Genomic DNA, 55,947 nt, shown 5'->3' with positions numbered 1-55,947 from the left:
AACACTTAAGCGTTGTATGGTTAAGCCTCACGGGCAATTAGTATAAGTTAGCTTAATGCCTCACAGCACTCCACACTTACCTATCAACGTTGTAGTCTTCAACGACCCTTAGGACAGTTAACTGTCAGGGATGACTCATCTCGAGGCTCGCTTCCGCTAGATGCTTTCACAGCGGTTATCGATTCCGAACGTAGCTACCGGCATGCCATTGGCATGACAACCCGAACACCAGCGGTCGTCCACTCCGGTCCTCTCGTACTAGGAGCAGCCCCTCTCAATCATCCAACGCCCACGGCAGATAGGGACCGAACTGTCTCACGACGTTCTAAACCCAGCTCGTACCACTTTAAATGGCGAACAGCCATACCTTGGGACCGACTTCAGCCCCAGGATGTGATGAGCGACATCGAGGTGCCAAACACCGCCGTCGATATGAACTCTTGGGCGGTACAGCCTGTTATCCCCGAGTACCTTTTATCCGTTGAGCGATGGCCCTTCCATACAGAGCCACCGGATCACTATGACCTACTTTCGTACCTGCTCGACATGTCCGTCTCGCAGTTAAGCTTGCTTCTACCATTACACTAACCGTACGATGTCCGACCGTACTTAGCAAACCTTCGTGCTCCTCCGTTACTCTTTGGGAGGAGACCGCCCCAGTCAAACTCCCACCAGACACTTCCACAACCCCGAGAGGGGCCATGTTAGAACATCAAACATACAAGGGTGGTATTTCAAGGATGGCTCCACCTGAACTGGCGTCCAAGTTTCATAGCCCCCACTATCCTACACATGTAGGTTCATGTTCAGTGTCAGCTGTAGTAAAGGTTCACGGGGTCTTTCCGTCTAGCCGCGGGTACACAGCATCTTCACTGCGATTTCAATTTCACTGAGTCTCGGGTGGAGACAGGTGCCATCATTACACCATTCGTGCAGGTCGGAACTTACCCGACAAGGAATTTCGCTACCTTAGGACCGTTATAGTTACGGCCGCCGTTTGACCGGGCCTCGATCATGAGCTTCTCCGAAGATAACCCAATCAATTAACCTTCCGGCAACCGGGCAGGTGTCACACCGTATACGTCATCTTTCGATTTAGCACAGTGCTGTGTTTTTAATAAACAGTTGCAGCCACCAGGTCACTGCGACCCACTTCAGCTCCGGCAGCAAGTGCCTTCACCTAACGTGGGCGTACCTTCTCCGAATTACGGTAACCATTTTGCCTAGTTCCTTCACCCGAGTTCTCTCAAGCGCCTTAGTATTCTCTACCTGACCACCTGTGTCGGTTGGGGTACGTTCTTAACATCTGAAGCTTAGAGGCTTTTCCTGAAGTATGGCATCAATGACTTCATCACCTTAGTGACTCGTCCTCGTGTCTCAGTATTAGCCGCCCGGATTTACCTAAGCAGCCTCCTACACACTTTCACACGGCAACCATCGCCGTGCTCCCTAGCCTTCTCCGTCCCCCCATCGCAATGATTAAAAGTACAGAATATTAATCTGTTTCCCATCGACTACGCATTTCTGCCTCGCCTTAGGGGCCGACTTACCCTACCCTGATTAGCATGGGATAGGAAACCCTTGGTCTTTCGGCGTGGGGGTTTTTCACCCCCATTATCGTTACTCATGTCAACATTCGCACTTCTGATATGTCCAGCAGACTTCTCAATCCACCTTCAACCACTTACAGAACGCTCCCCTACCTAGCGAATAAATTCGCTACCGCAGCTTCGGTGTTATGCTTAGCCCCGTTACATCTTCCGCGCAGGCCGACTCGACTAGTGAGCTATTACGCTTTCTTTAAAGGGTGGCTGCTTCTAAGCCAACCTCCTAGCTGTCTAAGCCTTCCCACATCGTTTCCCACTTAGCATAAACTTTGGGACCTTAGCTGGCGGTCTGGGTTGTTTCCCTCTCCACGACGAACGTTAGCACCCGCCGTGTGTCTCCCGGATATTACTTTACGGTATTCGGAGTTTGCATGGGGTTGGTAAGCCGGGATGGCCCCCTAGCCCAAACAGTGCTCTACCCCCGTAAGTATTCGTCCGAGGCTCTACCTAAATAGATTTCGGGGAGAACCAGCTATCTCCCGGTTTGATTAGCCTTTCACTCCTAGCCACAGGTCATCCCCTAACTTTTCAACGTTAGTGGGTTCGGTCCTCCAGTTGATGTTACTCAACCTTCAACCTGCCCATGGCTAGATCACCGGGTTTCGGGTCTATACCTTGCAACTTATTCGCCCAGTTAAGACTCGGTTTCCCTACGGCTCCCCTATTCGGTTAACCTTGCTACAAAATATAAGTCGTTGACCCATTATACAAAAGGTACGCAGTCACAGAACAAGTCTGCTCCTACTGCTTGTACGTATACGGTTTCAGGTTCTATTTCACTCCCCTCACAGGGGTTCTTTCGCCTTTCCCTCACGGTACTGGTTCACTATCGGTCAATTGGGAGTATTTAGCCTTAGAGGATGGTCCCCCTATCTTCAGTCAAAGTTTCTCGTGCTCCGACCTACTTAATATGTCCAACATGGCTTGTCGTGTACGGGACTATCACCCACTATCGTTGCACTTTCCAGAGCATTCCACTAAACCATGCTGATTCGGCTGTTTCCCGTTCGCTCGCCGCTACTTAGGAAATCTCGGTTGATTTCTTTTCCTCCGGGTACTTAGATGTTTCAGTTCTCCGGGTTCGCTTCGTATAGCTATGTATTCACTATACGATACCCTAAAAAGGGTGGGTTTCCCCATTCGGAAATTCTGGTTTATAACGGTTTTTATCACCTTAACCAGACTTATCGCAGATTAACACGTCCTTCATCGCCTCCAATTGCCAAGGCATCCACCGTATACGCTTATTCACTTAACCATACAACCTTAAATGCTCTCGCATCTCTAGTCGTATATTATGTGTCATATTTATTGGTTACTTGACTTGTATAAGGCCAAGAACCTGACATAAATAACGCTTGAGTTTTCTCTTACAGTGATAATCAAAATTATTTTTTAGTTGTTGAATAACAAATAAATAAACAATAATGTTTACCTTATTTTTTATCAGCTTTCCAAATTGTTAAAGAGCATGAGTTTATAAAAAACTCTAAACGATGCACACTAACTAATGTGTATGGTTTAGGGTTTTGAATCGAGAAACTGAGTGTCAGTATGGTGGAGCTACGCGGGATCGAACCGCGGACCTCTTGAATGCAAATCAAGCGCTCTCCCAGCTGAGCTATAGCCCCATACTGAAGTCACGTCATTAAAACGATTGTCCAAATCACATTTGACAAGGCATTTTGTTACGCCGTTTAGACTATCTAAACAAGTAACGAAATAACGCAGTCAGGTGAGATTTTGGTAGGCCTGGGCAGACTTGAACTGCCGACCTCACCCTTATCAGGGTGCGCTCTAACCAGCTGAGCTACAGGCCTATCGTTTATGCTACAAACTCTCGAATGCAGCTAACAGCTTGCAGCTTTCTCGCTCATTATTCGTAATTAATTATTTGTGTGAACACTTCGAAGGTGTAACTTCGTATATAAGGAGGTGATCCAGCCGCAGGTTCCCCTACGGCTACCTTGTTACGACTTCACCCCAGTCATGAACCACAAAGTGGTGAACGCCCTCCCGAAGGTTAAGCTATCCACTTCTTTTGCAGCCCACTCCCATGGTGTGACGGGCGGTGTGTACAAGGCCCGGGAACGTATTCACCGTGGCATTCTGATCCACGATTACTAGCGATTCCGACTTCATGGAGTCGAGTTGCAGACTCCAATCCGGACTACGACAAGCTTTATGGGATCCGCTTACTCTCGCGAGTTTGCAACCCTTTGTACTTGCCATTGTAGCACGTGTGTAGCCCATCTCGTAAGGGCCATGATGACTTGACGTCGTCCCCACCTTCCTCCGGTTTGTCACCGGCAGTCTCCTTAGAGTTCCCACCATTACGTGCTGGCAACTAAGGATAAGGGTTGCGCTCGTTGCGGGACTTAACCCAACATTTCACAACACGAGCTGACGACAGCCATGCAGCACCTGTCTCAGAGTTCCCGAAGGCACTAAAGCGTCTCTGCTAAATTCTCTGGATGTCAAGAGATGGTAAGGTTCTTCGCGTTGCATCGAATTAAACCACATGCTCCACCGCTTGTGCGGGCCCCCGTCAATTCATTTGAGTTTTAACCTTGCGGCCGTACTCCCCAGGCGGTCTACTTAATGCGTTAGCTGCGCAAGACAGAGCTTAAGCTCCAAACTGCTAGTAGACATCGTTTACGGCGTGGACTACCAGGGTATCTAATCCTGTTTGCTACCCACGCTTTCGTACATGAGCGTCAGTGTCGACCCAGGTGGCTGCCTTCGCCATTGGTATTCCTTCAGATCTCTACGCATTTCACCGCTACACCTGAAATTCTACCACCCTCTGTCGCACTCTAGCCATCCAGTTTCAAATGCAGTTCCCAGGTTGAGCCCGGGGCTTTCACATCTGACTTAAATGGCCGCCTGCGTACGCTTTACGCCCAGTAATTCCGATTAACGCTCGCACCCTCCGTATTACCGCGGCTGCTGGCACGGAGTTAGCCGGTGCTTCTTCTGCGAGTAACGTCACACCTAGCCGGTATTAACGACTAAGCTTTCCTCCTCGCTGAAAGTGCTTTACAACCCGAAGGCCTTCTTCACACACGCGGCATGGCTGCATCAGGCTTTCGCCCATTGTGCAATATTCCCCACTGCTGCCTCCCGTAGGAGTCTGGACCGTGTCTCAGTTCCAGTGTGGCTGATCATCCTCTCAGACCAGCTAGGGATCGTGGGCTTGGTGAGCCTTTACCTCACCAACTACCTAATCCCACTTGGGCTTCTCTAAAGGCGGGAGCCGAAGCCCCCTTTGAGCCGTAGCTATCATGCGGTATTAGCAGTCGTTTCCAACTGTTGTCCCCCACCTAAAGGCAAATTCCCAAGCATTACTCACCCGTCCGCCACTCGTCAGCAACTAGCAAGCTAGTTCTGTTACCGTTCGACTTGCATGTGTTAGGCCTGCCGCCAGCGTTCAATCTGAGCCATGATCAAACTCTTCACTTAAAAGTTTAATCGCTACCCATTGAATTCTGTTCAAATAAATTTCGTTCAGACACTCAATTGATAGTTACAAGTACTAAGCTGCCTTCCGAAGAAGAACCTTAGTGTGTTTTGTTACTACTCATCGGAGTGCCCACACAAATAATTAATTACAAATTGTTAAAGAACGTTTAGAGCCTTTCTGCTCTTGGTCTCGACTCTGTCTCAACCGGGATGCGCATTCTACACTTCCCTAATTCGTTGTCAACGTTTTTAGTAAATCTTTTTCAATGTTTTGAGAAAGTTTTCTAAACCGTTTTGAGTCCAATCAAACCACCTTCACTTAACGTTTCAAGCCGTTTGATGTCTCCCTGACAACGAGGACGCATTTTAGAGACTTTTCGTTTCAGCGCAAGTGCTAATTGCAATAAATCCGATCTTTTTAGATCGTTTGAACAGTTCTTGTTCGATCTGGATATTTTTTGGATCATTCTGTTAAATTATGAACAAGAAATAACTTGTAAATCCTTCTGTAGGTAATAGTATAGGCGGTACGTGAACGATCACGTGTTTACATTTATGTTTTTTAAATCTTTTTTGAGAGTATGGAATATGTCTTTTAATTCTTCGGTATTCGTACCGTCTATAGTAGTAGCAGTTATCGGTGCGGTTCTTTTTCATTTTGTTGGCTCTGCAGTCCCTGCAGCAGCAGCGTTTGCAATAGGTGCAGTAGTAGCTGGCCTAGCTGGTTCATTTACTGGCTCTTCTGAAGAGCAAGCAGCAAACACAACAACTTTATACGTAGGTAACCTTCCTTATCGTGCAAACGAAGGAAGTGTTCGTGAACTTTTCAGTGAGTACGGTACAGTATTCTCTGTGCGCTTATTAAGAGATAAGCAAACAGGCAAACGTCGTGGTTTCGGTTTTGTTGAGATCGCAGCAGCAGATAGCCAGAAAGTGATCGATACTTTAAATGACTTTGAGTTTCAAGAACGTATGCTTAAAGTACGTTTAGCAAATGACAAGTAAATAACACTTATCTAATAGAAAAAGGTCGCTTATGCGGCCTTTTTATTGCCAAATTTAGTGTTTTAGTCAATTTTTGAGTAAAATGCATCATTATGTCCATTATTGTGAATCCACTACTATGCCTTTAAGCTCGATCCAACCAGAACAATACGACTCTTTATTAGATAATAAGATCAACTTAGTTAATGAACAGTTTAAGCAGTTCTCTATTCCTTCTATAGATGTGTATAAGTCTCCAACATTGCACTACCGTATGCGTTCAGAGTTTCGAGTTTGGCACGACGGTGACGATCTGTTTCACATCATGTTTGATAAAGAGACCAAAGAAAAGATCCGCATTGATCACTTCCCACCAGCAAGTGAATTAATTAATAACGTCATGGTTGATATCATGGATGCGCTGAGACCTAACGAGATCTTAAGACGTAAGCTATTCCAAATAGACTACCTATCAACGCTAACAGGTGAAGTATTAGTAAGCTTGCTATATCACAAGCAACTTGACGATGAATGGATCGAAGCGTGTAAAGCGCTAAAAGAAAGCCTATCTAAAAAGTATAAAATTGATTTTGTAGGCCGAGCGCGTAAACAAAAAGTTATTCTAGATAGGGACTATTTAATAGAAGAACTTAAAGTTGACGGTAAACCATACATATATAAGCAGGTAGAAAACAGCTTTACCCAGCCAAACGCCAAGTTATGCGAAGACATGTTAACGTGGGCTAAAAACGCAAAGCCATATACTGGCGATCTATTAGAGCTTTATTGTGGTGCAGGTAACTTCTCACTCGCATTAGCCGATAAGTTTGATCGTGTATTAGCTACCGAGATATCTAAAACCTCAGTTCAAGCGGCTCAATATAATATAGAGGCAAACAAAATAGATAACGTTGATATTATAAGAATGTCAGCGGAAGACTTTACCGAGGCGATGAATGGCGTACGTACATTTAATCGATTAGAAGGTATCGACTTAAAGAGTTATAACTGCAATACAATATTAGTTGATCCACCAAGAGCCGGTTTAGACGATGACACGGTTAAAATGGTACAACAATATGAAACCATCATTTATATATCATGTAACCCTAATACTCTGCACGACAACTTATTAGAGTTTAGTAAAACACACGAAGTTTCAAAGTTTGCTGTGTTTGATCAATTCCCATATACCGATCATTTAGAATGCGGCGTTGTTCTTACGGCTAAGTCTTAGTAGGCCTCTAAGTCTTAGTTCGCCTCTAAGTCTTAGTTCGCCTCTTAGTCTTCGCCTTAACCATCGATAAAAAAAGCCCGCCAAAGTGATTATGCTTGGTGGGCTCTTCTCGAAAACATATTTCAACCTAACGCTTTAGCTTAGTACTGTAATAATGATGCTTTAATTAAAAAGCTTTACGCTGCATCTCCAACAGCTCGCTGTTCTTTTAACGACAACCTCTGATAAGAGCTATAAGCTAATGTTCTTGTTTGACCTTCTCGCAAATATGCATCCATCTCAACGGTAAAGGTAGCAGACACAGGCACAACCTCTAAAATAACACCCTCGCCTAAATTTGCGCTTAATAGCGTTTTACCTGAAAACGCAAATAACCTTTTATCTTCGTCTTTAAAGTCTCCATCTAAATAAAGCTTAATGCCTCTTATCCAGTTGTTGCAAACACGAACTTCTTTACCTTTCACATTAAATACAAGCTCTTTACTAAACATATCTAATCCTTAATTTTGCTTATGCTAAAAACTTACCCAAAGCGCTGCCAATTGAAACACCTAATCCAAACAAATAAGCTGCCCCTACAATGGTCGCCAATGGCAAAACGCCAGGCTCATCCCATACAGATTTATACTCTTTACTGTTTATTAACTGTTTCATACTACATCCTTAGTAAAAAACACTACTAACGCTGCTCCAATCATAATTCCAGAGGATAGAGTGAATATGAACTGTATTATTTTTTCTAATTTTTTGCTGTTTTCATCTGTTACCAGCTCCATCTCAATCACTGGTGTTTCTGGCACAATAATGTCTGCTTGTTGAATTTCAAAAACAGAAGCCAGCGCCATCACAGTTTCATTTGATGCATTGCCATAACGCTCAACACGCTGAATGGTTCGTAAACTTACGCCGCAAGCATCTGCTAAATGTTGTTGAGTCCAGCTCTGACTCGTTCTTTTTGTTTTGATTAACTCTGCATTTATATCCATTTTAAACCCCCAGAGTTACTTATCAAAAAATTGTAAGATTATTAACATGCCAACAAACCCGCATACTCCGCCAACGGCAAACGAAGTAATGAAGCCTTTAATAAATTCACTTTTAGAAGAGGTCGCTTTTGGCATCACTTTTCGAGTTTCTACATGTACACCGTCTTTAATTAGTGAGCAGTGTAATTCTGATTTCAGCATGTTTACCATATTAAACTCAACCTCAAACAATACGCCTTGATGCTCAAAGGAATGTACTGACTTTCGTCTTAAACTACGCTTTTCTGATACTAAAGTGCCATCAAATGTAACCGACTCTTTTCCCGATTTACCTGAACCCCAAGCTTCAACTTCATGGCCATCAATTTTAAATTCAAACCTAAAACCGTCTGAAAGCAGAGTCATTCCCGACAGCTTCTCTACACTATTGTTATTATCTTTTTCCGAAGTCATTTTCAAAATCCTTAATGTATTTGTGTTACTCAATGTGGGACTCAGTAAAACAAATATTTCCTAAACCTGTGACGACACCAACAGGACAGTCATACGTTTTGTCATATGTCTGTGGTTAGTGTCACAATATGACAGTGAGGTGTCACATCTTTGAAAGCCTTATCCTGACTGGCTTTGCTTCTAATCATCTCTATTTTTAATCAAATGGAATTAAACGTAAAACCAGGCGTCTATTTTTTCACGTGTCGCATGGATTCAGAGCCTTTTGCAATAAAACGCATTTGGCGAACCACTTTTATTGACAATAATTCTCGCTTTTCCTGGCTTAAATCTAATGCTTCTGCGCCTGCATTAAATACAATCGTCACCAAAGCATCAGCTTCATATAATGCGTCTTGATGATTCGAATTTGTTTTGGTTTGAATGTATTCCGTTAACTCTTCAACAAAGTGCTGAATTTCTCGGTTTACCGCCAACCTAAATGCCTTAGAAGTACCGGAACGCTCACGAAGTAAAAGCCTAAACTCATTGCCATTAATTTCCACAAACTCCATGAAGGTAGAAATTGAAGTTTGCACTACACTGCCTTTGCCTTTATCAATACGAGCACGAGCTTGACGCATTAATTGTCTGAGCATTAAACCGGCTTCATCCACCAGCGTTAAACCTAACTCATCCATATCTTTAAAGTGGCGATAAAAAGAGGTCGGTGCGATCCCGGCTTCCCGTGCAACTTCTCGCAAACTTAAATTCGCAAAACTTTGATCAGGACTTAACATCCTAAACGCAGCATCAACAATTGCTCGTCGAGTTTGCTCTTTTTGTTGAGCTCTGGTTCTCACTAGTTCTTGACCATTTGTTGTTGTCATACGTTACCTAAATTCTGAATGTTCGCACTTTAGTGTCTATTCAACTCTGTTATTGATTTTATCTGCCAGTATTCTAAACTCTGCGTACACATGTATGCCGAGTATTAATAATGTCAAAACCACCTATTATCTGGACCAACGTCCTCATCTTTTTATCTACATTTCTAATTGCGATTATAGGTGTTCCTTTATATGGCTACCATTTTGGTTATCAAACCGAACACCTTGTTGCCACTATTGTTGCGCTAGGTTTTGCAGGTATGTCTATTACTGTTGGATACCATAGACTATGGTCACACAGAACTTACAAAGCACACCCAGCTATTCAGTTTGTATTAGCATTAGGCGGTGCATTTGCATTACAAAACAGCGCATTACATTGGTCTTCTGATCACAGAATACATCATAAGTTTGTTGACCAAAATGATAAAGACCCCTACTCAGCTAAAAAAGGCTTTTGGTTTAGCCATATTGGTTGGATGTTACGAAGCTACCAGCCAGAACGATACAACGACTATAGCAACTGTCGTGATTTACAGAAGAACAAGATAGTTATGTGGCAGCACAAATACTACTTAGTATTAGCGTTGGCGCTGAACTTTGGTATTCCTATTCTTTTAGGCGTTATTTATAACGACATCTGGGGTATGTTATTAACGGTAGGTGTATTACGACTGGTATTAAGCCACCACTTTACATTCTTTATCAATTCTCTGGCTCACATTTGGGGCAAACAGCCGTACACAGATAAAAATACGGCTAAAGACAACGGCCTCCTTGCCTTCATCACCTATGGCGAGGGTTATCACAATTATCATCACATATTTGAAAACGATTATAGAAATGGCATTCGTTGGTGGCATTTCGATCCAACTAAATGGTTTATCAAAGCAATGAATGTTATTGGCCTAACGTCAAACCTACGTACCGTGCCTGAAGAAAAAATAAAAGCGGCCAAGTGGAAAATGCAAAAACAAAGAGCAAAACAGGCTTTATTAAATTTGCCGGGTAAATCCGAGGTATTAAGCCAATTAGAAGAAGAGTATCAGCATCTTGTTGAAGAGTTTAAGCATTTCGTGGAGATAAAGGGAACATACTTAGCAGCTAAGAAACAGGCTATATCTGACGCCGCACTTGCAGAACTGAAAACAAATTACGAACTTTTAAAGACCAATATAAATCAACGTCAACAACAGTGGCAGGCATTAATAAATGAACTTCCCGCTTAAATAGGCTTATTGACGTTAAAATACCTACATAAATACAAAACTTTTACTAAAATGAATAATTCTCTAAGTTTTAATTCTTTGTTAAACTTACAAGAATTAGATGATTGAACATCATTCCTTTTATGTTGAAGCGACAAGGGTGTATTTGTGAGCAATAAAAAACAAAAAAACCAAGTAGATAAAAAACCACAATCGTTTGATTACGACACGATTGTAATTGGTACTGGCCCTGGTGGTGAAGGTGCAGCAATGAACCTGACTAAAGCAGGTAAACGCGTTGCTGTTATCGAAAAGCACACACAAGTTGGTGGTGGTTGTACTCACTGGGGAACAATCCCTTCTAAAGCCCTTCGTCATTCTGTTAGTCGCCTAATTGAATACAATAGCAACCCGCTATTTAACAAAAGCGAAAAAGCAGCGTCTTTAACATTTGAGAATATTTTAGAGCACACCACAAAAGTAATACGTGACCAAGTTAGATTACGCGGCGGCTTTTATAACCGTAACGAAGTAGACATCATTCATGGCACCGCGTCGTTTGTAGACAAAAACACACTGAAAATTGTAATGCTTGATGGCTCTGTTGAGCACTTAACTGCAGAAAACTTTGTTATCGCGACCGGTTCTCGCCCATATAATCCTGTAGATGTAGACTTTAAACACCCTCGTGTTTATGACTCAGATACTATTTTGTCGCTTAAGCACCAACCAAAAAATATCATTATCTATGGTGCGGGTGTAATTGGTTGTGAGTATGCTTCAATATTCCGTGGTTTAGGCTGTAAAGTTGACTTGATCAACACCCGTGATCGCTTATTGTCGTTCATGGATGCTGAAATGACAGACTCACTAAGCTACCACTTCTGGAATAGCGGTATCGTTATTCGTCACGGCGAAGAGTATGACAAAATTGACGCTCAAGAAGACGGTGTGATCATGACACTGAAATCTGGCAAGCGCATGAAAGCCGATTGTATTTTATTCGCTAATGGTAGAACGGGTAATACTGATTCACTAAATCTTCCATCTGTGAACTTAGAAGCTAATTCACGCGGTTGTTTAGCGGTAGATTCAACATACAAAACATCAGCAGACAACGTATTTGCAGTAGGTGATGTTATTGGTTACCCAAGCTTAGCGAGTGCCGCTTATGACCAAGGTCGAATTGCAGCAGAGTATATGCTTAACCTACCAACTGAGGGACAGTTAATTGAAGATATCCCAACGGGTATTTATACTATTCCTGAAATGTCTTCAGTCGGTAAAACAGAACAAGAGCTAACTGCCGCTAAAATTCCATATGAAGTAGGCCGTTCGTCATTTAAACACCTGGCTCGTGCTCAAATTGGTGCAACACCAGTTGGTGGCTTAAAAATTCTATTCCATTGTGATACTAAAGAAATTCTTGGCATCCACTGTTTTGGTGAGCAAGCTGCAGAAATCATTCACATTGGCCAAGCCATAATGCAGCAAAAAGGCAAAGCCAATACCATTGAGTACTTTATTCATACTACGTTTAACTACCCAACAATGGCAGAAGCGTACCGAGTAGCAGCTCTTAATGGTTTGAACCGACTGTTCTAAACTTAATTTTATGCAATAAAAAAGCGCTAAGGTTTAATCCAAAGCGCTTTTTTTGTATCTGTATCATCTGCAATCACATTACAAACAAAGGTAGCAAGCTACTTATTGTTAACTTGCTAGTGAATTTTTTTACTTGTTACAGATCTAGTTTATTTGTGATATTTAGGGCTGTAATCCACAACGGCATTAATAAATGCACCAGCATTTTCAGGTGTCACTTCAGGTGTAATACCGTGACCTAAGTTAAATACGTGGCCCGTGCCTTTGTCACCGTAATCAGCAAGAATGGTTTGTACTTCTTGGCGAATACGATCTGGCGTTGCGTATAACATTGAAGGGTCCATGTTACCTTGAAGTGCAACCTTACTACCTACACGATCACGTGCTTCAGCAATATTGATCGTCCAGTCTAAACCTAACGCATCACAACCCGTTGCTGCCATTTTTTCTAACCACTGACCGCCATTTTTAGTAAATAGCGTCACTGGCACTTTACGGCCTTCATTTTCACGTGTTAAACCATCAATGATTTTGCTCATATAGTTTAGGGAAAACTCTTCGTAGTCACGTGGCGTTAATACACCACCCCAAGTATCAAAAATCATAACCGATTGCGCACCTGCAGCAATCTGAGCATTCAAATAGCTTGTTACTGAATCCGCTACTTTATCAAGTAATTGGTGCATCATCTTAGGCTCTGAATACATCATGCCTTTTACTTTAGAGAAGGTTTTAGTACCGCTCCCCTCAACCATGTACGTCGCCAGTGTCCAAGGACTACCAGAAAAACCAATTAAAGGTACTGATCCGTTTAATTCTTTACGAATAGTACGAACGGCATTCATTACATATTGTAATTCACCTTCTGGATCTGGAATTGGTAACTTATCAATGTCCGCCTTTGAACGAATTGGGTTTTTAAAACGTGGGCCTTCGCCTGTTTCAAAATAAAGGCCTAAACCCATTGCATCAGGAATGGTTAAAATGTCAGAAAACAGAATAGCCGCATCTAACGGGTAACGACGCAACGGTTGCATAGTAACTTCACATGCTAGCTCTGCGTTTTTACACAAAGACATAAAGTCGCCAGCCACAGCACGAGTCGCTCTGTACTCAGGTAAATAGCGTCCCGCTTGGCGCATCATCCATACTGGTGTTCTGTCTACAGGCTCTTGCATTAAGGCACGTAAATAACGATCGTTCTTTAATTCTGACATTAATTATTCTCTTTTAAACTGAATAGCAACTATCTACTACAACTCAACGAGTTTATTAACCATAGAGGTTAACGCTAAATTTTCTAGGCGGGATTCTACCAGAATGCACGGATTGTCTCCATAGAATGAAAGTGTATAAAAATTCATTTTTTTATTCTAAATCAATCATAGGTTATTTCTTGCACACTGATCTTGCTGGTGCTATAACTACCTTGCGCTCAAGAAAAACCATAATAAAACTCATTTAAATGAGCTCACGCGCTAGAAAAATTCGGCCACTCTTAGGAGTGGTTTTTTCTTTTCTGCTACCTTCTTACTAACTTCTTTGTAAATTCAATAAGCTGGCCTGATATGGTTTTTGCTGGCGGAATCTGTGGCAAGTCGTTAAATTCAAACCAATCTGCTTCCGCAATCTCGTCATCACAAATATTTAATTCGCCTGAGTCATACTCAGCAACAAAACCACACATCAACGAATGAGGAAAAGGCCAAGGCTGACTTTTCACATATTTGATATTTTTAACTTTAATACCCACTTCTTCCATCACTTCGCGATGAACCGCTTGCTCTAATGTTTCTCCGCTTTCTACAAAACCTGCCAATACACTAAACAAGGTTGACGCCGTGCGTGTATGTTTAGCTAACAAAATCTTTGAGCCTTTGCGAATAGCAACAATGATAACGGGCGAAATGCGAGGGTAACAGCGGTGCTTACATGGATCGCACTGCGTCGCTAATTCCCAGTCAATAATTTTCATAGGGCCGCCACACTGCCCACAGTATTGATGAGTCTTTAAAAATAACTGAACTTGATAGGCCCTAGCCGCAAATTCAAAAAGCTCGTTTTGCTCAAACAATACATTCCTAAGACCAACAAACTCATCAAGCTGTTCTTCTTGACTAGCCTGTGCTATTTCATCAAAGCTAATGGTGTAAACAGGCTCACCTTCATACTCACCAATTTTGTGAACAACCTCTGGCTTAGTTAGATTTATAGCAAGATCATCAAGCCGCCCAAAAGGAATTTTGTTTCTTGGTGCTGGCAAATAAATTTGGTGACTTGAAATAACGCACCACCAGCCTTCTAATTCTGTTGAAAATGGAATACTGTGTTGAATCATCATTGTTCCTTCGCGGTTAAAAACCAATGAATACTAGTGTAAACCGAAACATCGAACTTTCGTTATGCTAAATCTAAATTTATGTCTTATAATTTTGAATAACATACGGAAAACAACAGTACTTTCAAAGAGGAAGACGAATAATGTTAATTCGGCAGGAACAATCAGAACAAAAATATGGCGGCGCTAACACGGCTATCGACTCATGGTTAGCGGAACGACAAGACTTGCTTGTGAAATATTGTCAGCTAGCGGGTCTTCCACCTTTTGAGTCAAATAAAAACTCGCTTCCTGATCACGCAGCCATCACTAACTTTTGCCAAATAATGATCGATTACCTATCGGCTGGCCACTTTGAAATTTACGATAATATTGTTAAACAATGTTCTGAGCATGGCAAAAACAGCGCCGAGCTAGCAGAAAGAGTGTACCCGTTAATTACAGAAACGACTGACTCGCTTGTTGATTTTAATGACAAGTACGCCAACTTGCCTTCAGATCAAGAATTAACAACCTTTGACTATGACCTATCTGAGTTAGGCAAAACATTAGAACAACGCATGGAATTTGAAGACGAACTTATTCATATTCTTTACAGTAAACATAGCTAAACCAAGGTTAATTTGTAAACCCTGCCTCAATCTATAATTGGGGCGATACAAAGCTATTTATTATTAACCTAGTAACGTAAAATACAGGCAATACTCATTAAAGGATAATTGCGCTTAAAATGAAGTTCTTGCTTAAACTGTTTAGCGTTTGCGTTTTTTTTGTATTGCTCATTGTTATCGCAGCAATTTCATTAAAACCCATCACACTCACTAACCAAACATTAACACCTATTCAAGTTGCGGCAGCAAAGCACTCTCTACAGCGTCTATTAACTGAGCTTAAAAAAGAGTCTGATCATATCAACATAGTTTTGTATCAAACTGAACTGGACGCTCTGTCAGATTTAGCCGCTCATACGATTAACAATGCCAATTTTGAAAACTATATTTCAGCTCAAACTTATACTACCGCAGTCAGTTATAACCTAAGTCAGCTATTTAAAGTTCAGCAGCAAGACTTTTATATCAACGCCTACTGTTCAATGTCACAACAAGATTCAAAGTTTTCCGTAGAGCACTGTAAATTAGGCAGTATTCCAATCCCGCAGTTTATTGCTGAACCATTATTATTTGGCGCGTTAAAACATTACTTACCTAGTGACTCTGCGCAGCTTGCTCAGCATCTATTTGAACAATTTAGTATTCAGCCTAATGCATTAGCATTAAGCGCCAGTAGGCCTCCTCTGTTAATCACCAAAGTAAGAGAGTCTTTAAACTCAATCAAACAACAAGCCACGGATTTTGCCGTTGGCGCCAAGTTTAATACTGATAAGTTTTACGAATATATAAGCGTGCTGGAAAATAACAAAAATAACAGCAATCAGCTTGCCTACTTCATTGGCCTATTATTTGAAAAAGCCAGAAGCAACATGATAGCTCAGCCTTCGTTAAGTGCGGTTTCGTGAAAACCGTCACGCCCTCTGGGCACTGGCCACTTATTTTGGTAATCGTCGTTTCGCAAAAATAGCCGGATTATCAATGCCTAGCACTATAAAGCCAAATCAAACGCCCGTTCTACGAACGCGCCAAGACTTAAGTTTGCACTTTTTATACTCAGCCATTCTTGAACAATTAGGTGGTAAACAAATAGGGCTAAACATTGGCGAAATAAAAGAACTGTATGATGCAAACGAAGGTGGCAGTGGTTATAGTTTTGCAGACCTTGCAGCTGATAAAGCCGGACTCAGCTTTAGTCAGTTTGTGGTTTACAGCGAACAAAAAGCAAGACAAGCTCAGCAAATGTTAGCTGGCATAAAAGAAGAAGCGGTATTTTTCCCGCAAATAAACAAATTACCAGAAGGTTTGTCAGCAACACAATTCCAACAAGAACTGGGCAATAAGCACTCCGCGCAATATAAAGTTCTTGAGCGTATTATTGATAACCGGATAACCGAGTTACCGCTTTACCAGTAGGCATAAAAAAAGGCGCTTAATGCGCCTTATTATCTTTGTTCAAACTGCAATCGCAATGATTAATTACTCAGTTGCAGGTGCTGCAGGTGCTTTTTGAATATCAAATAATTCAACTTCAAAAATAAGCGCTGAATGTGCTGGAATAGAACCCGCTGCACGTGCGCCGTAACCTAGATCAGATGGAATGTAGAACTTGTACTTAGAACCTTTGCTCATGTACTGAAGACCTTCAGTCCAACCAGGGATAACACGATTAAGTGCAAAGCTGATTTGCTCGCCACGATCAACAGAAGAGTCAAAAACAGTACCGTCAATTAGTGTACCGTGATAATGAACAGTAACCGTATCAGCAGCAGCTGGCTTCTCGCCTTCCGCTTCTTGTAATACTTCATACTGAAGACCAGACTCAGTTACAGTTACTTCACTACGTTTTGCATTTTCAGCTAAAAACGCCGTACCTTCTGACTTCGCCGCTTCAGTTAATTCTTTTTGACGCTCCATACCACGTTTACGAACGTCTGCTTCTAGTGCATTCATAACCGTTTCAATTTCTTCGTCGCTTAGTTGAACTTTGTCAGATAGAGCGTCTTCAATACCGCCTAAAATCAAATCTTTCTTAAGCTCAATACCAATCTCGCCGTTTTTCTCTAAGTTGTTATTTAAATAACGACCCATAGACGCACCAAGTGCATAACTCTGTTTGTCAGCATCAGTCTCAACTTTAACTTGAGCTTTCTCTGCATTACCACACGCGCCTAAAAGCGCTACTGCTGCTGCAATTGCAGTTATTTTTACTGCTTTATTCATGTTCTCTCCATTATTCTTATAAATCTAATGCTACAGTTTTCAATTCGTTGTAGCCTATACTAGCGAGTATCAATGTAAAGAAAAACCCCAAAACGCTCTAAAAACCAGCGACCAATAGATAGAGGTTAAATTTGAGAGTTAAAAATCTTTTTTCATCAATGGTAATTATCGCGACTACGTTAATAAGTGGTTGCCAACCAGCAGGTGACAAACCTAAGCAACAGTTTGAGCACGCTCAATCGGGCGCGTTTGCGGCCAGTATTTCAAATTCTGGTCAATACTCCGTTGTCTCTACCTTATATCATGGGGTAGCTTTGTGGGATCTCAATGCTAACGGTGCAAAATATCAATGGTCGCATGACATAGAGCAACAGCCTCTTACCTTTGACGAGGGCGAAAGCACCTCAATTATGAGCAACAGCAACGTTATTTTTGCCATTGCCATTGCCGACAATGACTCACATGCTGTGCTCGCCGATAAACATAACTTCTCTTTGTGGGACATTAGCACCGGCGAAAACACAGGTTTTTGGCAAGCCCGAAAGTCAAAAGTTCAAGTTAATAAAGACGACACATCAAATGCTTGGGTGAATCGAAATAACCCAGCGTCCGATGAGCCTAAAGCATCGCAAATAACCGTGTTAGACAGAACCAAGTGCATCAATGTAAATGAGAGCAACGGCGAACAATGCATGATGTTAGGGACAATTAGAGCCGTAGATGTTTCTGACAACGGTAACAGCATTGTTATTGGTAAAAGCAACGGCATGGTTACGCACATCACCTTAGAAAGCGGTCGTCGTTTAGAATTCCTTGGCCATCAACGTGACTTACTTGATGAAAATGGCGAAGCAATACAAATAAACAACGCAATAAACAGTATTGATATGTCGCCTAATGGTAAGTATGTACTCACTGGTTCAAGCGACCAAGCTGCTTACTTGTGGGATACGACAAGCGGACAAGTGGTGCATAAATTTAGACACAGCAGCCGTGTTATTCACGTCGCGTTAGATCCAAAAGCGCGTTACGCCTTTACCGCAGACAGTAAAAAACAAGCTCGAATATGGGACTTAAAAACCGGTAATGCTATTTCAAATCTCGACTTTATTAATCGCCAAGAAATATTCTCAAGTGCGCGCTTTAGTGAAAATGGAAAGTGGTTATTAACCGGCGCACCTACACGTCAATTAACGCTGTGGGATGTAAAAACAGGCAAACAACTGCAACAATGGCACGTTACACCAAGGAAAGGCTCACGCCCTCAAAGCGCGGTAGTGTATAGTGCCAGCTTTATAAATAATGAAACCCAAGTAATCAGCGAAAGCTCAGCTGGGTTAAGTGAAATATGGGACATTGCTCGTGAGCACAGATAAACTTCAAGAATTAACTACTCGAGTTGAGTCATTAGAAAGCCAAATATCGTTTCAAGAAGATACGATTGATCAGCTCAATGCTGAGATCACTGCACTGAACTTGTCGCAGGCGACGCTTAAAAGACAAATAGAATTGCTTGCGCAAAAGTTTAGCCAAGATAAAGGCTCTGCGGTAGCGGACCAGTCGGAAGAAACGCCACCACCACATTACTAAGCACTAATAAATTTACTGATCAGTAATAAATTATTCAACGCTAGCCATAAAGTTAGTCTTCAGGCGTAAACACACCAATGACTTGTTCAAATTGTCTGGTTGCGCCTTGAACAGCACCTTCTGGTTGAGTCATTTGGTGACCACAAGATTTACACTCAACTTTTTCAACGTTGTTCTCAATAAACAACATCATGGTATCCATGCTTTTGCATTCAGGACACGTTGCACCTGCAATAAAACGCTTTTTCTTTTGTGTCATTTTTCTACCCAAAACTAAATTCAACTTCCATAACCGGAAGGACGCGGTATTTAAACAAAAAACACGCCCTTTGGGTATACGTTTTGTTACGCAAGATATACCATTCTATGGTTAATTTTTTAGGAACCTTACTTTCTCTATGCTGCAAATTTCACAACTTGACTTACAACTTGGCAATAAAGTTCTTTTTCAACAAGCCTCTGCCACCATTTATCCAGGCCATAAAATAGGTATTGTTGGTGCAAACGGCTGTGGTAAGTCAACGCTATTTAATATGATCCGCGGTGAACTATCCAACGACGGTGGTGAAATTTCTTACCCAAAAGCATGGCAACTTGCCTGGGTAAAACAAGAAACGCCTGGCTTAGACAAGTCGGCACTAGAGTATGTTATTGACGGTCATGAAAAATACTGCAAATTACAAAATGCACTAGCAAAAGCAGAACAAGACAATAATGGTCATGAAATTGCGCAAATACATCATGACTTAGAAACCATCAATGCCTACACCATTCCAGCTCGTGCTGGCGAAATGCTTAACGGCTTGGGTTTTGATGCAGAAGCTCAAAAGCGTCCAGTTAAAAGCTTTTCCGGTGGTTGGCGAATGCGCCTTAACTTAGCGCAAGCTCTAATGATAGACAGTGACTGTTTACTGCTCGACGAACCAACCAACCACTTGGACTTAGATGCGGTTATTTGGTTGGAAAAATGGCTCAACCGATACGAAGGCACCATTTTACTTATTTCTCACGACAGAGACTTTATCGACAACATATGTCAGGGCATTTTGCATGTTGAGAACAACAGCCTAAATAGCTATACCGGCAACTATTCGACCTTTGAAACACAACGTGCTGAAAAACTAGCGCAACAACAAGCTACCTTCGAAAAGCAACAAACTGAAATTAAACATATTCAGTCGTTTATCGACCGATTTAAAGCGCAGGCCACCAAAGCCAAACAAGCGCAAAGCCGTGTGAAAATGTTAGAACGAATGGAAAAGATTGCCCCGGCGCATGTTGATTCGCAATTTCATTTTGAATTTAGACCTGCAACCAATATCCCAAATCCTATTATAAAAATGGATCAAGTGGCTGCGGGTTATGGCGATACGGCAATTTTGTCAAAAATTAGAATGAACCTAGTGCCTGGCAGTCGCATTGGTTTGTTGGGTCGAAATGGTGCGGGTAAATCCACGCTAATAAAAACACTGTCACGTGACTTGCCGCCATTATCGGGTGAATTTGAACATAGTAAACACTTACGAATTGGCTACTTTGCACAGCACCAATTAGACACATTAATATTAGGCCAAAGCCCTGCCGATCATGTTCAGGCACTAGACAATACCATGACAGAGCAAATGGCCAGAGACTACCTCGGCGGTTACGGTTTTAATGGCGACCAAGCATTAGACAAAATTGATAACTTTTCTGGTGGCGAAAAAGCACGCTTAGTTTTAGCCCTTATTGTTTTCCAAAAACCAAACTTATTACTGCTCGACGAACCAACTAACCACTTAGACATAGAAATGCGTCAAGCGCTGGCTATCGCGCTGCAGGGTTTTGAAGGCGCCATGATACTTATTGCCCATGACCGTCACTTATTAAAGTCTACCTGCGACGATCTTTACTTAGTAGACAGCGGTCAAGTAGCGCCATTTGACGGCGACTTAGATGACTACCATACTTGGCTTTTAGACCAAGAACGTCTGGCTAATCAAAACAAAGAAGAGGTAAACGACAAAGCTAACTCTGCAATGGCCAAAAAAGACCAAAAACGCAAAGAAGCTGAGTTAAGAAAAGCCCTATCACCAATAAAGAAAAAAGCCGATAAGTTAGTGTTGCAGCAAGAAAAAATGACCAAACGATTGGGCGAAATTGAAGAAGCGATGGGCGATACAGAACTTTATACCGAATCAAGAAAGTCAGATTTAAACCAATTACTTAGCGAACAAGCAAGCTTAAAAAGCGAGCTTGACGACATTGAGATGGAATGGTTTGAATATGAAGAGCAAATGGAAGTGATGAGGAGTGAATATGACGAATCTAATTGAGCCAGCAGAATTATGGCACTTTAGCATTACCAGCTATCAACAAGACGAACTTCAAAACGAGTTACTTAGTTGGCAAAATAGCTATGATGGCAACGTAAACATGGCGCTGTTCTGCTTATACTGCGACGATTTATCCATACAGATTAGTGATACCGAACTAGATTTGTTGCATAACCAAATCAGTGTATTTTCTCGAAAATTTACCCAAACTATTAGAGTCAGTCGAGAAACCTTTAAACAGCAAAAAGCCCAGATCCATAAGTATGAAGATATTCGACATCACTTATTAGAGGCTGAGCTTCTATTTGAACAACAAGAGCAAAGTTTACTTTGCGATATGATGAATAGAGATGCGGCAGAGTATCAATCTAACATCGCCGCACCTCACAACTGGGCAAGGTATCAGTCGCTACTAAAACGCAGCTCTGAATCCTAATACAAATGCTCTGCTAGGCAATAAAGTATCGTTTTTAAGGAAGCTAGTATGAACTCTTGCTTCCTCATCAAATACGTTATTAATTTTCGCAAATACTGTCATGTCTATGTTATTCACCGTCATGTAATGATTAACTTTTACGTCTACCATTGTATAAGCATCGGTTGCCGTTTCTAATTCAGCTACCTTATCCTGCTCAAAGTTGTGCATAACACTTAACTCTAACGCCGTATTTTCCATTTCATAGTTAAACGTAGTGCCTAAACGTACTGGTGGAATTCTTGGTAAATATTCGCCAGATGACAACTTACCGTTGATACTATCCGCTTGCAGCGTTACTTTTAAGTCGCTTGACGCCTGCCAAACCCATTGTGCTTCAACACCGTAAAACTCAGCGTTACGAGCCTCGTATTTGTACGTGTTTAACTCATCAATAGTTACGCCCGTATTGGCCTGGTAGTAAAAGTCATCAACTTCGTTGTAAAACGCGTTAATTACAAAACCAGTATTGCCTTCAAACTTTCTTAAGCTCAACTCAATATTGTTCGACGTTTCTTCTTCAATAGCAGACTCGTTATACGTTGTGCTGCCATCAACTGAGCTATAAATAGCACCAATTTCAAAAGAGTTAGTGCCTATATGTGCACCGTAAGACAGTAATTCAGCGGCAGATGGCGCTCTAGAAGAGTGCGTATAAGACGCTGCAAAGTTGTATCCACTGGTAAAGTCATAAACCAAACCAGCTGACAAACTTACTGGCGTGAATTCAAAAGAATGTAAGTCTGAATCAATTGAAACATTTTCCGCTCTTGCGCCTAATTGAACTAACACATCGTCAAAATGCTTTTCTTCCAACAAACCAATGGCATATGATTTTGTTTCTGAAGGTGGTGTAAATGCTTCTTCACCTATGGCTTCAAAGTCAGAGGACTTAATGTCGAACGTTAATGCACCGTGCCAATCATTAATATCCGCGAGTAATAAATCACTGCGTAATTCCCAAGCGTCATTGTTAAACTGCGTGCCCACTTCTGAGTCACCAAATTCATCAAACTCTAACTCTTGGTGTTGATAATTTGTAATACCAAACCTTGTATTGATGCCCGTAACCCAAGAGTTTGCAATACTAAACTCACTGGCAATCTGAACACGGGTTTGGCGCATATCACCCATCACATACCCTTCTTCGGCATGCTCGTCGTGTTCTTCGTGCTCGTCATGCTCATCGTGGTCTTCTTCATGCTCGTCGTGATCTTCATCATGCTCTTCGCCATGCGCATGGGCGTGACCAGGAATGCCGTATAGGCGGTCAAGGTAACCAACAGAAATACCAACAAAACCATTATCAAGTAGTAAGCTTGCGCCTACGTTAAAACCTTTTGAGCGAGAAGCACTATTTTCTAGCAGTTGTGAGCCGTGTACTTCCTCATGCTCGTCATGATCCTCATCGTGGTCATCGTGGTCATCATGTTCTTCTTCGTGCTCATCATGGTCATCGTCATGATCATCATGGTCTTCTTCGTGTTCGTCATGGTCTTCATCATGCTCGTCATGTAACTCAGGGTTGCCTGGAACTTTATAGTCGCTGCTGTCGCGATAAAAACCATCAGCGTGCAAGGCAATATCATTACTACCAATCGCATTTTCAATGCCTGTGTTTACTGCAAAAGAAAACTCAGACTCATCAGCTACATCGCCAAAAGACAGTTGAACTTCAGCGCTTTCTTCCATTGCTTTAGGAACACGATTATCAACAACATTTACAACGCCGCCAATAGCACCACTGCCATAAAATAAAGTTGCAGGACCGCGTAACACTTCAATTTGTTTAACGGTACTGGTTTCTGTAGACACTACGTGATCTGGACCAACTCTAGATGCATCGCCTACATCTAAACCGTTTTGCGCTATTAATACACGTGGGCCATCAAGGCCTCTAATAATTGGTGTGCTACTAACAGGGCCGTAGTAAGAAGAATGAACACCTAACTCGCCTTTCAGCGTTTCGCCTAAAGTGGACGCGTGTTTATTTTTTAACTCTTCGTCGCTCAGCACAGTAATTGGCGTAGCAGACTCTAATGTTGAGCCATGCAAAGGCGTAGCGGTAACGTCAATACGTTCAATAAGTGCCGGAGACAACACAATATTGTAAAGGCTTGTTTGTTCAGATAAGTCTACTGAGGCATGGTTATAACCCGCTGCAACCACATGCAGTTCGTCAGCATGTTGCACTTGCTCCATCACTTTAAAGCGACCATTGGCATCTGTTTTAAGAACAATAGTGCTACCGTGAACTGAAATTTTAGCATTGGAAATTGGCTTTCCTTTGCCGTCGGTAACAACACCTTCAATATTATGGGCAGCAAGCGCTGAGCTCACTACTAACGCACTGGCAACAGACGCTGCAGATAAAAGTAACTTTCTAAATGACACAGTAAACTTCTCTTATAATTAATCAACTGAAGCAATGATACACTATATCGTATCGATGTAAACGGTTCGTCCGGTAGATTGAGACAGTCAAAAACATGATCTATATCAATAGTTGAATCGGTTGGGATTTTGTTGCTAAAAAAGTGTGATCTAGATCATATAAGAAAGTACTGCGAAGCCTAAAGTATAAGCATACCAATTAGGAGATAATATTATGTTTACTGACTTTAATCTTGAATCAATGTTTCGCGACTTTATGAGTGATCCAGTGTTATGGATGAGCTTTGGAATTTTAGCCTTAACATTGGGCTTAATGGTTTTTTATACTTGGTACTTCATTAAAAACGTAATTGACGCAGAAATTCCAATTGAAGAGTTACAGCAAGAAGAAACAAAAAATAATGGCTCAGAGCACACTAATGGCCTAAACTTTAACTCACACGCTCACTAAAATTGATAGGTATACTGCAATTCCAACCGAGTATCCTTTCGATTTTGAGTTCCTGAATTTCCGTCGTTATCAAAACGGCGGATGTTCAATTTCCCCGTCGCTTTTCGCGTTAACCTACGTTCCAAACCTATGCTTGCTTGAAAGCCTTCTCTATTGCCACTTGTACCATTTGAAGTTACGTTAGTCTCATTCACAGAAGTAACAAATGAAGTACGACGAGACATTCTGTGGTTAAACGAAACTGACCATTGCTCACTGTCCTGCTCACTGCCAAAGGCTTCATTTTGAAGTTCTAAAAACTCTTGGGTGCCCTTGCTATAAGACAAGGTTAACGTGCTCTTTTTGCCTTTATAAGTAATTTGCGCATTTACCGCTTTACTCAAAGTTAACACTTCTTGTATTAAATAGTTGTTGTCAAAAAACTCAAAGTAAACTCGGCTAGGGTTAGGTATCTCAGGGAAACCAGATAAGGGAATACAAGCTTCTCGGAATGTCAGTGCCGGATTACAACTATAAACGCCTGCAGAAACCGCCTCATTTACTAAACGCGATGTACTGCCTAAGTCTTCGCTATAACCAACATTGATGTCCCAATTATTACCGGTTTTTCGGTAAGAAAAGTTATGCGACTCACCATAAAATCGACGACTATTTTGATAACTTAATAAAGTACGTTTACTTGGCTCAAACACAACTCGATAGCCAACAAAAGTATCATCAAAGTCTCCACTGTCGTTAAACTGAGACTGCCCTTTTGAATCTTTATTTATAGTGACCGCCGCAAACGAACGCTTGCCAAAACGCCAAGCTAAACCAGCACCATAATATTCATTGTCTAAACTAGAGGAGTCAAAGTTATTATTCGCGATGGAGTTTCGGCTTTTTTCACCGTTAACCACCATGTCGAATGAAGACCAAATTGGTACTTGCACATTAAACGACGCGGCTAAGTAATCTTGACGACCACGAATATCTCTTTTTATTGAATTACCATTAACAATAAAACTGCCTCTAACCTTGTTGGCTTGTCGGCCAAACATTAAACGCAACTCAGCATTTTGAGTATCCCCTTTATTGAGGTTGATAACTCTGTTGCTGGTTTCTTCTAAATCGTTTTCGTTGTAATCGGTGGTGGTAAAGTTATAACTTAAGCTGTTTTGCCAATGCGAAACCTGACTTATTTTTTAACGTTAAACCCACCGTACCACTGTCTACGTCAATGTATTCACCTTGTGAAAATATAGGATCTGACACGCCAGCAAAACGTTGATCGATATTTTGATTACGACGACTGCCATTAACCGACAAAACCACTCTGTCTTTAACAAAACCAAATTGGTTATTTAACGAAACATCACTGTATGAAGTATCGTCAATGTCTGAATTGAGTTGTTTGATATTTGTGTGCGATAAATTCCACGTACCGTTCCATACTGGTCCAGTGGCAATCATAGAAATACCAGGGCTTAGCAATAACGCCTGATGGCCTTCTTCAATTGGCGTATCAAAATTAACGCCGCTGAAATCTGCTTCGCCAATATAGGTATAAGTAGAGGATATAACCGGTTTAATTTCTATTTCAGTAGCGTGCGTGAGTGCCGACGTTGTTAAGCCTAAAACACCATAAACCGCAGATAGAACAAAGCGGTTTGAACTTCCTTTTCTCTGCGCCTTTTTCATCGTGCTTTATGCTCCAGTTCCGTAGTAATAGCCGTAACCTTGAGTTTCTGAAGGATCCGTCACTTTATTAAGTACAAAACCTACCGCCATAGACTCAGGTAGCAAATCAACAGCCTGTTTAACTTCAGATACTTTAGACTTAAACTCTTCAACCACAATCACGCCTTGGCCGCATTGCTCAGCCATTAAGGCAGTTTCGTTTACACCTAATAATGGTGGGCAATCAAATACCACAATACGGTCTGGGTAACGGTTAGCAAACTCTTGGCAAAGCTTCAACATTTTGTCACTAGACAACAGCTCGTTTGATAAATGGTGTGGTAAACCCGCTGGTATCACTTTTAAATTTTCAATATTGGTGTGATAAATAACCGAAGAAACGTTTTCCTCTTCACCGGTCAAATATTCTATTAAGCCAACATTAGCACCAATCTCTAACGTTTTAGACACGCTAGGTTTTAGTACATCAGCATCAACGAGCAGTACGGTTTTGTCTTGCTCTAAGGCAATACTTAACGCTAAGTTAACCGCTGTGAAAGTTTTACCTTCATTTGGTCTTGAGCTAGAAACAAGTACCAAATTACTGTGATTTAGCGTTTTTGCTAGTCCACCAAAGGCATTGTTTAATACTTTACGCTTAATGCTTCTAAACTCTTCGTTTATTAAGGTACGCTTTCTTGATAACGCAACAAATCCCTTCGCTTCAAGTCCTTCAATATCAATAAACAAATCTTTGTTCTGTTGTGCCGGTTGGGCTTCTTCACTAAAAACTACCGTCGCATCTTGGCTAGAAACTTCAGGAACAGTTGCACTTGGGTTGGAAACATCCTGGCTTAGCATTTCTTCATTAGAAACTTCTGGATTAGCAGCTACCGAGTCCGTTGTAGCTCCAGCTACATCAGCGTCAGGCTTTGCCTCAACCGCTTGGTTCTCTGTATCGTTTGTGGTCGTTGGTTGCCCAAACTTTGCCTTTTCACCTTGGCGTTGCATCGCCTTTTCTATAGAGCTCATAGGAATCTCTCCAATAACTGCAACGGTGTTTTCTTAAGAACAATTTCCGACACCATAAAGAACAAATAAATACCAACAATCACAGTAGTAGACGCAGCAAAAACCAACATTCTTCGTTTGTCGCGCTTATTAATTGCTTCTAAATTAATGTCTGTAACCGCACCTAAAATTGGCCTATTGGTAATTTTTGACAATTGGCTGGCACTCATAATCACAGGATTAATTTGGCTGAACAAAAATGCCATTGCCATGCCTGCACCTAAGCTAATAATGAGTACAGCGGTATACAACAACGGACGTTTAGGACCAGAAGCCGACAGCGGTACAACCGGTGGCTCAATAATTCTAAATTGAACATCTTCAGCAGACAAATCTGCTTTTCTTGATAAATCTGCAGACTCTTTTCTGCCTAACAAGTCTTCATACTTACGCTTAGTTATGCCGTAATCACGGTTAAGCGCCGTGCGTTTAGCTTCAATATCAGGAATGAGTTCTAATTTTTGTTCCAAACCATCTAACTTATCAGTGTAGCTCTGTTTACGAACATTTAACGAAGCAATGTTGCTTTCTAAGTTATTAATCACAATGGTTAGCTGCTGAACAATAGCGTTCTCACTCAAACTACCTGCGGCTAGTTCGCCATTCGACAAGCCCTTCATTAGCTGATCAATTTCTGCTTTACGCTGACCCTGCAATGCTTCAAGGCGTTCTCTTGTTTGCACTACGTCAGGGTGTTTATCCGTAAAACGAATTTGCAGGTCATCTAAGTTAGCTTGCATTTGTGAAATTCGGTCGTCGTACTGCGTGGCAATATTAACGTTGTCAGGATTGCCTTCATTTGTCGTACTTGTGGCAAACTTGCTCTTTAAGCTTTGTAGCTGCGTTTGTTTTTCAGATAATTCTAAATTAATGGATTCTATTTGGTTTTTTAGTTGCGAACGTTGCTGGTAATAGCCAGAACCACCAGATTCTGGTAATAAATCACCATACTGTTTTTTAAAGTCCGCTAAACGTTGCTCTGCGTTTGAAAGTCTTGCCGCATATTCTTGTAGCTGCTCATCTAAAAAGTTACTTGCTGAAGTACTGTCTTGACGGTTTTGGCCAAGCGCCGATTCAACAAACTTATCCAATGTTAATGACACCACTCGTTTAGCCACTTGAGGATCTGGATGTTCAAAGGAGATTGAATAAATGCTCGCGCGTCCTGAGCTATCAAAGATGATTTTTTTACGCAGACTTTCTACCACATTTTGAAACTCTTGCGGCGTTTTAGCGGAAATATCTAAATCAGCTTTACGGGCGATGTCTTCTAAATTTGGGGTCGACTTTAACGTTTTGGCAATGGCGTTAATTTCTTCTTTCGGATCATTTTGTATTGCTAATCCGCGAAGTAAAGGTTTTAACATAGAGCGAGTATCTGCATACACTTTAGCCTGAGACTCATACACGTCTGGCATTTTTGCCACTAATACTAATCCAAGCGGACATATCAACCAGGTTGATATAATAATAAACCGCTTTTTAATCCAAATACCTTTTAAATAATCCAGTATTTGCTGAATGGTGGCCTGCAGGTCCTGCATTTACTAATCCCTTTATTAACTACTACTTTAGAATCGAACATTATATAGCGACTCTATATTGCAACTTTACTGCCTTCCTAAGAGTTAACTCTCAGGAAAGCAAACTACCTATTCTTTATAAATGGTTTAGAACCAATCTTCAGGAATAATAATAATATCGCCCGGCAAAATATCTACGTTTGCAGAAATGTCACCTTGTTTAATCAAATCATCAAGCTCCAGCTCAAACTCAGTTTGCTCGCCATTAATCACTCTTACTAAAACGGCACTGTTGCCATTGGCAAACTCAGTTAAGCCACCTACCTGAATCATTAAATCAAGTAAGGTCATATTCTGGCGATAATTTACGGCCATCGGATTTGATGCTTCACCAATAACGCGCACTTGCTCAGTAAACGGCCCAACAAAGCCGCCCACACTTACAGTAACAATTGGAGATTTAATATATTGACCTAGCACCACTTCAATTTCGCGTGCTAATTGCGTTGGGGTTTTGCCCGAAACAGGAATGTCTTCTACCAACGAAGTGGTAATCATTCCATCAGGACGAACCATAAAACTGCCGGACACTTCAGGATTTCGCCAGACAAAAATATTAACGGAGTCGCCAGGGCCAATGAGATATTGATAATCATCAACACTAGCTATTGCGGAAGGTTTTACCGTTGCCGTAGGCAAGCGGTTGGTTGAACAGCCAATCATGGCAAGAACACACACTAATAGTATTAATATTTTCACGGCAAATTCACTCTTGTTTTTGTTGTCCATAATATGTATCAATAGAGATTGTAATCAAATCATAATAAATGTGAACTATTATATTTATTCGAAATGACAGTCTGCTTACAATAAGTTAAAGTATCTGTTACAAAAATAATAACAACTTCATCTAGAACTAGGAACTGACTTGAAAAAGGTATTTCATCAAAAGCCTATTAATCATCGTAGTAATACTCTGATGATGATGGATTGGCTTGTTGCGCTAACCGTTGGCTTACTTGGCTTTTGGGCCGTTGAATTTTATGACTTAGACTTTGTCCCCGCTTATAAAGAAGTGTGGTGGGTCCTGCCAATATCTATCGCAAGTTTGTTTATTGTTACTAATTTGTCCGTTGGTTTATACGACATAAAATTACGTGACAGCCATGTTGGTATTTTCCGCCGTTGTTTAGTTAGTGGCGCAATGACCTTCACTATTTTTGAAATTGTTGTTTTTAACATATTTACCTCTTCTGAAATTCTACCGCTTCTTTTTGCAGCCTATATCCTATTAATTGTCACGCTGGTATTCACCATTCGTTATTTAGCCAATACCTTTGAAATGTTTGGTATTACTAAAAAGCGTGTTGTTGTTATTGGTGCTGGTGAACGCGCTTCTATTATTGAAAAAAGAATGCGTCGTGAATCAGACCGCAGAGGCTTTTCACTCATTGGATTTATCCCGCTAGATTCAGATAAAGAAGATGAGCTCAAGCGTGAGAACATTATTAAGTTAGAGTCATTAGACGACTTGCATGAGTTTGTTCAAGAAAACCAAATTGACGAAATCGTTATTGCACCTGATGAGCGCCGAGGCTCATTACCTTTAGAGTCACTATTCGACTGTAAAATGGGCGGAGTTGTTGTAAAAGACATTTTAGACTTTATTGAAGAAGAAACGGGACAAGTTGCCGTTAACCTTATTTATCCTTCGTGGGTTATTTACTCAAACGGTTTCCAGTCAAGACACTACATTCGTGTTGCAGCAGACTACGTATTTAACGTTATTTTAGCCGTGTTTGTATTTTTATTAACTTGGCCAATATTACTTATCACCATGGCACTTATATACCTAGAAGATGGCCGCAAAAAAGGCGGAACCATTTTTTATAAGCAAACTCGTGTTGGTATGGATGGGCACTTATTCGAAATCATCAAATTTAGAAGTATGCGTCAAGACGCAGAAAAAGACGGCGCGCAGTGGGCTCAGAAAACCGACGACCGCGTAACTAAAATTGGTAATGCCTTACGTAAATATCGCATAGACGAATTGCCGCAATTATTTAACGTTTTTAAAGGCGAAATGGGCTTTGTAGGCCCTCGCCCTGAACGTCCTGAATTTGTTAAAGAACTAATTAAAGAAATTCCTTATTACAATCATCGTCACAATGTTAAGCCAGGCTTAACAGGTTGGGCACAGCTAAACTATCCATATGGTTCAAGTGTTAATGACTCCCTAGAGAAGCTAAAATTCGACCTGTATTACATTAAGCGTCGCAGTATTCTTTTAGACTTATTAATATTGGTTAGAACCATAGAAATCATTTTATTTGGTAAAGGTCGTTAACTATGTCGGCCAAGCAGCCCGCACAGAAAAAAACACATGCAATGACTGTAGACGTGGAAGACTATTTCCACGTTTCTGCTTTTGATAGCTTATTTTCACAAAAAGACTGGCCTAACTTAGAGCATCGTGTAGACAACAATACCCGCCGCCTTTTAGACCTGTTTGATGAGCATGGCGCTAAATCTACGTTTTTTATTTTAGGCGCTGTTGCAGAAAAATTTCCAGACTTAGTCACTGAAATAGACAAGCGCGGGCATGAAGTAGCCAGCCATGGATTTGCCCATCGCCGAGCAACTACCCAAACTCAACAAGTCTTTAAAGAAGACGTTTATCGCTCTAAATCCTTTTTAGAAGATACTTTAGGCAAGTCTATCAACGGATATCGTGCGCCAAGCTTTAGCATCAACGATACCAATGAGTGGGCCTACGAAACGTTAGTTGAGCTTGGTTTTAAATACAGCTCAAGTACCTACCCAATTGAACATGACCTTTATGGTGTTCCTGACTGGCCTCGTTTTAAATACGATCGCCCTGAAGGCATTATTGAAATTCCAGTACCAACCATAAGAAAAAATCATAAAAATAAAGGCATTGGCGGCGGTGGTTACTTCCGACTTTACCCATATTGGTTGTCAAAACGTCGAATTCAAAAATTTGAGCAAGAAGAAAACGCGCCTTACAGCTTCTACTTCCACCCTTGGGAAATAGATGCCGAACAGCCTCGCATTAAAGACGCGCCAGTGCTGTCTAAATTTAGGCATTACGTGAACTTGTCAAAAATGGAAGGTAAAATTGTTCAACTGCTGAAGGATCATCAGTGGGACACCATGCAGAGCGTTTACTTAGAAGACTAATATGGACATATTAAATACGTTACGGACCAACAAAACAATGCAACGCGCAATCATTGAAAGCGCGCTTCTTATTACCTTTTTAGTAATACTATATATTGAAACCGTTGCTGACATGGTACACCTGTGGCTCAATTCAGAGACCTACAGCCACGGTTTATTTATTATTCCACTTACCGCGGTTTTAATCTTTGCTCGGTTAAACAGAAACCCGATAAAAAACAATACCTCGCAGCCTTTAGCAGCGCTAGGCATTCTGTTTTTCAGTGCTTGCTGGTTAGTCAGCGAACTGGCTCAAATTAATTTACTAGCGCAGCTTAGCTTAATGGCCATCATTCCATTTGTGGTTTGGACCTTATATGGTTTTAAAGCCCTTTGGCAGCTAAAAAGTGCACTGCTATTTTTGTTTTTAGCGGTACCTGCCGGTGACTTCTTAATTCCGCACCTACAACAAATTACTGCGGCTTTATCTATTGCCATGATCGAATTTTTTGGCATTCCGGTTTACAGCGACGGACTCTATATTTCTATTCCAGCGGGTAATTTCCTCGTTGCTGAAGCCTGCAGTGGCATTCGCTTTTTAATCTCTTCTATTACAATCGCTGTGTTCTATGCCTTGTTGTATATCGACAGCTATAAACGCCGCGTAGTTATGATTTTGTCTGGTGTTTTAGTCCCTATTTTGGCCAATGGCATGCGCGTATTTATGATCATTGTTATTGCGCATTTAGGTAATATGGAAGCGGCTACTGGATTTGACCACATTGTTTATGGCTGGGTATTTTTCAGCTTTGTGATGATTATGCTGATTTGGTTAGGCAATGCACTGTGCGACCAAACGAGCTCGCAATTTAACAGCCCAGTCACAAATCAACCACTTACAAACAGCCCTGTCACAAATAAACCAAGACCATTGGCTTATGCTGTTGTGGCGGTCGCTTTAAGTATCGCGCCATTTACTCAATACTTAATTACACAAGCTCAGCCAGTTGTAGGTCAACAAAGCCAAAATGCAGGTTCTGCTGAAGGTGCAAACGCAGAAAAAGTGCAAAGCATTAACGACCTCTACAAAATTGGCGCGGGTCAAAACTCTGCCAGTCACTGGGCTGTGTACTTTCCTACAGCAGACAATATTCAAGTAGCCGCACTGCCAAGTAATAACAAAGTCACAGCTTATAAAGTGGAATACGTTACCGAAGGTGGCGATAAAGAGCTGATTAACTTTGAAAACAGATTGTTTAATCCAGACCGCTGGTCGCTTAAGTCGCAACGTAAAGTTCCGTTAACTATTAATCGTCAAACGGTTACGGTACAGCATACTAAAATTGTAAACTTAGGTACTAAGCAACGAAACATATTGCTGGTTTACAAAACAGGCGAGTTTACTTCAGCCAACCAATGGCAAATAAAAGGCCATCAAGTGATCAACAAACTGCTGCAAACTGATTTTGGTGGGCAAGCATTGATCATATCAGCGGAGCAAACCGAAGTAAGCGAAGCACAACTGTTAGAATACTTCTCTCAATTTATCCAACAGGAACAATAAGCAATGTTAGTGTCTGCCGTCATATTATCGTTTAACTCAGTTAAAACATTGCCACGATGCCTTAACGCCCTACTGGAATCTTATGAACAGTTTGAGCAAGCTTGTGAAATTTTTGTTGTAGATAACGGCAGCCAAGATGGCAGCGTAGAATTACTAAAAGAGTACCAAGAAAAATATCCAAACGTGATCAAGCCTATCTTTTTTAAAGAGAATACTGGCACCACTTTTTCACGCAATAGCGCTATAAAACAATCAACGGGCGACTACGTTCTGGTACTAGATTCAGACGCGTACATTACTCCAGTTTGTTTGTCTAAAATGATGGCCTATAACCAAGCTCACCCAGAAAGTGGCTTAGTGGTTCCAAACCTGACTTATGCCAGTGGTAACTTCCAACTTTCTTGCGACGCATTCCCAACCTTATGGTTAAAGGCAAAACGCTTTTTATTCTTAAAAAACATGGAAGCGAACGAACATCCGCTGAGCAAAGAAGTGAACCCAGTTGATGTGGACTATGCGATTTCAGCTTGCTGGTTAATTAGCCGAGCCTGTGTTGATGATACGGGTTTGTTAGACGAAAACATCTTTTACTCTCCAGAAGACGTAGATTATTGCATTCGAGTTTGGAAAGCCGGTTATAAAATTACCTATTTACCAACCATTTCAATGATCCACGACGCACAAGAGTTATCGCGTGGTTTTAAACTCAGCAAGTTCCACTTTTCACACCTCGCAGGATTGTTTTACCTATTCAAAAAGCACCGTTACTTTTTTGGCCTTAATCGGCTCTATAAAAAAATGGCAAGGCATCAATAACCATGTGCGGATTTGTTGCCCTCATTAACCCTTCACAGGCAGAACAAACGGAATTGTTGCTCAAGAAAATGACGGCAACACTCGATCACCGTGGTCCTGACGATAGTGGTTATTTTATAAATGACAGCGCTAACGTAGCATTTGGCCATACTCGCCTGTCAATTATCGACATTGATAATGGTCATCAGCCTCTTGTTAAAAACAACATTACCTTGGTATACAACGGCGAGATTTACAATCACACCCAACTCCGCCAAACCTTAGTAGAGTTAGGCCACGAGTTTAATTCTCATTGTGATACCGAAGTGTTATTACACGCTTGGCAAGAATGGGGCGAAGCTTGTATAGACAAATTTAATGGCATGTTTGCCTTCGCTATTTATGATGCCGACAAACAAAGCGTTTTTATCGCTCGCGACAGACTAGGCATAAAACCCGTTTATTGGAGTCAATTAGCCAACGGAACCGTGCTTGTAGGCTCTGAGCTAAAAGCCTTATTGGCTTATAGTGCAGATAAACCTGAGTTGTCGGAACATGCAGTGCATGACTACTTTTCTTTAGGTTACGTGCCTGAACCTAACACCATTTACAAAGGCATTCACAAGCTTGCCGCTGGGCACTGCTTTACCGTAGCTGTTAGTAGCATGACAGTTGGTAGCACTGAAGCTTGTAGCCCAGAGGTTAACAGCCCCGCGCAAGTGACAATCGCGCCACAACAATATTGGGACTGTGCCAACGCAATAAATACCCCACAAGTCGCTACTAGTGCCAATGAGCTTTGCCAAGGCCGTGAATTATTAAGCAACGCCATTCAAACGCGCACTATGGCAGATGTTCCTGTAGGCGCCTTTTTATCTGGCGGCGTGGATTCTTCAATTATTGTTGGCGAAATGAACAAAAACCAAAACGTCTCAACTTACTCTATGGGTTTTGACCGAAAAGAATATGACGAATCCGCACAGGCAGAAACCGTTGCAAAACACCTGAATACTAATCATGTTGGCATTACCGTGTCATGTAATACCTTTGATTACCTGCCAGAGCTTGTGGCAATGTTCGACGAACCCTTTGCTGACAACTCAGCCATTCCAACGTATTTGTTAACCAAACAAGCTAAAAAACAAGTTACCGTAATGCTTAGCGGCGACGGTGCCGACGAATTATTTTTAGGTTATCGCAATTACCGACTGCTTCGCCTTGAAGGAAAAATCAAAAACTCCTTACCAAAAGCCATTCGTAAACCGGTATTTTCATTTTTAGCCAAGGTTTACCCTGCAATGCCTTGGGCGCCACAATTTTTGCGAGCACATTCAACGTTAAACGCGTTAAACAACGACTTCATTACTAACTTCCATCGGGCCATGAGCATTAACCCTCCAGAAGTATTAGCGCAAATATTTACGCCTGCATTCACTGAGTCGTTAAATGGTTATAGCTCTAAGTCACACTTTGAAACGCACGCAAGTAAGATCACCAACACAGACGTGATTAAAAAAGCCCAGTACATCGACTTTAAAACCTATTTGCCTGGCAACATTCTTACCAAAGTTGACCGCACAACCATGGCCAACAGCATAGAAGCGCGAGTGCCGTTTTTAGATCATCGTTTAGTAGAGCAGTGGCTACCTAAATCAAGCGAGCAGAATATCAAAGGCCGCAAAGCCAAATTGTTACTCCGACAAATTGCCTCAACCTTATTGCCAAACTGGGTAACTGGCAGACTTAAAAAAAGCTTCACGTCGCCCATGGATGAATGGTTTAGAATGATGACCAAACAGGAAGTAATAAAACGCATGCAATTAGACGTTTTAAAATCTAACCATTGGTTTAATATAGACGGCATAGAAGGTTTGATAGACTCGCATTACTCTGGCAAACAAAACATTGGCATGACGCTGTGGAGCATCACGGTATTTGCTGAATTTTTAAAAGCTCAACCAACGCAGAAAGAACAATAATGAAAATTTTATACCATCACCGAATCGCCTCTAAAGATGGCCAATTTGTTCACGTTGAAGAGCTAACCAATGCGTTATTAGAACAAGGCCACGAACTCAAGTTTGTGGCACCACAAGTTAATGAACAATCTGACTTTGGTCACGACGGTGGGTTTGTTAGTAAGCTAAAAGCCGCTTTGCCTGCCTTTATTTATGAACTACTGGAACTCACTTACAGCATTTGGGTGTTTATAAAATTAGCCGTGGCGATAAAACAATTTAAGCCTGAGTTTATTTACGAACGTTATAACCTTTATCAGCCAGCCGGCATTTGGGCATCAAAACTATTTAATGTGCCACTTATTTTAGAAGTGAATGCGCCGCTTGTTGAAGAACGCAGTCGCTACAGCGGTTTGGCTCTTAAATGGCTGGCTAAAAAAGTAGAAAACTACACCTGGCGTGGTGCCGATCATTGTTTACCGGTGACTAACGTTTTAGCCGACCATTTGCGCGATGCAGGCGTGGCCGAAAATAAAATTACGGTTGTGCATAACGGCGTGCGTCAGCCCTTTATTGATGAAATGCTGGCCTCGCCTATTGATTTAGAAAAAGACAACATAGTGATTGGCTTTACCGGTTTTATAAACCCGTGGCATGGCATGGACAAAGCCATTGAAGCCATTGCTGAGCACAAACACTTACCATTAAAATTAGTCTGCATTGGTGATGGCACCATTCTTCCTGAACTTAAACAACAAGCCGCTGATTTAGGCATTGCCGACAAAGTAGAGTTTAAAGGCTTAGTAACACGCGACAAAGTATTAGACTTTGTTAAAGAATTTGATATCTCACTACAGCCTGACGTAACCGCCTACGCCTCGCCATTAAAAATGTTTGAATACATGGCCGTTGGCTCACTGATTATTGCACCACGAACACCCAACATAGAAGAAATACTCAGCGACGACACCGCCGTATTTTTTGAAAAAGGCAACCAGCAATCCTTTAAGGCCAGCCTTAACGAAGCAATAGAAAACTACGTAAACTACAAACACAAGCGCGAAGCCGTAAAGCAAAGCGTCATCAACAAAGGGTTTGTTTGGCACGAGAATTCAAAGCGGGTTGTTGAGATAGCGCAGGTATTAATTAAAGAAAAGACTAGGGAACGATAAAATGACAGACCAATCAAAAAATGTAATTTTAGTAGAGTTTAACGAACTCGTTCCGCACCTAGTTGATAAGTTTATGGCGGAAGGGCATTTACCTAACTTTAAACGTTTGGCCGATAAGTCTCGCTGTTTTGTGACCGACGCAGCTCAGAGTGGTGAAGACCTCAACCCTTGGATACAATGGGTAACGGTTCATACTGGTTTAACTCCTGAAGAACACACAGTCTATCGCCTCAATGAAGCTGACAAGTGTAAGGGTAAATACATTTGGGATGATTTATCGGCACAAGGTAAATCAAGTCTTATTTTTGGCAGCATGAATGGTTATATCACTGATTCCTTCAAGGGTACTTACCTTCCAGATCCTTGGGATACGCTGACACAACCTTCAGAAAAACTAAAAAATTACGCCGAATTTATAAAAGCATATGTACAAGGCAATCCCGCCAACAGTAAAGTTTCTGCGGTGCAATTCTTATCATTTATGGTTCAAAACGGCCTGTCATTTAAAACGTGTTTAAAAATAGCGAAACAGCTGATTATTGAGAAGTTCGATGCTAAGAAAAAGTGGCGTCGAGCTGGTTTATTAGATTGGATTCAACTTGATGTATTTCGACATCTTTACAAAAAAGAGCGACCAACGCTTGCGACAATCTTCTCTAATAGCACAGCCCATATTCAGCACACTCTTTGGAAAGAATCTTTTCCTGAAGAATTTGGCGGCAACACAGCTAAAACGATGTCTGATAACCCAATGCTTATTTCCTATATTAATCATGACAAATTGCTGGGTGACATTTTAAAGCTTGCTGATGAAAATACTGAAATTGCGCTTTGTACCGCATTGAGCCAACAACCCTATACAAAAAATGAGAAATGTTTTTATCACATCAATGATTTTAACAAACTCGTTTCAACGTTATCAATTCCAGGTAACCCAAAGTACATTCCAGTAATGGCTGAGCAGTTTCATATTAAATTTGATAGCAAAGAAGCCGTAAACGTTGCTTTTGAGCACCTTTCACAATTTGAAATGTTAAACGACAGCTACTTTTATGAGGGATCTAATAAAGTATTTTCAATGTCGATTGATGAGAATACTATCCATATCAAAAATCGCTGTTCAACTGAAGTAAAACAAGGTGCAATCTTTAGAAGTTCAATAACAGAGGAAAGCTTCTCTTTCTATGATTTGTTTTACAAAATGGACGATCAGAAAACAGGTATTCATCACCCTCATGGTATTTTTTGGATAACCAGCAGTAATAAAGATACTGTAAATACTATTATTCCCCTAGAAGAAGTGAACAACAAGCTAATGGCAAAAGTTAATTAAAGATGCCAATTACCGCGCTTGGTTTTTTAGCTGTATTTAGCATTGGGTGCTTAGTGGCACTCAAACGCCCATACGTTGGACTTTTACTGTACTTTTTTGTTTATTACATGCACCCACCAGGAAAATACTGGGGTAGTTTTTTACCTGAAATGCGTTGGACATTAATAGTTGCGCTAATCACGCTTATTAGTACCTTCATACACGAAAAAAACTTAAAAGCCTGGTTAAAACCTAAAGAAACAAAATGGTTACTGGCACTATTTTCCTACATTTGCTTGCAAATGACCTGGGTAAACTATCCCTCGCTCCACCAAGAGTATTTAGTTTTACTTTTTAAATTGGTCATTCTTTATTTTATAATTGTTACTTTAGTAAATACAGAAAAACGTTTAATAGGTGTGATAGTAGCCAATGCAATAGGCGCAGCTTACATAGGCTTAGAGGCAATACAAACTCACCAAAGTGGCCGTTTTGAAGCAGCAGGACTACCCGGTATTAAAGATGGAAATTTGTTAGCAATACATTTGATTCCGATTATTCTAATGACATCAGTGCTTATCCTTACCAATATAAAACGACGGTATTTAGTTTTTTTCCCTTTAGCTTTAGTGGCCAATTTATTTTTTATGACGGGAAGCAGAGGTGGACTAGTAGGGCTGGTGATAGCAGGCTTGTTTTTTATTTGGTACAGTCCGAAGGAGAAAAAAACACAAGTTTTTAAATGGGCCGGCATTGCAGCTCTGCTCGGGTCTATGTTATTGGGCCCATTGATAGCTGAAAGAATGAATAAAGTGATTAATGCCCAAGAAAACGAGGAGGTTGATAAAAGTGCTTACACTAGAATAGTGGTAATTGAAGCACAATGGGAAATGTTTAAAGATAACCCTGTGCTAGGCTTTGGACACAGAGGTACTCTCATTCAAAGCCCATATTATGTAGCGGAAGAGTATATGACTGAAACTGCCATTGGTGGTCGACGCGCCTCGCATAATATTACTATGTCCTTTTTAGTTGATCATGGACTGGTTGGAAGCTTTTTCTTTCTATTTTTAGTTGTTGGCGCAGTATATAAAGTCAAAATTGTTAACGCTGTTTTTGAGAAAAACCCTAGAGTGGCTCTTGTCTTATTAAGTTGTAGCTCAGGTCTCCTTGGAGTAATGGTTTCTAGTCAGTTTTCAAATAGCAAAGTTTTAGAAATATCTATTTGGATGATTGCCTTAATTGCTGCAATAAGCTTAATAATGAAGAAAGATGAAAAGCACAACTTATTAGACAAAGACGAATAGCGAGCAATTATGGATATTGAAGAAAAATTATACCGGACCGGTAAAGGGCATTGGAACCATTTCTCTTTGGAATTAGAGCAAATATTTGAAGCTGCGAAGAAGTGGAAGACAAAGGCTGAAGGCTATGACAAGTTATGGCTATGCTGGAATGTTGATCCAGACTGGTGTCTAGTGCAACAGCAGCTAGTAAAAGATGCCGGATGGACTCCGCTTGTGGGTTCAGATCCTAGAGCAAAAGCGCCGGTGCTGCTTGAGGGATCGATTGAAATTGACTTTAATGAAGATTTAAAGTTACCAATGCTTCACATGATGTTTCCTATAGAGTTTGCTTTTTTATACACTAAAAAATTAGCGTTTTGGCATTCAGACTTGCTTGTCCGTAACAAAAACGTCTCATATTTAGCCGAACTATTTGAGTCTTTGCAAGAAGGTGATATTGCGGTTACCAAGCCCAATCGTGGCATTAAAAATACGATATTAAATAAATATAACCGATATTGGGAGTTGGCTGGTTGCACAACTCAAGCGGCTAGCAAACATCAGTTTGAAACTGGTTCAGGTTGGTTTGGTCATGTCGCCTACCATCCTAATTCACCAAAAGCAGAGTTTGCAAAAAAATCTAAAATTTATTATGACCATGGTAGCGGTATAAAGTATTGGGCCAAAAACCTTAAGCCTAAAAGCTCTAAAGTCTATTTGATTCCTGAAAAACTCTTAGATGAAGGTCATTGTACTAGAATTAGAAGTAAACATTATGTAGCTCAATCCCCTAATAACTCTAGACGAAATTTAGCATTAGACTTGTCTTACAATTTCGATCTTAAGACTGAATGCGAAAAGCTTGATTTAGGCAACACATATAAAAAAGTATTACCCGAATAACATACATAACAAGCAAGCTTTAAAAAGTGAACATAAATAGATGAACCATCAACATTCGCCAAAATTAGCGAAGAGTGCATTGCTAATGCTAGTTACTCGCTTAATTATTAATACCCTGGGTATTGTTAGCTCTCTCGTTTTAGTGCGTATTTTGTCACCCCAGGACTTTGGGATAGCTGCAATTGCTATGTCTCTATACAGCTTAGTTAGTTTGTTTGGTGACTTTGGTTTGAATACAGCGCTAATACAAAAAAACAAGTTGGAAAAAAGCGACTATGATACAGGCTTCACAATCAACTTAATCTTTGGAGTTGTAGCGTGTTTATTCTTTGTAATAATGGCAAATACAATTTCAGTTTTTTTTGAAGACCCTCGCCTAGAACCAGTCATTTATGCAGTTTCATCGCTGTTTGTAATTTCTAGTTTCAAAAATATTAAAGTTGTCGACTTCCAAATCGAGATGAACTTTCATCTCGAGCTTAAACTTCAAGTTATCCCCAAGCTAATAAGCTTTTTCGGAACGCTATTAATGGCGTACTTGTTGGAAAGTTATTGGGCTTTAATTTTTGGTTCACTTCTTGTCACTTTGCTAAACGTAACTTTTAGCTATGTGATGTTACCTTATATGCCTTCATTGTCATTAAAAGGCGTAAGAACATTGTTTAACTTTTCTAAGTGGATAATGTTAAATAATCTTTTTTACTATTTAAATAACAAAAGCGTTGATCTAATAGTTGGTAAGTTTATTTCTACCTCTGCTGCTGGCATTTATAGTATCAGCAAAGAAATGGCTACATTGCCAGCCACAGAAATAGCAGCACCTATCAATAAGGCTTCGTATCCAGCGTATGCAAAACAAAAAAGTAATTTTGAGGCGCTACGTGAACTTTTTTATCAAACAACATCAATGATTACGGTTATAGCACTCCCCGCATCTTTGGGGCTAATGATTACCGCTGATTATTTTGTCCCTACTGTACTAGGTGACAAATGGATGTCTGCTATTCCTGTTATCCAGTTACTTTCGGTGTTTGCGTTCATTAGCTCTGTTTCATCAAATAATGGATATATTTTCTTAGCACTTGGAAAGCCGAAAGTTACTACACTTATTTCAGCTATAAGAATCTTGTCATTTTTCGGATTTTTATTTGGATTAAATCTAATTGAAAATATAGAGGGACCAGCATTAGCTCTGATACTCAGCTCAATTGTTAACTTATTTGTATCATATTTTTTAGTTCGCCGTGAGATATCGATTTCGATAACTAAGACTGTTGTCACAAATATGCGAGCTATTCTTTCGGCCTTAGCGATGTGCATAATGCTTTTTTTAGTAAAGCATTACCTTAACTTTGATGTCAGTTTGTTTACTTTCTTACTGTTAGTTTTATTAGGTGCTGTTTTTTATTCAGGGTTTATTTTGACAGCGTGGGTTTACAGTGGAAAGCCAGAAAGTGTTGAAAGTTTAGTTGCAGAAAAGCTTTCGCAAACTTTTGGGAAGTTTAAAGTCTCAATGAAAAAGAGAACCTATTAATGAACAATACATACCGGTTAGCTTCTTTAGACGCTTTAAGGGGAATTGCAGCTCTTGGAGTGGTGCTTTATCACTTTACTTCGCTCTTTGCGATAAAGTTTAACTACCCTGAGTTGTCCGCTATTTTTCCTTCACCTTCGTCACACATTGGCCGGTATGGGGTTGAGCTTTTTTTTATTATAAGTGGTTTTGTCATTTCGATGTCTATCGAAAATTCCAATAATGTTTATCGATTTTTTGTTTCTAGATTCTCCAGATTATTCCCTACATTTTGGGCTGCAGTTTTTATCTCTTCCATTTTCATTTGGATCTTCAATGGGCAGTTTGATCTTGTTGTTTTTCTTAAAAACCTAACTATGACCCCTAATTTTTTTGGTGCAAAAAACATCGATGGCTCATATTGGACTCTTACATATGAATTATTTTTCTACATTGCTATAGCCACATTATTTTATTTTTTTAAAACAATCCCTACTAGATTAATGGTTGTTATTGGCATCGGAGTTTCACTACTAACAATACTAGTTTCTATGTTTGATGTTTATTTGGGGTATAAAGTTAAAGCTTTACTACTAATTCCTCATATCCATTTGTTTTTAGCCGGATTTCTATTTTACAAACTTTGGAACTCAAACAATTTAAAACCGACCCATATTTGGATTATCAATTTGGTACTATTTGTTTTAGTTCTAGTTCAATGGCTATTGGCAGAATCAGACTATTCTCGACATAACTTTACTTCAAGCATAATGGTAACAGCCTTCTTTTTGATAATGATTTTAGTAACAAAAGAAAAGCTATCTTTTCTGAGTCACCCAATACTAGTCTACTTAGGCACGATATCTTATTCGTTATATCTAATTCACCAAGAAGTCGGTTACATTTTCATTAGTCAACTTATTAACATTACTGGTAGCTATTGGTTGAGTATGCCTTTAAGTCTCGCTGGTGTAATATTAATAGCTGACTTAATGTATCGATATATTGAAAGTCCATCTAATAAAATTGTAAAGAGATACCTGATGCTCTTTCAAAAAAATAAAGTAGAAAAAAATGTGCGGAATACTAGGAACACTTAATTACAATAACGCAGCGGATGCAGAACGTATTGCCGCCATGCGAGACACGATGCCATATCGTGGGCCTGACGATAACGGGTTATGGATTTCAGGCGACAAATATTGTGCATTAGCACATTTGCGTTTGAGCATTTTAGATCCAACCCCAGCTGGCCATCAGCCGCGCATCGAACAAAGTGGTCGTTTTGTTATTTCATACAATGGTGAAGTGTATAACTACATTGAAATTCGCGCTGAACTGGAAGAAAAGGGCTATACCTTTGAAACCGGAACCGATACCGAAGTTATTCTGCAAGCTTATGTAGAATACGGTGTTGAGTGTTTGCATAAATTTAATGGCATGTTTGCTATCGCTATTTGGGATAACCAAACACAAGAGTTATTTTTAGCTCGTGACCGAGTGGGTATAAAGCCTGTTTATTATTATCACAATGACGATGAGTTGATTTTTGCTTCTGAAACGAAAGCGATTTTAAAAGGTCTAGATGCATTACCAGGCTTAAATATCGAGTTAATCGACGACTACATGAGCTTTGGTTATATTCCAGGTGAAAACACCTTACACCAAGGCATTAAACGCTTAATGCCTGGTCATTACGCCATTGTTAAAAACAAACAAATGAGTATTACTCAGTGGTGGGATCTTAAATTTGATAATACGCAAGACAAAGGTTTTGACTACTATTTAAACGAAAGTAAACGCTTACTTGAGAGCGCTATTGACCTTAGATTACGAAGCGACGTTCCATTAGGCATATTCTTAAGCGGTGGTATCGACTCAAGTGCAGTTGTTGGTTTGCTTGCGGACAAAGTCAAAGAGCCGTTAAAAACCTTCTCTATTGCTTATGACTTTGGTAAAAACTTTGATGAAACTCAATATGCCCGAATGGTGTCTGAAAAGTTTGGTACCGATCATCACGAATTAAAAATTACCCCTCAGCAATTTGCCGATTTTATTCCAGAGTACATTCATCTAATGGATGAGCCCGTGACCGAAGCCGCTGCTATTTCTCTGTTTTTTGTCTCTAAACTCGCAAAAGAAAAAGTAACGGTGGCGTTATCAGGTGAAGGTTCAGACGAAATATTTGCAGGATATGATTTATACCAATACATGAACGTATTGGAAAAATATCGTGGTGTTGTTGGTCAAACAGGTAGTGAGTTTTTTGCGGGTATTTCTAACAAAGTGCTGGGTAAAAGCCACAAGGTATCTAAATACCTAAACATGGCAACACAACCTATTGAACAACGTTATAAAGGCATGTCTACGTATCCTGACGCCTCAAAAGAAGCCTTGTATAGACAAGACTTTAAACAGGAATTAGATAGCGCCAAAGAGCGCACGTCTCATGGCCAATTCTCAAAACAATTGTTTAAAAACATGGAAGGCCAAGACCAGCTCAACAAAATGCTCTACTTCGATACAAAAACCTGGCTAGTAGATGACTTGTTAATTAAAGCCGACCGCATGAGCATGGCAACATCTGTTGAATTACGAGTTCCCTTCTTAGATTACCGATTAGTTGAGTTTGCCGCGCAAATACCGTCTAAGCACAAAATCAAAAAAGGTGAAGGTAAATACCCACTTAAGAAAATGATGGAAGGCATACTGCCAAATGAAATCATTTATCGAAAGAAAATGGGCTTTCCAACACCACTTAAATTGATGTTCCAAAACGAACTAAAGGACTACGCCAAGGACTTATTGTTGTCTGACAATACAAAGCTGCACCAGTTCTTTAAAGTGGAGCGAATTCAACAGCTGATCACAGAGCACAACGCTAATAAATATGACCACCATAAAACATTGTGGCAATTAGTGGTGCTAGAAGAATGGCTTAGGAAGAATAGTTAAGATGGAAAAGGATAAAAGGACTTATTACTCCCATATAGACTCGTTACGTGCCATAGCTGTTTTCACGGTTATTTTATTTCATATTAACCACAGCTATTTACCTGGCGGGTTTATTGGCGTTGATATTTTTTTCGTTATTTCAGGTTATTTAATATCGAGTCAACTATTTAAGTCTGTTTCAAACAATACTTTTTCAATAAAAGAGTTCTACGCCCGTCGTATTAAACGAATTTTACCCGCGGCATTATCAGTTATTTTATTTACTATAGTAATAGCGCAGTTTATTTACTTACCAGAAGATGCAATTAAAGTAGCTGAGTCTGGTATTTGGTCTGCAATATCATTGCCCAATGTGTATTTCTGGAAATTCCAAGATACTAGTTATTTTGCTGCCAGTAGCTATACCACACCGCTATTACACTATTGGTCCCTAGGAGTAGAGGAGCAGTTTTATTTTTTTTGGCCGCTAGTTGTTTTAATTCTATTACCTCGGTTAAGCAAGTTTTTATTCAGCATCGTCATATTAGTCACAATACTTATTTCAGCCGGTATTGCTCAAACCCTAATAAGCGAACATCACTCTTTTGTATATTATATGCTTCCAACCAGAGCGGGTGAACTGCTCGTGGGTGCCTTACTGGCTGCATTGCTGCATTTTAATATGATCAAAAAGCCAACTAAAAACACTCCATTGTTATTGTTGTCTGTATTTGGAATAGTTGCTTCATGTGTATTTATTTCTTCAAGTGATATATTTCCCGGTTGGCTATACCTAGTACCTACAAGTTTTGCAGCTTTATTTATTTGGTCTGGCTTTAACCAAACCTCATTTACGCATAAATTCCTCACCATAAAGCCGGTGCTTTGGTTAGGTAAAGTTTCCTATTCTGCTTACCTTATTCATTGGCCTCTATTGGCCTTTTATCGATATGGTTACGGTGAGCCATCTGTATTTGCTTCAATTGTTTTATTTTTTACCATTTTGTTATTGGCATTTATCAACTGGAAATTTATAGAAGAACGATTTAGATACTCAAGCGGCACATTTAACAATTTAGCATTTAAACAATTTATATTGCCTTCCATAATTATTGTCACTATAGCCTTTGCTGTAATTAAAACTGAAGGATTCGGTTTACGGATACTAAACGATACCTACGCTACTGAGTTAGCGAGCAAAAGAAACCATGCCGTAACCACCAACAAGTATGATTATATTTGTCAGTACTGGCGGTTAGAAGAAAAGCACTTTAACAACAGTGATTGTATTATTGGTGACAGTAAAGAAACTGACGTTTTGTTATGGGGAGATTCTAACGCAGCTCATTACATAGGAATCTTCGGAACTATCGCAAAAGAGCAAGGCTGGTCATTTAGAAACGTATCCCACGCTGCTTGCCCGCCCATTTTTGCCGATGTAAAAAGTTTTGTTAAAGTTAATCGCTATGACGACTGTGCAAGTTCAATTAGGCTAGTGAAAACTAAGTTAGCGCAATACAACACAATCATTGTCTCTGCTGCGTACAATCATTATCAACAGTTAGACAGTGATTTTATGAGGCACTTTGAAAGTATGGTGTTGGAACTAAATAAGGCTGAAAAAAAAGTAATTATTGTTGGTAAGGCCCCTGTTTTCAAAAAGTTTGATCGCCATTGTTTGTCGAAAACAATCATATATCCCTTTAAAAACTGCCTTAATGTTCAACAATCTAACAAAGCAGAAATTGATGACATTAACAAACAGTTAGCAACGTTCGCAAACAACACCGAGAACGTTAACTATATAGACTTTAACTCAATAATTTGCAGCAACGGATGCAGCCCATATAGAGAGGGTAAACCAATCTATTTTGATTCTAGTCATATAGAGACCCTATCTTCTTGGAACATAGTACGCAATAGCTCTAACCTAAATTTCACTTTTGAAGGACGAACCCTGTGAATAAATCTTTATCGTTGTATTTAGATGTCTGGCGATTCTCAGCTGCGATGATCGTATTTTTATCACATGTCGCATCACAGAAAATCAGTGGTGGGCTATTCTGGCAAACCAAAGCGTATGACCAAACAGCGGTAATGATATTCTTTGTAATGTCAGGTTTTGTGATTGCTTTTGTCACAGAAAAGAAAGAGAAAAATCTGTTCAGCTTTAGCATTGCTCGTATAAGCAGGCTCTATTCAGTCTTAATTCCTGCCTTGGTTGTTACCATCATTTTCGACTATATCGGCTTTAAAATAAATCCTGAATTTTATCTTGGAGGACCGTGGCCTTTCGACACTGAGAACTTATTTACTAACTATTTTCTATCTTTTTTTATGGTTCAAAATGTTTGGAACCTTGGCTTTAACCCCGGTATCAACCAACCTTTTTGGTCACTATCCTTTGAGTGGCTTTACTACATCATTTTTGCCTGTGCATTTTTCTTAAAATCAAAGTGGAAGTATCTACTGCTAACTATTTTTGCCGCCATCGCAGGACCTACAATACTTGCTTTATTACCAATTTGGATCGCTGGCTTTGTTTTGTATAAAGCGATGCAAAAAAGCACTAGCAGTGAATGTTCTTTCATTCGCGCAGTGATATCATTGCTTGCATTAGTACTCCTGGTCTTTTTTGGCCCAGAAATCAGAAGTATTGATTTTAACTCTACATTTATCCAAAGAAAGGAACTTTTTGGGGATTACTTTGACGCACTAATGTTCTGTATACACATATACTTCTCACCAGCACTTCTTAAGTCATTCTCTGCGGTACTAGAAAGATTTGAGAGTTATATTAGATGGGTGGCCTCATTAACGTTTGCTCTTTATTTATTCCACAGACCAATAATTCAAACTGTCGCAGCAATTAATCCTTACGAAAACTCGCATTGGTTGTATCTATTGGCGTTGTTCTTTATCCCATTCACCATTGTTGTTACTATTGGTCGTTGGGCAGAGAAACAAAAGTATACGATTAAAAATTTGTTGGTGAGCAAGTTTCAAAGCAAATATTAAAGGACTTTAGTTTAGTGAAAAACATTCTCGCAATTAGCTACTTATTCCCAAACGTTGAGCGTCCTAATCATGGGATCTTTGTGTTTAATCGATTAAAAGCAATGAGTAAATATGCGAATGTGACAGTGATTAATCCTATCCCTTGGTCTCCAGTGCATGGCTTTATAGATAAGTTTAAACACTTAGCTAACATTCCTTTTAAAACCGAACGCGATGGCATTACGATTTATCATCCACGGTTCTTTTCTATTCCTGGCCACTTTAAAGGTTTGGAAGTAGTGACTTATAAACAAGCGGTAAAGAATGTTATTAAACAAATTGGTTTTGAGTTTGATTTAGTCGATCTTCACTGGACCTTTCCAGACCTGCCAACAGGTGATTACCTTAGTAACTACTACAAAGTACCTTACAGAGTTACCTTGCGCGGTATGGAAGCCTTCCACCAGCAAGACGGCGATGTAAGAGAAACTTTAGTGGCGCATTACCTTTCTAAGGTAGATAGCATTATTTCGTTAAGCGAAGAAATGGCCGACACAGCCGATAAAATTGCCAATACACGTTCAAAAACAAAAGTGGTGAGAAACGGCGTTGATACCGACGCGTTTTATTATATTGATCAAGCAGAGTGTCGAGACAAGCTAGGTTTACCGTCCGATCAAAAGATCATTTTAGGTGTAGGTGCCCTTATTCACCGCAAAGGCTTTGACGTTGTTATTAAGGCTCTAAAAAAGATCATCCTACAACTAGGCTTAAACAACACTCATTTTTATATTTTAGGCTCAGAAGGCGCTGAAGGCGATTACCGTAAAGAACTAAAAGCCTTAGTTGCTAGCCTTGGCCTTAAAGACCATGTTCACTTTGTGGGTGCCGTACCTAATAATGAGCTTATTACTTGGTATAACGCTGCTGACGTATTTTGTTTGTCTAGCCGCGGTGAAGGTAGCCCTAATGTACTCACAGAAGCATTAGCGAGTGGCTGTCCTGCAGTAGCTACCAATGTTGGTAGCGTACCAGAGATTATGGCCAGCGAACCAAACTTAGGTACCGTTGTTAAAGTAGACGATATTGATGCCATAACTAAAAACTTAAGTGACTTACTGCTCACAGAAACAGACAGAGCCACTCAGGCTGATAACCTAAACAAATACACCTGGGATTGGTGTGCCAAACAAGTAGTTTAATCCAGCTTACAAATGGCATTATTTGATGAACTACTTTGCACCAATTGAATTTCATTTAATATTAATTGTGCTTTTTGATCATAATTAACATTTACATTTATGCTCTGGTATTCGTTTTTATCATCAGTGTATATATATTCCGCTAACCCGTAGGAGTGCGGTGCAATGGTAACAGAGTCAAGCTCCTCCCATTGTGCAGCACTTTCATGTGAATAACGCTCTACACTTGTTAGCGATATTCTTGGGTTAAAGTACTTTCTTTCATCTGAGTTGTTATACCAAACCAGCCTAATCTTATCCCCATTAGACAGTTTATATGCGCCTTCAGAAACTCCTTGATAGTTATATGAACCGCTACTAGCTACTGTGTTAGTAAAGCCATTTAGGTAAAGCCCAGTGTATTTATCCTTGATTATTTTTTTGAAATCAGAATCAAGATAAACACCGCTACTTTCCCACTCTCTAAAGTTGGCAATTACTTTGCAATTGGAGGCAGTATAATAGTCTTCTGGGTGTATTTTTATACTGGCAGGTACGTTGATAATAATATTGTCATTCCTATGTATTTTAAGTTCAAACTCATAATGACCTTCAGTAACAAGGACACCCTCAATGTTATGGTTATCATTTAGCATTAAACCAGGAGGCAAAAACAAAGTTTCAATGTTAGTGATGTTTTTATCAATGTTAAACTCACTTAGATCAAACTGGTACTGCCGACCTTCAACCCCCTCAACAAGCTCAATAGGTTGTAAGTTTATAGCGGGCTGTACAGTCTCTAACTCTATTTTATCTAAAATAATTGCACTGTTTTCTGTGCTATTTTTCGCTACATTTATAATATTAATAAGCCCACTTTCTTGTTCTGACAGGGTATATGTAGATGTTTTCTGGTCACTTGCAACTAAGGTTAAAGACTCCATGTGGTGCCATACTCCCTCTTTGCCGGAACCTTGCCTATCATTGTCGGTGAAGCTAATAGAGGGAGTAAATTCATGATCAGCATAAGAAACGTTGTGCCAGGTAAAAATTAATTTATCTCCTGCGGTCAAGTCTAACCCTCGGCCCTGAATACCCTGGTAATTGTATCCTTCACCCATACCAAATTTCGTATAAATACCAATGCCATTAAAGCCTGTATACCTATCCCTTATAACTGTATTTAAGTCATAAAAGCTAAGCGCAGTTTCTTCACTAGAATTTTTAAAGTCGGCTAACAATATTACTTTTTTGTCATTAATTGGATTTAGTTCTCTCTCTACCTTAACTGTAAAGCTTTTTTGTATTGCAGAACCTACAGAGTCTTTAATTTGAGCGATTAATTCAAAGCTTTCTGACTCTTTAGTTATCCCTTTCAAAAAGCCTGTTTCACTAATTTGATATGTACTATTTGGGCGCTCAGTAAGGTTAAAGTTGTAAGGTGGTACGCCTCCTGAGACTAATAGTTGAGCACTATACTTAGTATTGCTCTTTGCTATGGGTAACTCCTCTGTAACAATACTTAAAGGCGCATCACTAACCGAGTCTTCAATAATAGAAAATTCATAGCTGGTTGTTTTTACTAGGTTCTTCTTTTTAATTTCGCCAAGGCCTGGCACGTTAACTAATTCGTTATCTACTTTGGACTCTTCTATGCCCTCCCGTTTTGAAACATCTTTAATCGCAAAGTATATGGTGTTACCTTGCTCAACCTTAACTTTGTGTTCTTGTTGTAGCTCTAAAGCCGCCCATATTTGGTTATAACCGGAGTTTGGTTTTTTGATTAAACCAACGCTACTATTTAATGCTCTATTAAAGTTAATAACTTCCTTAGGTACATAGGCTTCTTCATAGTTAAGATTATTTATTGGGCTAAATGCATAACGAACTTCGTATTCGGCGCTACACTGTAAACACCTGTATTTATCATTAAAACTAATGTCGAACAAAAGCTTATCGGGATCAAAACCAACCCCTACATTATTTATAGTCTCTTCATTCTCATAATCTACATAGCCAAGCCGTATTTCATCAATATAGTACTCAGAAAGAACAGGTAGGTTTTTAGAAAAACTAGGTACTAATGCTAACGCCGCTATATGTTCAAAATATTCTTGGCCTTTCCCACTAAATTCGTATCCGCCCTCATCAAAAGCACTGTACGGTCCAGGGGAGCCGCCATTAAAGTGCAGAGGGTGAGCATCAAACTGAACTTTAGTCCATCCTCCCATAGGAATGTTTGATACATAATGATAATAATGTCCTTTTCTTGAATCATTGATAAAAGGATAAATTGAGAACTGAATATTTGGCCGCCTTAGAGAATTCGATTTCACTTGAGAGGCTAAGTTACCTACAGCAGGTGGCATTTTAAGCCAAAGAGTAAGCCGATTTTTACCTTTAAATTGATCAAATAATGTAGTTGAGGATTGGCTCTTTAAATAGAGTGAGAGGCCGCCGTCAAGTGTCGAAGGCTCCCCCGGGTTTGGTGATGTTAAATCAGCGTCCATAAAGTCTTGCTTAGACTTTATTTCAGGTCCCATAAATGACACACCACCTTCAGAGTTTGCATAGGCACCACCAGTCATTTGTACTTTTAATGAAGATCCCTTTTTTGCTATTGATGTGCCTGCGTCAATAAAGCCAAATCGAGTCCACCCCATGTGAGATGTATTGTAATAGTTATAATACGGAGCCAACTTAAGCCCGTCTATGCTGCAAAGATTTGACTGACTTAATCCGTTGTAAACATTACAGTCATTGTTACCCTTATCGGAATAAAACCATTCATCAAAGCCGTTCTCAATCTTTCCATCTATAAAGTCGAAGCTCATAAAAAGCTCATCTTCATTGGCTACTGATGTTTGGGGGCTATTTTCGTTGCTTTCATTATTTGTAATGCTAGTTGAACTTTGTGTTGTTTCTTCCTTAGATTCACCGCTACAGGATATAAGCAATGTCGCTAACATCATAAAACCAAAAACACTCTTCATTGTTCTAAAACCTTGTGATTGAGAAACACGGTTACATAGGGAAATTAAAGTGTAGAACATAATTTACGACTCATTTTAGGTTTGGGTGATAGAATAATAACTAGGACATTAAATAGAACGATCATACGTTGTGAACTAGGCGCTGGCTCATGTCTATTTTGAACAGTCGCTTTAAACAAGCCCCAACATTACTTGCTCTAACTGCCTTGCCTTTTGCTCACGGTTATAGGCAGTTAAATCTCTTTGATATACAGTAACCTGACCCTGCTCGTTTTTACTGCCAATTAGCTTTGTAATTCCTACTGCCAATTCTTCCGCTGCCATGCCGGTTTCAACGCCATCAAATGATGATGCTAACTTGTAGGTTGCACCTTGCGAGTCAGCTTTTACTAACATTGCACGTTGGGTTCGCAGGTATTCGTATACTTTGCCCGGGATTTGTTTGTTAAATCGTGCGTCTTGAATAAGCACCAATGCATCGGCTCGTGTCATATTATTTAATGCATTAATAAAGGGTACAGGCTCAACAAACTGAACTAAATCAGCAATGCCTAATGCAATTAATGCATCACTAAATTCTTCACCACTGCCTGCTCCTTGAAATATTAATTCAAAGTTATTGGCATTCACTAAACCATCATTGTTTAACATGGCTATGGCTTCAAATATTGGCACTGGATCGCGGCCATGCGCATATAAAACACCACTGTAATACATTGAGAATTTTTTTGAGTCAAACGGCGTATTGGCGCGCTCTAATGAACTTAACGCGGCTAGCCGTTCAAAGTTTGCTTCGTCAAACCCGTTTTCAATGACGGTATTTTTACTTTCAACTAAAGCACCATACTTAGCCTGATATAAATCGCGCACGGCAGCAGTTGCGTAAGTAAGGTGGGCGGAATTTCGCATTACTTGGCGGTCAATTTTTTTATGGATGTAGTCTAACCATCGCCCTGCGCTGCCATTCATGTAATGACAAGGGTCTCGATAGTCAGCAACCCAAGGCAAGCCTGTCTGTTTGGCTAATTTGTTGGCAATGTAATGTGTGCTTGGCGTTGGTGCAGAAGACCAAATAACGTCGGGCTTATATTTTTTTATTAACTTTGCGCCCACTCTAACCGACGAAGGAATCCATGTTAGGCCCCAGCGGTCTGGAGTTTCCATAATAGAAAAGTATTTACCTTTGTATGACAAGTCGCGCTGAACATCGAGCGCTCGAGTGCGGTAAATTTTATCGTCCGGCCCGTCTTGATAGGTTGAGTCTATTTTTGAATACGCACTTGGGTTTGCGGTTAATACAATAACTTCCCAGCCCCACTGTTTTAAATATCGATAAAAACTTTCGATGCGTGGAACCGACGCGCCATTACTTGGTGGAAACTCAAAGGCGATCATCAGAACGGTTTTAGTGGCGCTCACGGGTAGTTACTCTCCGGCTATTTTTAGTATTGATAAACAAAACTGATTAAATTCTTTTCGATGTGGCATAAACCTAGGCAACGCCGTTAAACTGGTTTTAGATGTAATACCACCATCATTGGTTGCGACACCATATTGGATGCCAAGTTCATTTAGCACGTGTTGATGTTCCACTTTAAAGTCTCGACCAAACCAGCCGTTTGGGTAGGCAAATAGCGACGGCGCTTCACCCAAAATGTCAGTTAAATACTCAACCGAGCCAATCACTTCTTGTTTTGCCACCTTTAGTTTCTGCATAGCAAGAATACTATGAGAGTGAGTGTGCGCTCCAACATCGTGACCAAGTTTTGCTATTTTATTTAACTGTTGTGCCGTCATCATGCATCTAGCTGGCTCAAAACGACCTATCTTTTTGTAAATAGCGTTAAGCACCTCGTCTCGTTCTTGATTCGCTAAAAACTTAATTTTATTTACTAGGTATAAATAAGCGTTTGCTTTTTCTTGTTCAGTATTAAGTACAAATGACTGGTCGAATAGTCCAAACTGCGTTGCCATGGTATTTTTTAACGACTCGGCCAATTCATCATTCCACAAATAACCTTGTTCAGTGCCTTTAGTGGCGATAAAAAAACTGGCTTTTATTCCTAGTTTCTCAAAAACTGGCAGTGCATTATCAAAGTTATCGGCATAACCATCGTCAAAGCTTAGCACTAATGCCTTTGGAGGCAACTTACCTTGTTCAATCAATGCTAGCGCTTGGCTCAAAGAAAATATCTTAAAGTACTTATTGAGTTTGGTTAGCAACACTTCAAAATTAGCAGAGGTGATGTCGTCGGGGCAAAATAATGACGGCTCGTTAATAACACGATGAAAATACAATACTGCCAGAGGGTGTTCTTTATGCTTTATTCTATTTATGAAGGCCAATAGGCTTAAACCAAAATGTAACATTCCTTTTGTATCCTTACTTATCAGCGCGATTAACAAGAGTACACGGAGTTGTTTTCTTTGTGAATAACCTAATGTGCAATACCAACATATAATGACTATATTTATTGCGGCGCTAGTGGCAGAATAACACTCATTATTTTAGGTGATTAGCGAGCTAACTTTTTGTTTAGAATTGCTAATAACTTGCTATGGAAATTTAAATAGGCAGCGTAAATGAAAAAGGTTCTAACGGTATTTGGTACACGCCCTGAAGCAATAAAAATGGCGCCCTTGGTACACAAATTAGCGGCGGCAGAAGGTTTAGACGCTAAAGTTTGCGTAACGGCTCAACACCGCGAGATGTTAGATCAGGTTTTAGAGTTATTTGAAATTAAGCCTGACTACGACCTTAATATTATGAAGCCTGGCCAAGACTTGTACGACGTGACCACCAATATTTTAAGTGGTTTAAAGCCTGTTTTGGCGGAGTTCAAACCCGACGTTGTTTTAGTTCATGGTGATACTACCACTACATTTTCAGCATCCTTAGCCTCGTTTTATCAACAAATAAAAGTGGGTCATGTTGAAGCTGGATTACGCACAGGCAATATTTATTCGCCTTGGCCAGAAGAAGCCAACCGCAAGCTAACAGGCTCGCTCACCAATTTTCATTTTGCTCCTACGTCATTATCTGAGTCTAACTTACTTAAAGAAAACGTATTGCCATCGAGCATTACAGTGACCGGCAATAC

The 55,947-nt window shown here is 40.3% G+C and carries 46 protein-coding genes, 2 tRNA genes and 2 rRNA genes (1 of these 50 cut by a window edge); 28 read left to right on the top strand and 22 right to left on the bottom strand.

The window, feature by feature from the left end:
• Positions 1-16: 16 nt before the first annotated feature.
• The 4 genes from GNP35_RS15210 to GNP35_RS15195 form a co-directional block, all read right to left on the bottom strand.
• Positions 17-2,865, bottom strand: a 23S ribosomal RNA gene (locus tag GNP35_RS15210).
• A gap of 297 nt (positions 2,866-3,162) precedes the next feature.
• A tRNA-Ala gene (locus GNP35_RS15205) sits at positions 3,163-3,238 on the bottom strand.
• Between the two features lie 113 nt (positions 3,239-3,351).
• Positions 3,352-3,427, bottom strand: a tRNA-OTHER gene (locus GNP35_RS15200).
• A gap of 108 nt (positions 3,428-3,535) precedes the next feature.
• Positions 3,536-5,069 (bottom strand): 16S ribosomal RNA (locus GNP35_RS15195).
• The 16S and 23S rRNA genes sit together here with 2 tRNA genes alongside, the layout of an rRNA operon.
• Positions 5,070-5,657: 588 nt before the next feature.
• Between GNP35_RS15195 and GNP35_RS15190 the strand changes: the two genes are divergently transcribed.
• A complete protein-coding gene (locus GNP35_RS15190; RefSeq protein ID WP_155697119.1) occupies positions 5,658-6,074 on the top strand; it encodes an RNA recognition motif domain-containing protein in 417 nt (138 codons plus the stop codon).
• A 118-nt stretch (positions 6,075-6,192) separates the two neighbouring features.
• Positions 6,193-7,290: a tRNA (uridine(54)-C5)-methyltransferase TrmA gene (gene trmA / locus GNP35_RS15185; RefSeq protein ID WP_155697118.1), complete on the top strand. Its 1,098-nt coding sequence runs from the start codon at positions 6,193-6,195 to the stop codon at positions 7,288-7,290.
• A gap of 176 nt (positions 7,291-7,466) precedes the next feature.
• On the opposite strand, the gene GNP35_RS15180 is transcribed toward trmA, so the two are convergent.
• The 5 genes from GNP35_RS15180 to fabR form a co-directional block, all read right to left on the bottom strand.
• Positions 7,467-7,781 (bottom strand): hypothetical protein, encoded by a 315-nt coding sequence (locus GNP35_RS15180; RefSeq protein ID WP_155697117.1) that lies wholly within the window; start codon positions 7,779-7,781, stop codon positions 7,467-7,469.
• A gap of 19 nt (positions 7,782-7,800) precedes the next feature.
• Complete coding sequence (locus tag GNP35_RS15175; protein WP_155697116.1) at positions 7,801-7,944, bottom strand: hypothetical protein; 144 nt, start codon at positions 7,942-7,944, stop codon at positions 7,801-7,803.
• Entirely contained in the window at positions 7,941-8,276 is a 336-nt protein-coding gene (locus tag GNP35_RS15170) for a helix-turn-helix domain-containing protein (RefSeq protein WP_155697115.1), read from the bottom strand. The genes GNP35_RS15175 and GNP35_RS15170 overlap by 4 nt, the downstream gene beginning before the upstream one ends.
• 15 nt (positions 8,277-8,291) lie before the next feature.
• Entirely contained in the window at positions 8,292-8,729 is a 438-nt protein-coding gene (locus GNP35_RS15165; RefSeq protein WP_155697114.1) for a hypothetical protein, read from the bottom strand.
• Positions 8,730-8,959: 230 nt separating this feature from the next.
• Positions 8,960-9,598, bottom strand: a complete 639-nt coding sequence (gene fabR, locus GNP35_RS15160) for an HTH-type transcriptional repressor FabR (RefSeq protein ID WP_155697113.1) — start codon at positions 9,596-9,598, stop codon at positions 8,960-8,962.
• Positions 9,599-9,708: 110 nt separating this feature from the next.
• On the opposite strand from fabR, the gene GNP35_RS15155 reads away from it, so the two are divergent.
• Positions 9,709-10,827, top strand: coding sequence for an acyl-CoA desaturase (locus GNP35_RS15155; RefSeq protein WP_155697112.1), 1,119 nt, complete (start codon positions 9,709-9,711; stop codon positions 10,825-10,827).
• A 147-nt stretch (positions 10,828-10,974) separates the two neighbouring features.
• The gene (sthA, locus tag GNP35_RS15150; RefSeq protein ID WP_330997846.1) at positions 10,975-12,411 is read left to right on the top strand and encodes a Si-specific NAD(P)(+) transhydrogenase; all 1,437 of its coding nucleotides are present in this window, start codon (positions 10,975-10,977) and stop codon (positions 12,409-12,411) included.
• A 149-nt stretch (positions 12,412-12,560) separates the two neighbouring features.
• Here sthA and hemE read toward each other — a convergent pair whose 3' ends face one another.
• Together hemE and nudC are read right to left on the bottom strand one after the other, a co-directional pair.
• Positions 12,561-13,628 carry a uroporphyrinogen decarboxylase gene (gene hemE, locus GNP35_RS15145; protein WP_155697111.1) on the bottom strand — a complete coding sequence of 356 codons (1,068 nt, stop codon included), beginning with the start codon at positions 13,626-13,628 and terminating at the stop codon, positions 12,561-12,563.
• Between the two features lie 305 nt (positions 13,629-13,933).
• Positions 13,934-14,749 (bottom strand): NAD(+) diphosphatase, encoded by an 816-nt coding sequence (gene nudC, locus GNP35_RS15140; protein WP_155697110.1) that lies wholly within the window; start codon positions 14,747-14,749, stop codon positions 13,934-13,936.
• Between the two features lie 143 nt (positions 14,750-14,892).
• Between nudC and rsd the strand changes: the two genes are divergently transcribed.
• The 3 genes from rsd to GNP35_RS15125 all read left to right on the top strand — a co-directional run bounded on the left by rsd (position 14,893) and on the right by GNP35_RS15125 (position 16,773).
• Positions 14,893-15,360, top strand: coding sequence for a sigma D regulator (gene rsd, locus GNP35_RS15135; protein ID WP_155697109.1), 468 nt, complete (start codon positions 14,893-14,895; stop codon positions 15,358-15,360).
• A gap of 119 nt (positions 15,361-15,479) precedes the next feature.
• Positions 15,480-16,265 (top strand): hypothetical protein, encoded by a 786-nt coding sequence (locus tag GNP35_RS15130; protein WP_155697108.1) that lies wholly within the window; start codon positions 15,480-15,482, stop codon positions 16,263-16,265.
• Positions 16,252-16,773, top strand: a complete 522-nt coding sequence (locus GNP35_RS15125; RefSeq protein ID WP_155697107.1) for a hypothetical protein — start codon at positions 16,252-16,254, stop codon at positions 16,771-16,773. The genes GNP35_RS15130 and GNP35_RS15125 overlap by 14 nt, the downstream gene beginning before the upstream one ends.
• A 63-nt stretch (positions 16,774-16,836) precedes the next feature.
• Here GNP35_RS15125 and fkpA read toward each other — a convergent pair whose 3' ends face one another.
• A complete protein-coding gene (gene fkpA / locus GNP35_RS15120; RefSeq protein ID WP_155697106.1) occupies positions 16,837-17,580 on the bottom strand; it encodes an FKBP-type peptidyl-prolyl cis-trans isomerase in 744 nt (247 codons plus the stop codon).
• A 131-nt stretch (positions 17,581-17,711) separates the two neighbouring features.
• Here fkpA and GNP35_RS15115 point away from each other — a divergent pair, with 131 nt between their 5' ends.
• Positions 17,712-18,956 carry a WD40 repeat domain-containing protein gene (locus GNP35_RS15115; RefSeq protein WP_230961448.1) on the top strand — a complete coding sequence of 415 codons (1,245 nt, stop codon included), beginning with the start codon at positions 17,712-17,714 and terminating at the stop codon, positions 18,954-18,956.
• Complete coding sequence (locus tag GNP35_RS15110) at positions 18,943-19,170, top strand: SlyX family protein (protein WP_196492544.1); 228 nt, start codon at positions 18,943-18,945, stop codon at positions 19,168-19,170. Before GNP35_RS15115 ends, GNP35_RS15110 begins: the two co-directional genes overlap by 14 nt.
• 52 nt (positions 19,171-19,222) lie before the next feature.
• On the opposite strand, the gene GNP35_RS15105 is transcribed toward GNP35_RS15110, so the two are convergent.
• Entirely contained in the window at positions 19,223-19,429 is a 207-nt protein-coding gene (locus tag GNP35_RS15105) for a YheV family putative zinc ribbon protein (protein WP_155697105.1), read from the bottom strand.
• Positions 19,430-19,568: 139 nt separating this feature from the next.
• On the opposite strand from GNP35_RS15105, the gene GNP35_RS15100 reads away from it, so the two are divergent.
• Complete coding sequence (locus tag GNP35_RS15100) at positions 19,569-21,485, top strand: ABC transporter ATP-binding protein (protein ID WP_155697104.1); 1,917 nt, start codon at positions 19,569-19,571, stop codon at positions 21,483-21,485.
• Positions 21,469-21,921 (top strand): TIGR02444 family protein, encoded by a 453-nt coding sequence (locus tag GNP35_RS15095; protein ID WP_155697103.1) that lies wholly within the window; start codon positions 21,469-21,471, stop codon positions 21,919-21,921. The genes GNP35_RS15100 and GNP35_RS15095 overlap by 17 nt, the downstream gene beginning before the upstream one ends.
• On the opposite strand, the gene GNP35_RS16430 is transcribed toward GNP35_RS15095, so the two are convergent.
• Positions 21,898-24,354 (bottom strand): TonB-dependent receptor, encoded by a 2,457-nt coding sequence (locus tag GNP35_RS16430; protein WP_330997845.1) that lies wholly within the window; start codon positions 24,352-24,354, stop codon positions 21,898-21,900. The two genes, GNP35_RS15095 and GNP35_RS16430, sit on opposite strands and share 24 nt — an antisense overlap.
• Before the next feature lie 214 nt (positions 24,355-24,568).
• Between GNP35_RS16430 and GNP35_RS15085 the strand changes: the two genes are divergently transcribed.
• Entirely contained in the window at positions 24,569-24,805 is a 237-nt protein-coding gene (locus tag GNP35_RS15085; RefSeq protein WP_155697102.1) for a DUF3149 domain-containing protein, read from the top strand.
• On the opposite strand, the gene GNP35_RS15080 is transcribed toward GNP35_RS15085, so the two are convergent.
• From GNP35_RS15080 to GNP35_RS15060, 5 genes are all read right to left on the bottom strand, one after another.
• Positions 24,802-25,845, bottom strand: coding sequence for a porin family protein (locus tag GNP35_RS15080; RefSeq protein ID WP_155697101.1), 1,044 nt, complete (start codon positions 25,843-25,845; stop codon positions 24,802-24,804). The two genes, GNP35_RS15085 and GNP35_RS15080, sit on opposite strands and share 4 nt — an antisense overlap.
• A gap of 100 nt (positions 25,846-25,945) precedes the next feature.
• Complete coding sequence (locus GNP35_RS15075) at positions 25,946-26,485, bottom strand: hypothetical protein (protein ID WP_155697100.1); 540 nt, start codon at positions 26,483-26,485, stop codon at positions 25,946-25,948.
• A 6-nt stretch (positions 26,486-26,491) separates the two neighbouring features.
• A complete protein-coding gene (locus tag GNP35_RS15070) occupies positions 26,492-27,496 on the bottom strand; it encodes an XrtA-associated tyrosine autokinase (RefSeq protein ID WP_155697099.1) in 1,005 nt (334 codons plus the stop codon).
• Positions 27,493-29,079, bottom strand: a complete 1,587-nt coding sequence (locus GNP35_RS15065) for an XrtA system polysaccharide chain length determinant (protein WP_155697098.1) — start codon at positions 29,077-29,079, stop codon at positions 27,493-27,495. The genes GNP35_RS15070 and GNP35_RS15065 overlap by 4 nt, the downstream gene beginning before the upstream one ends.
• Before the next feature lie 126 nt (positions 29,080-29,205).
• Positions 29,206-29,847, bottom strand: a complete 642-nt coding sequence (locus GNP35_RS15060; protein ID WP_155697097.1) for an XrtA/PEP-CTERM system exopolysaccharide export protein — start codon at positions 29,845-29,847, stop codon at positions 29,206-29,208.
• Positions 29,848-30,037: 190 nt separating this feature from the next.
• Here GNP35_RS15060 and GNP35_RS15055 point away from each other — a divergent pair, with 190 nt between their 5' ends.
• Genes GNP35_RS15055 through GNP35_RS14985 form a run of 15 tightly spaced genes read left to right on the top strand, consistent with a single transcriptional unit; the run spans position 30,038 to position 49,874 of the window.
• A complete protein-coding gene (locus GNP35_RS15055; RefSeq protein ID WP_155697161.1) occupies positions 30,038-31,405 on the top strand; it encodes a TIGR03013 family XrtA/PEP-CTERM system glycosyltransferase in 1,368 nt (455 codons plus the stop codon).
• 2 nt (positions 31,406-31,407) lie between these two features.
• Complete coding sequence (locus GNP35_RS15050) at positions 31,408-32,259, top strand: XrtA system polysaccharide deacetylase (protein WP_155697096.1); 852 nt, start codon at positions 31,408-31,410, stop codon at positions 32,257-32,259.
• A gap of 1 nt (position 32,260) precedes the next feature.
• On the top strand, positions 32,261-33,802 hold the full coding sequence (xrtA, locus tag GNP35_RS15045; RefSeq protein ID WP_155697095.1) for an exosortase A: 1,542 nt from the start codon (positions 32,261-32,263) through the stop codon (positions 33,800-33,802).
• A gap of 3 nt (positions 33,803-33,805) precedes the next feature.
• The gene (locus tag GNP35_RS15040; protein WP_155697094.1) at positions 33,806-34,618 is read left to right on the top strand and encodes a glycosyltransferase family 2 protein; all 813 of its coding nucleotides are present in this window, start codon (positions 33,806-33,808) and stop codon (positions 34,616-34,618) included.
• Between the two features lie 2 nt (positions 34,619-34,620).
• Positions 34,621-36,576, top strand: coding sequence for an asparagine synthase (glutamine-hydrolyzing) (asnB, locus tag GNP35_RS15035; protein ID WP_155697093.1), 1,956 nt, complete (start codon positions 34,621-34,623; stop codon positions 36,574-36,576).
• Complete coding sequence (locus GNP35_RS15030; protein ID WP_155697092.1) at positions 36,576-37,727, top strand: glycosyltransferase family 4 protein; 1,152 nt, start codon at positions 36,576-36,578, stop codon at positions 37,725-37,727. The genes asnB (GNP35_RS15035) and GNP35_RS15030 overlap by 1 nt, the downstream gene beginning before the upstream one ends.
• A gap of 1 nt (position 37,728) precedes the next feature.
• Positions 37,729-39,060, top strand: coding sequence for an alkaline phosphatase family protein (locus GNP35_RS15025; RefSeq protein WP_155697091.1), 1,332 nt, complete (start codon positions 37,729-37,731; stop codon positions 39,058-39,060).
• Between the two features lie 53 nt (positions 39,061-39,113).
• Positions 39,114-40,346: an O-antigen ligase family protein gene (locus tag GNP35_RS15020; RefSeq protein ID WP_196492543.1), complete on the top strand. Its 1,233-nt coding sequence runs from the start codon at positions 39,114-39,116 to the stop codon at positions 40,344-40,346.
• Between the two features lie 9 nt (positions 40,347-40,355).
• The gene (locus tag GNP35_RS15015; RefSeq protein WP_155697089.1) at positions 40,356-41,228 is read left to right on the top strand and encodes a hypothetical protein; all 873 of its coding nucleotides are present in this window, start codon (positions 40,356-40,358) and stop codon (positions 41,226-41,228) included.
• Between the two features lie 40 nt (positions 41,229-41,268).
• Entirely contained in the window at positions 41,269-42,762 is a 1,494-nt protein-coding gene (locus tag GNP35_RS15010) for a lipopolysaccharide biosynthesis protein (protein ID WP_155697088.1), read from the top strand.
• Positions 42,762-43,841, top strand: a complete 1,080-nt coding sequence (locus tag GNP35_RS15005; RefSeq protein ID WP_155697087.1) for an acyltransferase family protein — start codon at positions 42,762-42,764, stop codon at positions 43,839-43,841. The genes GNP35_RS15010 and GNP35_RS15005 overlap by 1 nt, the downstream gene beginning before the upstream one ends.
• A complete protein-coding gene (gene asnB / locus GNP35_RS15000; RefSeq protein WP_155697086.1) occupies positions 43,816-45,696 on the top strand; it encodes an asparagine synthase (glutamine-hydrolyzing) in 1,881 nt (626 codons plus the stop codon). Before GNP35_RS15005 ends, asnB (GNP35_RS15000) begins: the two co-directional genes overlap by 26 nt.
• Before the next feature lies 1 nt (position 45,697).
• Entirely contained in the window at positions 45,698-47,638 is a 1,941-nt protein-coding gene (locus tag GNP35_RS14995) for an acyltransferase family protein (protein ID WP_155697085.1), read from the top strand.
• Entirely contained in the window at positions 47,635-48,693 is a 1,059-nt protein-coding gene (locus GNP35_RS14990) for an acyltransferase family protein (RefSeq protein WP_155697084.1), read from the top strand. The genes GNP35_RS14995 and GNP35_RS14990 overlap by 4 nt, the downstream gene beginning before the upstream one ends.
• A gap of 14 nt (positions 48,694-48,707) precedes the next feature.
• Positions 48,708-49,874: a glycosyltransferase gene (locus GNP35_RS14985; protein ID WP_330997844.1), complete on the top strand. Its 1,167-nt coding sequence runs from the start codon at positions 48,708-48,710 to the stop codon at positions 49,872-49,874.
• On the opposite strand, the gene GNP35_RS14980 is transcribed toward GNP35_RS14985, so the two are convergent.
• The 3 genes from GNP35_RS14980 to GNP35_RS14970 form a co-directional block, all read right to left on the bottom strand.
• Positions 49,871-52,846, bottom strand: coding sequence for a hypothetical protein (locus GNP35_RS14980; RefSeq protein ID WP_155697083.1), 2,976 nt, complete (start codon positions 52,844-52,846; stop codon positions 49,871-49,873). The genes GNP35_RS14985 and GNP35_RS14980 overlap by 4 nt on opposite strands.
• Before the next feature lie 171 nt (positions 52,847-53,017).
• Positions 53,018-54,265, bottom strand: a complete 1,248-nt coding sequence (locus GNP35_RS14975; protein WP_155697082.1) for a glycosyltransferase — start codon at positions 54,263-54,265, stop codon at positions 53,018-53,020.
• Between the two features lie 6 nt (positions 54,266-54,271).
• Positions 54,272-55,216: a polysaccharide deacetylase family protein gene (locus GNP35_RS14970; RefSeq protein ID WP_155697081.1), complete on the bottom strand. Its 945-nt coding sequence runs from the start codon at positions 55,214-55,216 to the stop codon at positions 54,272-54,274.
• A 213-nt stretch (positions 55,217-55,429) separates the two neighbouring features.
• Here GNP35_RS14970 and wecB point away from each other — a divergent pair, with 213 nt between their 5' ends.
• Positions 55,430-55,947, top strand: partial view of a non-hydrolyzing UDP-N-acetylglucosamine 2-epimerase gene (gene wecB / locus GNP35_RS14965; RefSeq protein WP_155697080.1) — the start only. It continues 607 nt past the right edge of the window; only the first 518 of its 1,125 coding nucleotides appear in the window; its start codon is at positions 55,430-55,432; its stop codon lies beyond the right edge, outside the window.

Origin of the sequence: Psychrosphaera haliotis, from assembly GCF_009728465.1 — a bacterium.
GTDB classification, from domain to species: Bacteria; Pseudomonadota; Gammaproteobacteria; order Enterobacterales; family Alteromonadaceae; genus Psychrosphaera; species Psychrosphaera haliotis.
The sequence above is the reverse complement of the archived record's forward strand: the minus strand, read 5'-3'. Positions and strand labels throughout refer to the sequence as shown.

Bases quoted from the DNA above. Each gene is read 5' to 3' on its own strand.
- xrtA (WP_155697095.1), top strand. From the start codon at position 32,261: ATGGACATATTAAATACGTTACGGACCAACAAAACAATGCAACGCGCA.
- GNP35_RS15105 (WP_155697105.1), bottom strand. From the start codon at position 19,429: ATGACACAAAAGAAAAAGCGTTTTATTGCAGGTGCAACGTGTCCTGAA.
- GNP35_RS14995 (WP_155697085.1), top strand. From the start codon at position 45,698: ATGGAAAAGGATAAAAGGACTTATTACTCCCATATAGACTCGTTACGT.
- GNP35_RS15100 (WP_155697104.1), top strand. From the start codon at position 19,569: ATGCTGCAAATTTCACAACTTGACTTACAACTTGGCAATAAAGTTCTT.
- GNP35_RS15065 (WP_155697098.1), bottom strand. From the start codon at position 29,079: ATGCAGGACCTGCAGGCCACCATTCAGCAAATACTGGATTATTTAAAA.
- GNP35_RS15005 (WP_155697087.1), top strand. From the start codon at position 42,762: ATGAACAATACATACCGGTTAGCTTCTTTAGACGCTTTAAGGGGAATT.
- GNP35_RS15070 (WP_155697099.1), bottom strand. From the start codon at position 27,496: ATGAGCTCTATAGAAAAGGCGATGCAACGCCAAGGTGAAAAGGCAAAG.
- fkpA (WP_155697106.1), bottom strand. From the start codon at position 17,580: ATGAATAAAGCAGTAAAAATAACTGCAATTGCAGCAGCAGTAGCGCTT.
- GNP35_RS15055 (WP_155697161.1), top strand. From the start codon at position 30,038: ATGATGATGGATTGGCTTGTTGCGCTAACCGTTGGCTTACTTGGCTTT.
- hemE (WP_155697111.1), bottom strand. From the start codon at position 13,628: ATGTCAGAATTAAAGAACGATCGTTATTTACGTGCCTTAATGCAAGAG.
- GNP35_RS15130 (WP_155697108.1), top strand. From the start codon at position 15,480: ATGAAGTTCTTGCTTAAACTGTTTAGCGTTTGCGTTTTTTTTGTATTG.
- GNP35_RS15085 (WP_155697102.1), top strand. From the start codon at position 24,569: ATGTTTACTGACTTTAATCTTGAATCAATGTTTCGCGACTTTATGAGT.
- asnB (WP_155697086.1), top strand. From the start codon at position 43,816: ATGTGCGGAATACTAGGAACACTTAATTACAATAACGCAGCGGATGCA.
- GNP35_RS15015 (WP_155697089.1), top strand. From the start codon at position 40,356: ATGGATATTGAAGAAAAATTATACCGGACCGGTAAAGGGCATTGGAAC.
- asnB (WP_155697093.1), top strand. From the start codon at position 34,621: ATGTGCGGATTTGTTGCCCTCATTAACCCTTCACAGGCAGAACAAACG.
- GNP35_RS15155 (WP_155697112.1), top strand. From the start codon at position 9,709: ATGTCAAAACCACCTATTATCTGGACCAACGTCCTCATCTTTTTATCT.
- GNP35_RS15010 (WP_155697088.1), top strand. From the start codon at position 41,269: ATGAACCATCAACATTCGCCAAAATTAGCGAAGAGTGCATTGCTAATG.
- GNP35_RS15080 (WP_155697101.1), bottom strand. From the start codon at position 25,845: ATGTTTGGCCGACAAGCCAACAAGGTTAGAGGCAGTTTTATTGTTAAT.
- GNP35_RS15075 (WP_155697100.1), bottom strand. From the start codon at position 26,485: ATGAAAAAGGCGCAGAGAAAAGGAAGTTCAAACCGCTTTGTTCTATCT.
- GNP35_RS15165 (WP_155697114.1), bottom strand. From the start codon at position 8,729: ATGACTTCGGAAAAAGATAATAACAATAGTGTAGAGAAGCTGTCGGGA.
- GNP35_RS15170 (WP_155697115.1), bottom strand. From the start codon at position 8,276: ATGGATATAAATGCAGAGTTAATCAAAACAAAAAGAACGAGTCAGAGC.
- GNP35_RS15025 (WP_155697091.1), top strand. From the start codon at position 37,729: ATGACAGACCAATCAAAAAATGTAATTTTAGTAGAGTTTAACGAACTC.
- fabR (WP_155697113.1), bottom strand. From the start codon at position 9,598: ATGACAACAACAAATGGTCAAGAACTAGTGAGAACCAGAGCTCAACAA.
- GNP35_RS15190 (WP_155697119.1), top strand. From the start codon at position 5,658: ATGTCTTTTAATTCTTCGGTATTCGTACCGTCTATAGTAGTAGCAGTT.
- GNP35_RS15050 (WP_155697096.1), top strand. From the start codon at position 31,408: ATGTCGGCCAAGCAGCCCGCACAGAAAAAAACACATGCAATGACTGTA.
- GNP35_RS15095 (WP_155697103.1), top strand. From the start codon at position 21,469: ATGACGAATCTAATTGAGCCAGCAGAATTATGGCACTTTAGCATTACC.
- GNP35_RS15175 (WP_155697116.1), bottom strand. From the start codon at position 7,944: ATGAAACAGTTAATAAACAGTAAAGAGTATAAATCTGTATGGGATGAG.
- GNP35_RS15040 (WP_155697094.1), top strand. From the start codon at position 33,806: ATGTTAGTGTCTGCCGTCATATTATCGTTTAACTCAGTTAAAACATTG.
- GNP35_RS15030 (WP_155697092.1), top strand. From the start codon at position 36,576: ATGAAAATTTTATACCATCACCGAATCGCCTCTAAAGATGGCCAATTT.
- GNP35_RS15060 (WP_155697097.1), bottom strand. From the start codon at position 29,847: ATGGACAACAAAAACAAGAGTGAATTTGCCGTGAAAATATTAATACTA.
- GNP35_RS15180 (WP_155697117.1), bottom strand. From the start codon at position 7,781: ATGTTTAGTAAAGAGCTTGTATTTAATGTGAAAGGTAAAGAAGTTCGT.
- nudC (WP_155697110.1), bottom strand. From the start codon at position 14,749: ATGATTCAACACAGTATTCCATTTTCAACAGAATTAGAAGGCTGGTGG.
- rsd (WP_155697109.1), top strand. From the start codon at position 14,893: ATGTTAATTCGGCAGGAACAATCAGAACAAAAATATGGCGGCGCTAAC.
- trmA (WP_155697118.1), top strand. From the start codon at position 6,193: ATGCCTTTAAGCTCGATCCAACCAGAACAATACGACTCTTTATTAGAT.
- GNP35_RS14970 (WP_155697081.1), bottom strand. From the start codon at position 55,216: ATGTTACATTTTGGTTTAAGCCTATTGGCCTTCATAAATAGAATAAAG.
- GNP35_RS14980 (WP_155697083.1), bottom strand. From the start codon at position 52,846: ATGAAGAGTGTTTTTGGTTTTATGATGTTAGCGACATTGCTTATATCC.